At 35.6% G+C, this 57,671-nt stretch carries 47 protein-coding genes (1 of these 47 running past the window's edge); 32 read left to right on the plus strand and 15 right to left on the minus strand.

The genetic code is table 11. From position 1 onward, the window contains the following. From BAMA_RS17280 to BAMA_RS17290, 3 genes are all read left to right on the plus strand, one after another. The coding region (locus BAMA_RS17280) for a methyl-accepting chemotaxis protein (RefSeq protein ID WP_034641658.1) at positions 1–641 on the plus strand (641 nt) is incomplete at its 5' end. Between the two features lie 193 nt (positions 642–834). Continuing rightward, positions 835–2,433: an ATP-binding protein gene (locus tag BAMA_RS17285; protein WP_034641660.1), complete on the plus strand. Its 1,599-nt coding sequence runs from the start codon at positions 835–837 to the stop codon at positions 2,431–2,433. Continuing rightward, complete coding sequence (locus tag BAMA_RS17290; protein WP_034641664.1) at positions 2,433–3,119, plus strand: response regulator; 687 nt, start codon at positions 2,433–2,435, stop codon at positions 3,117–3,119. Before BAMA_RS17285 ends, BAMA_RS17290 begins: the two co-directional genes overlap by 1 nt. A 36-nt stretch (positions 3,120–3,155) precedes the next feature. On the opposite strand, the gene BAMA_RS17295 is transcribed toward BAMA_RS17290, so the two are convergent. Next, positions 3,156–4,463: a CitMHS family transporter gene (locus BAMA_RS17295; RefSeq protein WP_034641669.1), complete on the minus strand. Its 1,308-nt coding sequence runs from the start codon at positions 4,461–4,463 to the stop codon at positions 3,156–3,158. 362 nt (positions 4,464–4,825) lie between these two features. Between BAMA_RS17295 and BAMA_RS17300 the strand changes: the two genes are divergently transcribed. The 6 genes from BAMA_RS17300 to BAMA_RS17325 all read left to right on the plus strand — a co-directional run bounded on the left by BAMA_RS17300 (position 4,826) and on the right by BAMA_RS17325 (position 11,247). Continuing rightward, positions 4,826–5,587 (plus strand): ankyrin repeat domain-containing protein, encoded by a 762-nt coding sequence (locus BAMA_RS17300; RefSeq protein WP_084158043.1) that lies wholly within the window; start codon positions 4,826–4,828, stop codon positions 5,585–5,587. A gap of 131 nt (positions 5,588–5,718) precedes the next feature. Further along, on the plus strand, positions 5,719–6,426 hold the full coding sequence (locus BAMA_RS17305) for a metallophosphoesterase family protein (protein ID WP_034641672.1): 708 nt from the start codon (positions 5,719–5,721) through the stop codon (positions 6,424–6,426). A 577-nt stretch (positions 6,427–7,003) separates the two neighbouring features. After that, positions 7,004–8,101: an ABC transporter ATP-binding protein gene (locus BAMA_RS17310; RefSeq protein WP_034641675.1), complete on the plus strand. Its 1,098-nt coding sequence runs from the start codon at positions 7,004–7,006 to the stop codon at positions 8,099–8,101. Beyond that, on the plus strand, positions 8,101–9,033 hold the full coding sequence (locus BAMA_RS17315; RefSeq protein WP_034641677.1) for a carbohydrate ABC transporter permease: 933 nt from the start codon (positions 8,101–8,103) through the stop codon (positions 9,031–9,033). Before BAMA_RS17310 ends, BAMA_RS17315 begins: the two co-directional genes overlap by 1 nt. Next, complete coding sequence (locus BAMA_RS17320) at positions 9,030–9,851, plus strand: carbohydrate ABC transporter permease (RefSeq protein WP_034641680.1); 822 nt, start codon at positions 9,030–9,032, stop codon at positions 9,849–9,851. The genes BAMA_RS17315 and BAMA_RS17320 overlap by 4 nt, the downstream gene beginning before the upstream one ends. 22 nt (positions 9,852–9,873) lie before the next feature. Then, on the plus strand, positions 9,874–11,247 hold the full coding sequence (locus tag BAMA_RS17325; protein ID WP_034641683.1) for an ABC transporter substrate-binding protein: 1,374 nt from the start codon (positions 9,874–9,876) through the stop codon (positions 11,245–11,247). A gap of 36 nt (positions 11,248–11,283) precedes the next feature. On the opposite strand, the gene BAMA_RS17330 is transcribed toward BAMA_RS17325, so the two are convergent. The 3 genes from BAMA_RS17330 to BAMA_RS17340 form a co-directional block, all read right to left on the minus strand. After that, positions 11,284–11,796: a GNAT family N-acetyltransferase gene (locus tag BAMA_RS17330; protein ID WP_034641686.1), complete on the minus strand. Its 513-nt coding sequence runs from the start codon at positions 11,794–11,796 to the stop codon at positions 11,284–11,286. A 330-nt stretch (positions 11,797–12,126) separates the two neighbouring features. Then, a complete protein-coding gene (locus tag BAMA_RS17335) occupies positions 12,127–13,503 on the minus strand; it encodes a sensor histidine kinase (RefSeq protein ID WP_034641689.1) in 1,377 nt (458 codons plus the stop codon). Between the two features lie 19 nt (positions 13,504–13,522). Further along, positions 13,523–14,203 (minus strand): response regulator transcription factor, encoded by a 681-nt coding sequence (locus BAMA_RS17340; RefSeq protein ID WP_034641692.1) that lies wholly within the window; start codon positions 14,201–14,203, stop codon positions 13,523–13,525. Between the two features lie 429 nt (positions 14,204–14,632). On the opposite strand from BAMA_RS17340, the gene BAMA_RS25430 reads away from it, so the two are divergent. After that, on the plus strand, positions 14,633–14,755 hold the full coding sequence (locus BAMA_RS25430; protein ID WP_265182749.1) for a hypothetical protein: 123 nt from the start codon (positions 14,633–14,635) through the stop codon (positions 14,753–14,755). A gap of 343 nt (positions 14,756–15,098) precedes the next feature. Here the strand turns inward: BAMA_RS25430 and fdhD are convergent, their stop codons facing one another. After that, the gene (fdhD, locus tag BAMA_RS17345; RefSeq protein WP_034641695.1) at positions 15,099–15,905 is read right to left on the minus strand and encodes a formate dehydrogenase accessory sulfurtransferase FdhD; all 807 of its coding nucleotides are present in this window, start codon (positions 15,903–15,905) and stop codon (positions 15,099–15,101) included. Positions 15,906–16,298: 393 nt separating this feature from the next. Here fdhD and fdhF point away from each other — a divergent pair, with 393 nt between their 5' ends. The 8 genes from fdhF to BAMA_RS17385 all read left to right on the plus strand — a co-directional run bounded on the left by fdhF (position 16,299) and on the right by BAMA_RS17385 (position 28,733). Then, on the plus strand, positions 16,299–19,241 hold the full coding sequence (gene fdhF / locus BAMA_RS17350) for a formate dehydrogenase subunit alpha (RefSeq protein WP_034641697.1): 2,943 nt from the start codon (positions 16,299–16,301) through the stop codon (positions 19,239–19,241). A 12-nt stretch (positions 19,242–19,253) separates the two neighbouring features. Then, the gene (locus tag BAMA_RS17355; protein WP_034641700.1) at positions 19,254–19,739 is read left to right on the plus strand and encodes a helical membrane plugin domain-containing protein; all 486 of its coding nucleotides are present in this window, start codon (positions 19,254–19,256) and stop codon (positions 19,737–19,739) included. Between the two features lie 312 nt (positions 19,740–20,051). Beyond that, positions 20,052–21,908 (plus strand): glycerophosphoryl diester phosphodiesterase membrane domain-containing protein, encoded by a 1,857-nt coding sequence (locus BAMA_RS17360; RefSeq protein WP_034641703.1) that lies wholly within the window; start codon positions 20,052–20,054, stop codon positions 21,906–21,908. A 517-nt stretch (positions 21,909–22,425) separates the two neighbouring features. After that, positions 22,426–23,559, plus strand: a complete 1,134-nt coding sequence (gene ald / locus BAMA_RS17365; RefSeq protein ID WP_034641706.1) for an alanine dehydrogenase — start codon at positions 22,426–22,428, stop codon at positions 23,557–23,559. A 104-nt stretch (positions 23,560–23,663) separates the two neighbouring features. Further along, positions 23,664–25,079, plus strand: coding sequence for an amino acid permease (locus tag BAMA_RS17370; RefSeq protein ID WP_034641710.1), 1,416 nt, complete (start codon positions 23,664–23,666; stop codon positions 25,077–25,079). A gap of 112 nt (positions 25,080–25,191) precedes the next feature. Beyond that, a complete protein-coding gene (locus BAMA_RS17375) occupies positions 25,192–25,749 on the plus strand; it encodes a class I SAM-dependent methyltransferase (protein WP_034641714.1) in 558 nt (185 codons plus the stop codon). 219 nt (positions 25,750–25,968) lie between these two features. Next, positions 25,969–26,346 carry an ArsR/SmtB family transcription factor gene (locus BAMA_RS17380; protein ID WP_034641717.1) on the plus strand — a complete coding sequence of 126 codons (378 nt, stop codon included), beginning with the start codon at positions 25,969–25,971 and terminating at the stop codon, positions 26,344–26,346. Between the two features lie 29 nt (positions 26,347–26,375). Next, positions 26,376–28,733 (plus strand): heavy metal translocating P-type ATPase, encoded by a 2,358-nt coding sequence (locus BAMA_RS17385; RefSeq protein WP_034641720.1) that lies wholly within the window; start codon positions 26,376–26,378, stop codon positions 28,731–28,733. 181 nt (positions 28,734–28,914) lie between these two features. Here the strand turns inward: BAMA_RS17385 and BAMA_RS17390 are convergent, their stop codons facing one another. Beyond that, entirely contained in the window at positions 28,915–30,378 is a 1,464-nt protein-coding gene (locus BAMA_RS17390; protein WP_034641723.1) for a nicotinate phosphoribosyltransferase, read from the minus strand. Positions 30,379–30,601: 223 nt separating this feature from the next. Between BAMA_RS17390 and BAMA_RS17395 the strand changes: the two genes are divergently transcribed. The 4 genes from BAMA_RS17395 (at position 30,602) to BAMA_RS17405 (ending at position 35,735) form a co-directional block, all read left to right on the plus strand. Continuing rightward, positions 30,602–31,876, plus strand: a complete 1,275-nt coding sequence (locus BAMA_RS17395) for a helix-turn-helix domain-containing protein (protein WP_034641725.1) — start codon at positions 30,602–30,604, stop codon at positions 31,874–31,876. Then, positions 31,876–32,004 (plus strand): NprX family peptide pheromone, encoded by a 129-nt coding sequence (locus BAMA_RS24595; protein WP_157406036.1) that lies wholly within the window; start codon positions 31,876–31,878, stop codon positions 32,002–32,004. Before BAMA_RS17395 ends, BAMA_RS24595 begins: the two co-directional genes overlap by 1 nt. 176 nt (positions 32,005–32,180) lie before the next feature. Continuing rightward, the gene (locus tag BAMA_RS17400) at positions 32,181–33,806 is read left to right on the plus strand and encodes a M4 family metallopeptidase (RefSeq protein WP_034641844.1); all 1,626 of its coding nucleotides are present in this window, start codon (positions 32,181–32,183) and stop codon (positions 33,804–33,806) included. Positions 33,807–34,109: 303 nt separating this feature from the next. After that, entirely contained in the window at positions 34,110–35,735 is a 1,626-nt protein-coding gene (locus tag BAMA_RS17405; RefSeq protein WP_034641846.1) for a M4 family metallopeptidase, read from the plus strand. A gap of 26 nt (positions 35,736–35,761) precedes the next feature. Here the strand turns inward: BAMA_RS17405 and BAMA_RS17410 are convergent, their stop codons facing one another. After that, on the minus strand, positions 35,762–36,310 hold the full coding sequence (locus BAMA_RS17410; RefSeq protein WP_034641728.1) for a TVP38/TMEM64 family protein: 549 nt from the start codon (positions 36,308–36,310) through the stop codon (positions 35,762–35,764). A 107-nt stretch (positions 36,311–36,417) separates the two neighbouring features. Between BAMA_RS17410 and BAMA_RS17415 the strand changes: the two genes are divergently transcribed. Both BAMA_RS17415 and BAMA_RS17420 read left to right on the plus strand, forming a co-directional pair. Further along, positions 36,418–36,927, plus strand: coding sequence for an RNase A-like domain-containing lipoprotein (locus tag BAMA_RS17415; protein WP_034641731.1), 510 nt, complete (start codon positions 36,418–36,420; stop codon positions 36,925–36,927). Between the two features lie 47 nt (positions 36,928–36,974). Continuing rightward, positions 36,975–37,235 (plus strand): hypothetical protein, encoded by a 261-nt coding sequence (locus BAMA_RS17420; RefSeq protein ID WP_034641735.1) that lies wholly within the window; start codon positions 36,975–36,977, stop codon positions 37,233–37,235. Positions 37,236–37,249: 14 nt separating this feature from the next. Here BAMA_RS17420 and BAMA_RS17425 read toward each other — a convergent pair whose 3' ends face one another. The 3 genes from BAMA_RS17425 to BAMA_RS17435 all read right to left on the minus strand — a co-directional run bounded on the left by BAMA_RS17425 (position 37,250) and on the right by BAMA_RS17435 (position 41,289). Next, positions 37,250–38,512, minus strand: coding sequence for a VanW family protein (locus BAMA_RS17425; protein WP_034641738.1), 1,263 nt, complete (start codon positions 38,510–38,512; stop codon positions 37,250–37,252). A 232-nt stretch (positions 38,513–38,744) separates the two neighbouring features. Further along, positions 38,745–39,758, minus strand: a complete 1,014-nt coding sequence (locus BAMA_RS17430; RefSeq protein WP_051759012.1) for an LCP family protein — start codon at positions 39,756–39,758, stop codon at positions 38,745–38,747. Between the two features lie 352 nt (positions 39,759–40,110). Next, positions 40,111–41,289 carry a NupC/NupG family nucleoside CNT transporter gene (locus BAMA_RS17435; RefSeq protein ID WP_034641742.1) on the minus strand — a complete coding sequence of 393 codons (1,179 nt, stop codon included), beginning with the start codon at positions 41,287–41,289 and terminating at the stop codon, positions 40,111–40,113. 210 nt (positions 41,290–41,499) lie between these two features. Between BAMA_RS17435 and BAMA_RS17440 the strand changes: the two genes are divergently transcribed. Then, positions 41,500–42,819 (plus strand): hemolysin family protein, encoded by a 1,320-nt coding sequence (locus BAMA_RS17440; RefSeq protein WP_034641747.1) that lies wholly within the window; start codon positions 41,500–41,502, stop codon positions 42,817–42,819. Between the two features lie 188 nt (positions 42,820–43,007). Next, positions 43,008–44,435, plus strand: a complete 1,428-nt coding sequence (aspA, locus tag BAMA_RS17445; RefSeq protein WP_034641749.1) for an aspartate ammonia-lyase — start codon at positions 43,008–43,010, stop codon at positions 44,433–44,435. Positions 44,436–44,478: 43 nt separating this feature from the next. Here aspA and BAMA_RS17450 read toward each other — a convergent pair whose 3' ends face one another. Beyond that, on the minus strand, positions 44,479–46,101 hold the full coding sequence (locus BAMA_RS17450; RefSeq protein WP_034641751.1) for a lactate permease LctP family transporter: 1,623 nt from the start codon (positions 46,099–46,101) through the stop codon (positions 44,479–44,481). Between the two features lie 547 nt (positions 46,102–46,648). Between BAMA_RS17450 and BAMA_RS17455 the strand changes: the two genes are divergently transcribed. After that, on the plus strand, positions 46,649–46,936 hold the full coding sequence (locus tag BAMA_RS17455; RefSeq protein ID WP_034641753.1) for an ArsR/SmtB family transcription factor: 288 nt from the start codon (positions 46,649–46,651) through the stop codon (positions 46,934–46,936). Between the two features lie 108 nt (positions 46,937–47,044). Then, entirely contained in the window at positions 47,045–47,224 is a 180-nt protein-coding gene (locus BAMA_RS17460; RefSeq protein WP_034641754.1) for an acid-soluble spore protein H, read from the plus strand. Between the two features lie 29 nt (positions 47,225–47,253). On the opposite strand, the gene BAMA_RS17465 is transcribed toward BAMA_RS17460, so the two are convergent. Then, positions 47,254–48,645: a peptide MFS transporter gene (locus BAMA_RS17465; protein WP_034641755.1), complete on the minus strand. Its 1,392-nt coding sequence runs from the start codon at positions 48,643–48,645 to the stop codon at positions 47,254–47,256. Positions 48,646–49,397: 752 nt separating this feature from the next. Between BAMA_RS17465 and BAMA_RS17470 the strand changes: the two genes are divergently transcribed. The 4 genes from BAMA_RS17470 to BAMA_RS17485 all read left to right on the plus strand — a co-directional run bounded on the left by BAMA_RS17470 (position 49,398) and on the right by BAMA_RS17485 (position 53,445). After that, the gene (locus tag BAMA_RS17470) at positions 49,398–50,588 is read left to right on the plus strand and encodes a glycine C-acetyltransferase (protein WP_034641756.1); all 1,191 of its coding nucleotides are present in this window, start codon (positions 49,398–49,400) and stop codon (positions 50,586–50,588) included. Positions 50,589–51,015: 427 nt separating this feature from the next. After that, entirely contained in the window at positions 51,016–51,981 is a 966-nt protein-coding gene (locus BAMA_RS17475; RefSeq protein ID WP_034641757.1) for an L-threonine 3-dehydrogenase, read from the plus strand. A 210-nt stretch (positions 51,982–52,191) separates the two neighbouring features. After that, a complete protein-coding gene (locus tag BAMA_RS17480; protein WP_034641758.1) occupies positions 52,192–52,611 on the plus strand; it encodes an NUDIX hydrolase in 420 nt (139 codons plus the stop codon). Positions 52,612–52,695: 84 nt separating this feature from the next. Continuing rightward, on the plus strand, positions 52,696–53,445 hold the full coding sequence (locus tag BAMA_RS17485; protein ID WP_034641759.1) for a hypothetical protein: 750 nt from the start codon (positions 52,696–52,698) through the stop codon (positions 53,443–53,445). A gap of 143 nt (positions 53,446–53,588) precedes the next feature. Here the strand turns inward: BAMA_RS17485 and BAMA_RS17490 are convergent, their stop codons facing one another. From BAMA_RS17490 to BAMA_RS17500, 3 genes are all read right to left on the minus strand, one after another. Next, positions 53,589–55,472 carry a vWA domain-containing protein gene (locus tag BAMA_RS17490; RefSeq protein ID WP_034641760.1) on the minus strand — a complete coding sequence of 628 codons (1,884 nt, stop codon included), beginning with the start codon at positions 55,470–55,472 and terminating at the stop codon, positions 53,589–53,591. Positions 55,473–55,475: 3 nt separating this feature from the next. Beyond that, a complete protein-coding gene (locus BAMA_RS17495) occupies positions 55,476–56,369 on the minus strand; it encodes an ATP-binding protein (RefSeq protein WP_034641851.1) in 894 nt (297 codons plus the stop codon). Between the two features lie 177 nt (positions 56,370–56,546). After that, positions 56,547–57,671, minus strand: the 3' portion of a protein-coding gene (locus BAMA_RS17500; RefSeq protein ID WP_034641761.1) for a cardiolipin synthase. Its footprint extends 405 nt past the window's final position; 1,125 of the gene's 1,530 nt are visible here — the last part of the coding sequence; its start codon lies off the right edge, out of view — the gene reads right to left on this strand; it ends in the stop codon at positions 56,547–56,549.

Consider the following 57,671-nt stretch of genomic DNA (forward strand, 5'->3'; position numbering starts at 1 on the left):
CAGTAAATCAAATGCAATCGATTCATCAGTCGGTTGTTCACTCAGATACGATGATTACATCGTTAGATGAGAAGTCAAAACAGATAGGTGAAATTTTAGAAGTCATTCAGCATATTGCACAGCAAACAAACTTATTGGCATTAAATGCTGCGATTGAAGCTGCAAGAGCTGGAGAACATGGAAGAGGATTTGCGATTGTAGCAGATGAAGTAAGAAAGTTGGCGGAGCAATCCGAACAATCTTCGAGTGAGATTGGAAAGTTAGTGACACATATACAGGTTGATATTAAACAAACAGTTGATTCGATGAAAGAAGTGGGCACAGAAGTCCAATCAGGTCTTACGGTAGCGAATGAAACGAAACAAAGCTTTAGTGAAATTTTGAAATCAACAAATGATATTGTATCGCAAATTAATAATATGGTAGATGTATCGAATAAGATGGCAGGCGATGCAGGAGAAGTGACAAAATCCGTTAATGAAATCGCATCAGCAGCGGAAGAAAACTCTGCAAGTACACAAAATATTGCAGTTGCCTCTGAAGAGCAACTTGCATCAATTGAAGAGATTAATTCTGCCGCAGTGCATTTAGCACAAATGGCGGAAGAATTACAAGAAATGATAGGGAAGTTTAAACTATAAGGGCATGAAATGAAAAGGCTGCTATTAAGTTGGTATAACTGACTTGATAGTAGCCTTTGCTCTATTCTACATTAACGGCTGTAAAAGCCCGATTTGTGAAAAAAGATTAATATTATCTCATAAATTCATTTCAATATATCTGTATTTTCTGTAAAATTTATATAGACTATAAGAAGATAGGAAGAAAAAAGAAATGAATGTGAAGAAGTTAAAATTGCAACCAAGAATTGCATTGTTTATTGGGAGTCTCGTTCTTTTGATTATTCTCTTAACGAGTATTCTTTTTTACTATATCCTTTCAAAATCAATAGAAGATCAAATTGGAAAAAGAGCATTGCACGTTGCAGAAACAATTGCCCTTATTCCGGAAGTACGTGAGGCGTTTTTTAAAGAAAACCCATCAGAAATCATTCAGCCTATTGTAGAAAAAATTCGTGTAGAAACAAACGCAGACTTTATCGTTGTTGGGAACAAAGATGGGGTTCGGTATGCTCATCCTGTAAAAAATAGAATAGGAAAAGAGATGGTCGGGGGAGATAATGAAGCTGTTTTAGAAGAAGGAAAATCGTATGTTTCAAAAGCAACGGGAACATTAGGACCCTCTCTGAGAGGGAAAGTGCCCGTTCGAGATGAACAAGGTCATATTATCGGTGTTGTGTCAGTAGGTTTTTCGATAAATGATATTGATGAAGTAACGAAGACATATGCAGATAGAGTTGTTTGGATTGCTGTAATTGGATTAATTATTGGGATTTTTGGTTCTATATATCTTGCACGAAGTATAAAGAAAATGATGTTTGGACTTGAGCCAGAAGAAATTTCATCTTTATACGAGGAGCGTAGTGCGGTTATTGAATCTGTTCGTGAAGGAATTATGGTTATTGATAAAAACGGTTCAATTCGTCTAGTGAACGAAGCGGCATATAATATTCTTTCCTTGGAAACGAATCAAAATGTAGTTGGAGAACATATTTTAAAGGTTGTTCCCAATTCCTCTATATTAGAAGTGCTACGCACAGGAGAAAAGCAGCTTGATCGTCAATTAGAAATAGAGGGAGAAGCTGTAATTGCAAACCGTTTGCCAGTTAAAGTTGGAAAAGAAGTCATAGGAGCGGTATCTAGCTTCCGCTTAAAATCAGAAATGGACCAATTAACAGAGGAGCTATCTCAAGTAAAACGTTACACCGAGGCATTACGCGCACAGACGCATGAACATCAAAATTTATTGTATACGCTATCAGGATTAATCCAGCTTGAGTCTTACGAGGAAGCACTAGAGTTAATTCATAAGGAAACTGCTGTTCAACAAGATTTTGTACAGTTTATTATGAAGCGGCTGCAAAATCCATGGCTTGGTGGTATTTTAATTGGTTTTTATAACAGGGCACGAGAATTAAAGATTGATTTCATACTAGATAGAGAAAGTAGCTTACAGCAATTAAGTGCTCACATTGATAGCAGTCATATTGTATCGATATTAGGTAACTTAATTACAAATGCATTTGAATCTGCAGAGAATAGTGATGAAAAAAAAGTAAGGCTATTTGTAACAGATGTAGGAAAAGAAATAGTGATTGAAGTAGAAGACTCAGGACTTGGAATTGAGGATGCTCTTGTAGCTCACATATTTAATAGAGGTTTTTCAACTAAAAAAGGAGAAAAACGTGGCTATGGATTAGCAAAAGTAAAAGAATTGGTTGAAGAATTACAAGGAAGTATTGCGATTGAAAAAGGGGATTTAGGTGGTGCTTTATTTATTGTTGCATTGCCGAAAGAAAGAGGGGAAACGTAATGCCTGAAGTGATTGAAGTATTAATTGTAGAAGATGATGTTCGTATTGCTGAAATTCATCGTAGATTTACTGAGAAAATAGAAGGGTTTAAAGTAATTGGTACAGCTACAACAGGGGAGCAAGCGTTAGAGTGGTTAGAACTTGTAAAACCACAGCTCGTCTTATTAGATGTATATTTACCGGATATGCAAGGAACAGAAATTGTTTCATTCATCCGTCAATATTTACAAGATACAGACATTATTATGATTACCGCTGCATCAGAAGTTGATGTGGTGAGACAAGCATTTCGAGGCGGAGTGGCTGATTATATTGTAAAACCACTCATGTTTGAACGTTTTCAAAAGAGCCTAGAAAGCTACCGAAACAAGGTGAAACAGTTTAAAGAAAATGAACAACTATCACCAGAACAAATTAAAAGTTTATGGTCTCAAGCAAATGAAGAAAAGAATGACAATGAATTATCTCCAAAAGGTATCGATCCTTTAACATTAAGTAAAATCACAAAGTATGTATCACAAATAGGAGACACAGGTGTTACTGCAGAAATGCTAAGTAAAGAAGCAGGTGTGAGCCGATCAACAGCAAGGCGTTATTTAGAGTATTTAATTTCAGAAAAGAAGATTTATGCGGAACTTATATATGGGAATGTTGGAAGACCAGAGAGAAGGTACTTTCAAAGATAAAGAAAAAAGTAGAGGAAATCTCCTCTACTTTTTTCTTTAAAGTGGAACAACGCCGAGAACAAGACAGACAGCAAGCATAACTAATGTTGTACCAGTTGCCCATAGTAATGTATAACGCTGATGTTCTCCAAAATCAACTTTTGCCATACCAACTAATAAATATGTGGAAGCAACAAGTGGGCTTAGTAAGTGAACAGGTTGCCCAAGTAATGAAGCACGCCCCATTTCAGCAGCAGAAATTCCATAAGCCGCAGCCGCTTCTGTTAAAATTGGTAATACACCAAAATAGAAAGCGTCATTAGACATAAAGAATGTGAATGGCATACTTATAATTGCAGTGATAATTGGTAAATGCGGTCCTAATACATCAGGAATTAAAGCGATTAGACCTTCAGCCATTGCATCTACCATCTTTGTTCCAGATAAAATTCCAGTAAAGATACCGGCAGCAAATACTAAAGAAACAACTGCTAATACATTTCCAGCATGCGATGCAATACGTTCTTTTTGCTGTTCTAAGTTTGGATAGTTAATCATGATAGCGATTGCAAAAGCACTCATAAATAAAACTGGAAGCGGTAACACTTCTAAAATTAAGAATGTCATAAGAATAGCAGTTAATAAAAAGTTAACCCATAATAACTTCGGACGTTTATAGCTAGGTGTTTCAACTGTAGCAGCTTGCTCAGCCATGATTGCTTGCTGTTCTTTGTTATATTGTATTTCAAGGATACCTAAACGTTTTCTTTCTTTTACTCCAAATACATAAGCAACAAGGATAACCCATGCTGCGCCTCCAATCATCGCTGGAATAAGCGGTGTAAATACTTCGGAAGCATCAAGGTTTAAGGCGCTCATAACACGCGCTGTTGGTCCGCCCCAAGGTGTAAGGTTTGTAACCCCCGCTCCAAGCATAACAATAGCTGTTAACATAAGTGGATTCATACCGAGACGTTTGTATAGTGGATACATTGCAGAGATTGTAATCATATATGTTGTTGTACCATCGCCGTCTAATGAAACGATAAGTGTAAGAATTGCTGTACCAACTGTGATTCGTAATGGATCACCTTTTACAGTCTTTAAAATTGTAGAAATAACAGGATCAAATAAGCCACTATCAATCATAATACCGAAGTATAAAATAGCGAACATAAGCATAATACCTGTTGGAGCTAAGTTTTTAATTCCTTCTAACATCATTGGCCCTAGTTCTGCGTGAAATCCCCCAATTAACGCAAACACGATAGGAACAAGCATTAACGCAACAAGTGCGGACATACGCTTTGTCATAATTAAAAACATGAATACAAAGACCATACCAAATCCTAACCAAGCTAGCATAAAACCCCTCCTCAACTGTATTGATTGCGCTTTCAAAACGAAACTCAATTTTCTGAAAATAAAATCAATAAGATTATAATAAGGGGTGGAAAGTATATGGTAAATGATTAGAAGAATAACTTTATTAAAAACATAGAGTGTATATTGTTCATTTTGTTCATGAAATGGAAAAAGGTTTCTTTTTTTTTAGGAGAAGGTAAGTTTTTTATTTAAATTTTTTTAATATGATTTAAATTTCATAAGAATGATAGAATAGGTGAAGGAATATGAGTAATTTATGGATAAATGTATGAAGTAAAGAGTTTATGAAATGAAAATTAGAAAAGATATTATCATTCATAGGAGTTGTCATTGTTTTGAATATGAGAAAAAATTTATTTTTGATACTACTAGCCCTTGTTATTTCAATGGTCGCTTGTGATAAGCAAAGTGAAGTGGAATCAGTGAAAGTAAAGGAGAAGAAGGTAGAAGCCGAAAAAGAGATAAAGCCAAAAAAGAAGGATAGTAATTGGATTGATAAACAATTGTTGCTTTCAGCCAAGCTTGGGGATACAGAAACAGTTATGAAACTGGTGCAAGACGGTGCACATATTAATGTGCAGGGAGAAGACGGAGAAACACCGATTATGGCTGCTACATATCATAACCATGTTGAAACGGTCAAGGTATTAATAGAAGCAGGTGCTAATATTAATATACAGGATAAGAATCAAGATACTCCCTTTCTTTATGCTAGCGCGGAAGGTTTTTTAGAAATTGTAAAATTAACAATTGCAGCTGGTGCAGACACGAGTATAACAAATCGTTATGGAGGTACAGCGCTGATTCCTGCTGCTGAGAAAGGTCATGTTGAAGTTGTACAGGAATTATTAACGTCTACTGATATAGATGTGAACCATGTGAATAATGTTGGTTGGACAGCTTTGTTAGAAGCTGTTGTTCTTGGGAATGGAGATGAGAGGCATCAACAAGTTGTACAGCTACTTCTTGAAAACGGGGCAGATGTGCATATTGTTGATAAAGAAGGGAAAGCACCGTTAGTACATGCAACGGAACGAGGATATACAGAAATGGTTGATATGTTGGTAGAAGCTGGAGCAGATGAAACAACAGGAGATATGTAAAGATAGAGCATAAAAATCTGCCATATAATTGTTGATTATATGGCAGATTTTTTTATGTACTTTTAAAGTACTGAATATTTCGTCTTTTAAGTTATAATAGAATATATTCAGCTTAGAAAGAAGGGGAATACATGAAAAGAATATTAGTTATAAGTGATATACATGGGGAGATAGAAAAATTTGAGAAACTATTAATAGAAGTAAACTATAATGCAAAGCACGATCAATTAATTTTACTTGGAGACTACATAGATCGGGGCCCCAATGCAAGGGCAGTTATTGAAAAAGTAATGCAATTAAAGGAAGAGGGGGCTTTCGTATTAAAAGGTAATCATGAAGATATGATGATAAAAGCGTTAACAATGAATGAAGAAAATTCATGGAACCATTGGGTTAAGAGAAATGGCGGAGATAAAACATTGTATAGTTATGGTCTTTCGGAGAAAGAACTCGCTATAGAAAGTGAAGGATTTGAGAAACCGAAGTTAATATCTCGTACATTAGATAAACATTTACATTTTGTAAAAGGATTAGAGCACTATATTGAAACGGATGAATATATCTTTGTCCATGCTGGTGTTGAACCAACGAAGCAAGTTTCTGAAACAGACCCATATAAACTTATGTGGATACGAAATGAGTTTCATAATGAATATCAAGGTGAAAAAATTGTTGTATTTGGGCATACAGAGACAAAATACCTTCATGGAAATCATGAAATTCATGATGTGTATTTTGGAGAAAATCGTATTATTGGAATTGACGGTGGAGCAGTATATGGTGGGCAGTTAAACTGTTTAGAGTTACCAAGTCAAAATGTATATATGGTGAAAAAATAATTTTTTATCCCGCATTAGCGGTCTGTAAGACTCCCACCTCAAAACTTAGAGGATTCAGAGAAGTTTAGGTGGGAGATTAACAGTCCGTAAAAGTCCGATTGGTCGGGCTGACAATCAGTGGGGATGGAGAAAACCCCGGCTGATTGAAGTTTCACTTTATATTTTGAGAGAAGTGAAGAAGTTTAGAGGGGATCTCACAGCTCATGAAAGTACGATTGAAGTTTCATTTTATAAAAATATTATGGCGCAGCTTTTCCTAAACATTATAAGGAAAAGCTGCGTTCTTTCTTATTTTCATAAAAAATTAGGTACGGTTGATAAAATTAAAATAATTAAAATGTAAAAAATAACATGTTAATAATTAACAAATTGTTAACTGTCACTTTACAAAAAGCGGAAATTAAATTAATAAATTATTTTTATAGTGGAGATAGTGAAAAAATAGTAGAAGTTAAATAAAAAGTTTATTGTGGATTGGTCGGGCTAACACTCAGTCTCACTGAGTGGAGTGTCATTTTATACCTTTGATTGATCCATTTGAAAAAGGTACAAAAGAATAATGAAGAGGTGCAAGAGAATGATTGAGCTACGTAGTGTTTCTAAAGTTTATAAAAGTACGGAAGAGCCGGTAGTGAAAGACGTTTCTATTAAAATTGAAAAAGGTGAATTTTTTGTTTTAGTAGGTCCCTCTGGATGTGGAAAGAGTACGTTATTACGAATGATTGCCGGGCTTGAGGAAATTAGTTCTGGAGAGTTACATATTAATCATGAAATTGCGAATGACTTGGAACCAAAAGATCGTAATTTATCTATGGTATTTCAAAATTATGCGCTATACCCACATTTATCGGTAGAAGAAAATATTCTTTTTGGATTAAAGGTAAGAAAGGTTCCGAAAGAAGAGAGAAAAAAACGATTGATGGAAGCGGTAGAGATGGTTGGATTAACAGCATATGTGAAGGAAAAGCCAGGGCAACTATCGGGTGGACAAAGGCAACGTGTAGCACTAGCGAGGGCAATTGTTAGCCAAGCCCCTATCTGTTTAATGGACGAGCCCCTTTCCAATTTAGATGCAAAACTTCGTGCGCAAATGCGCACTGAGATTAGAGAAATTCAACAAAGATTAGGTATTACGATGATTTATGTGACACACGATCAAATTGAAGCGATGACGATGGGTGATCGGATGGTGGTATTAAATAAAGGAAGTATTCAACAAGTAGGAACTCCGCTTGATATATATAATCATCCTGCAAATGAGTTTGTTGCGAGCTTCATTGGTTCACCTTCTATGAATATTAGTGATGGGAATATAAAGAAAGAGACGTGTTTATTGCATATAGACCAGTTGGAAATTCCACTATCCATTGGCCGATTACAGCAATTGCAAGAAGTACATGTCCGTGTAGGGATTCGCCCTGAGCATATTAAGTTAGATGAAGATGGACAAGAAGTAATGTTGCAATCTGTTGAAGTGTTAGGTAATGAATCCATTTTAAATTTCTTAGTAAATGGGGAAATGTGGAGTGCAAAAGTAAATGGTCAGCTTCTATTAAAAAAAGGGGACAAGGTGAAATTAAAGTTTCCTGAAGAAAAGTTATGCTTCTTTTATAGCGGTACAAATAAAAGGATGGAAGTAGTAGAAGAGCCAGGATTACGGATGGTGGTGAAATAATGATTGAGGTAGAAAAGGTATCAACGAAAAAGAGTACGGTAAAGCCTTTGACACTTTGGAAGCGGACAAGAGATTTCCGAACAGGGATGTTTTTTTTAGCGCCATCTATTGTATTGTTTTCTATCTTTCTATTTTATCCATTGTTTCGAACGATTTATTATAGCTTCTATCTAACTGACGTAAATGGCGAAGCAAACTTATTTGTAGGGTTGGAGAATTATCAGTACTTGTTTTCTGATCCGACATTTCATAAAAGTATTAAATCTACGTTGTTATTTGTGTTATATACAGTTCCTCTGAGTATCGTCTTGGCTTTATTTTTAGCGTTATTGGCAAATGAGAAGTTAAAAGGAATTGGGATTTTCCGAGTGCTATTTTCTTCTACGATGGGAATTTCCATAGCTGCAAGTGCGGTTATTTGGTTGTTTTTATTTCACCCAAGCGTTGGATTTTTCAATAATGTGCTCGGGATGATGAACATTGAAGCAATTGAATGGTTAACAAGTTCAGAATGGGCATTGTTTTCTGTATCGATTGCAACGATATGGGGAAATACGGGGTTTGCATTCCTTGTGATACTCGGAGGATTACAGAACATTGATACAACTTTATATGAAAGTTCATCGATTGATGGTGCAAGTTATTTGTATAAATTACGCCGTATTACATTGCCAATGTTATCTCCGACATTATTCTTTATTATAACAGTGACGTTAATTGGGGCATTTCAAAGCTTTGGACAAATTGATATTTTAACGCGTGGTGGTCCGAATGATGCGACAAATTTAATTGTCTATTCTATTTATAAAGAGGCTTTCGTAAATTATCAATTTGGTACAGCAAGTGCACAGGCAGTCATTTTATTTCTTTTTATTTTCTGTGCGACATTACTTCAGTTTAAGTTCGCTGAGAGAAAGGTGCATTATAAATGATTGTGAAAACGTGGAGATATCAGATCCTTTTTTATACGTTACTTGTAATAAGTGCAGCGATGATTTTTTTTCCAGTGTTATATGCTTTCTTATTAAGTTTTATGACACCAGAAGATATTCAAGCTAGAAGATTATTCCCATCAGAGTTTACTTTTACTAATTTTGAGAATGTATTTAAGAAAGTACCTTTATTTTCGTATTTAGCAAATAGTTTTATTGTCTCAACGCTCGTAATGCTAGGTCAACTTGTTGTATCAAGTTTAGCGGCGTACGCATTTGTATTTTTAAAGTTTAAAGGAAGAAATATCATTTTCTTTTTATTTATTTCAACGATGCTTATTCCTTGGGAAGCAACGATGGTACCAAACTTTTTAACAGTGCAGCAATTTGGGTGGATGAATACATTTGCGGGAATGACCATTCCATTTTTTGCAACGGCATTTGGTATTTTCTTGTTACGTCAGCATTTTATGACGCTGCCATATGAGTTAAAGGAAGCAGCATTTATTGAAGGGATTGGGCATTTAAAGTTTTTATTCCGCGTCGTTGTGCCTTACTGTAAAACAAGCTTTATTACACTCGGTGTATACAGCTTTTTAACAACATGGAATATGTACTTATGGCCACTTTTAATTACAAGTGATGAAAGCGTAAGAACGGTACAAATTGGTGTGAAACAACTTCAATCACAAGAAGTTGCAACGGACTGGGGAAGCGTAATGGCAGGTGTTACAGTCATTGTGATTCCTACATTAATTCTACTCTTTTTAGGACAGAAACAATTGCAACAAGGTTTAACAAAAGGTGCAATCAAATAATACATGAAAAGGCGGGATTAAGATGAAGTTTTGGAAAAAAAGTGCAGCTGTTATGATGGCAGCGACAATGGCTCTTTCTGCAACTGCTTGCTCTAGTAGTAAAACAGAAGGGAATGCTCAGAGAGAAAAAGTAGCTCCAGTAGAAAAGAACGGTGATAAAACTGTCGTCCGCTTTTGGCATGCAATGGGTGGTAACATGCAAACTGTTTTAGATGAGATTGTGAGTGACTATAACAATTCTCAAGACAAGTATGAGATTAAACCAGAATTTCAAGGAACATACGAGGAGTCTTTAACAAAATTTAAAAATATGAAAGCTTCTAAAGAGGCACCTGCGCTTGTTCAATCTAGTGAAATTACGACGAAATATATGATTGATAGTAAGAAAATTACACCTATTCATAGTTGGATTGAAAAAGATAACTATGATACATCGAAATTAGAAAAAGCAATTACAAATTACTATTCTGTTGATGGCAAAATGTACTCTATGCCGTTTAACTCATCTACACCTGTATTAATTTACAATAAAGATGCCTTTACAAAGGCAGGTTTAGATCCAGAAAAAGCTCCTAGAACATATGAGGAATTAAAAGAAGCAGCAAAGAAACTAACAATTAAAGAGGGCGATAGCGTAAAACAGTATGGTTTCTCTATGTTAAATTATGGCTGGTTCTTTGAAGAGTTATTAGCAACGCAAGGTGGATTATATGTAGATAAAGAGAATGGACGTAAAGGAGCTGCAACGAAAGCGGTATTTAACGGAGAAGAGGGACAAAAAGTATTTGGCTTATTAGATGAAATGAATAAAGCAGGTACACTTGGGAAGTATGGATCAAATTGGGATGATATTCGCGCTGCATTCCAGTCTCAGCAAGTTGCAATGTATTTAGACTCTTCAGCTGGTGTTCGTGATATTGTTGATTCTTCTCAATTTAATGTCGGTGTTGCTTATCTTCCGCATCCAAAAGGTGTAGATCCAAATGGTGTTGTGGTTGGCGGAGCGTCGTTATGGATGACAAATATGGTGTCGGAAGAAACACAACAAGGTGCTTGGGACTTTATGAAATATTTAACTGAGGCAGATGTGCAAGCGAAATGGCATACAGAAACAGGGTATTTCTCTATTAATCCAGAGGCATATTCTCATGATTTAGTAAAACAGCAATATGAAAAGTATCCACAGCTAAAAGTAACGGTAGAACAGTTACAAGCGACAAAATCTAATGTTGCAACACAAGGTGCACTTATTACTGTTTTCCCTGAATCTCGTGATGCAGTTGTAAAGGCGCTAGAGGCAATGTATGAAGGAAAAGATAGTAAAGAAGCTTTAGATGAAGCAGCAAAAGCGACAGATCGTGCAATTAGTATTTCAAATCGTACAAATGGAAAATAAGAAAAAGCGTATCCTACCTTTAGGATACGCTTTTTCTTACGCTTCATCATGTAAAAATAAGACCATATGTTCCTCGTCCCAATATTGTCCGTTATACTTTAAGGAACGCTCTTGTACACCAAATGTTTTAAAGCCTAGAGATTCGTATAGCTTTTTGGCGCCATCATTGCCGACAACAACATCAAGCATAATTTGTTCTACGTCTAACTTCTTAGCTAGTTCAATACATGCTTTAATAAGAGATTTCCCGGCCCCAAGTCCACGTGCTTTAGGGGATACATATACGGAACCAATTTTTGCTTTATGCTCTTGTTTCACATATGGTTTCGTTTCCAGGGTTGCAACCCCAATCAGTTGGTTATCCTTAAACGCACCTAATGTATAGTTTTCATCCTGTGCTAATATTTGCGCTTTATATTCAATAGGATCTTCCTTATTAATAATATCTTCATAAGAAGAGCTGAAAGCTTCTGGATTTTGCTTTAATCCTTCCACACGAAGTTCTAAGTAAATTTCAGCGTCTTGTTTTGTTAATACACGGATTTCCAATAATATCACCCTCCAGAACGATAGAAGTCGTAATTTCTATTGTATAGTAAAATAAGAATAAGTTCAAAAAGAGCGTCTTTCTTGTTTATTCTTGAACTTAGATAATATACAAATGTATGTAATAGATGTCAACTGAAACGGTTTATCCCGCTATTTGCGTGCTGTAATACTCCTACCTCAAAACTTGAGGAGTACGAAGAAGCTTAGGTGGAAGATAAACAGCACGAATCTAGCTACGACTTTTGAATGTAAAAGCCCGATTGGTCCGCCTAATAATCATTGGGGGTTCTCCACCCCAAATGATTAAAGTTTCACTTTAGGAGGGGGTATTCACTGAACTGGTAGTGTGATGATAAAGGTGGTACCAGCACCAAAGTGACTTCTTACATGAATTGTTCCTTTATGTAATTCAATAATCTCTTTTACAACAGCAAGCCCAATTCCTTTACCACCTGTAGCTCGTGTTCGGGATTTATCTACACGATAAAAGCGTTCAAAAATATGAGGAAGGTCTTCAGGTGGTATCCCATCTCCTTCATCCTGTATTTCAACGGTGAATGTATGTTCAAGCTTTATCACCTTTATCGTAATGTGCGAGTGAGAGGGGGAATGTTGATATGCATTTTGTATTAAGTTCAGTATTACTTGTTCCATCCGGATTGTGTCAATTGATGTTTGAAAATCTTGTTCGCATTGAAGAGAAAGGGTAATTTGTTTTTGATGAAAAGCAGGTTTTGTTTTTTCGATAATTTTTTCAAGGAATGGGTATAATAATACGCATTCTTTTTTGATTACAAATTGGTGCTGTTCAAGCTGCACGAGATCGAATAAATCTTGGACAAGTTTCGTGATGCTTTCTGTTTCATCTTCAATAATCTGTAAATATTCTTCCCTTTCTTCTCTTGATAAAGTCTCCCTTTTTGCAACTTTTGCGTAACCTTTCATATAAGTAAGGGGTGTAAGTAACTCATGAGCGACACTTGCAAGAAACTCATTTCTTTCTTTTTTCATATAAGTGAGTTCGTTTGACAATCTTTCAATTGTTTTTGCTAAGCTTCCAAGTTCATCGTTTCGTTTAATGTTTAACGTAATAGGTTTATTTCGTTGTAACATTTTTTCCGTCGCTCGCTTCATTTGAACAAGAGGCGTTGTGATGACACGTGATAATACAAAGACCGAAACGGTTGTGAGTGCAATAATTAATACACCAACAATAATAAACTGTTCCGTTAAGCGGGTAATCATCTTCTTTAAAAAGGATGTATCTAAAAACATATGAACATAACCAGTTACTTTACCGTCTATTGTAATGGGGCTAATAGTAGAAATATACTTAGATGTTTGCCAGTGTCGTTCACTGACAATACCTTCTTTTGAAATATTGTCTACTTTATGACTTAAATGTTTTTGCATTTCGCTCGTAATAGGATCTGAATACGCAATTACTTCTCCTAGGGGATTTGTGATTACTAATTTTGTATCTGCAGGGGAATGCGACTCCATTGCCGTAATGTGCTCCATAGCTCTTTTACTAGGACGCCTTTCAAGAAAGTCGCGGTACCAATTCCCTTTTGTAAGCAGTGCTGTTGTTTCTTCTTCAATACGCATTTTGGAAAGTGTCGTATGAATAGACATGAAAGCAACGATTTCAATACATAATGCTAGGAGTAAAAAGCATGTTCCAAGCTTTAATGAAAGTTTATTCATTGTGACTTCACAACCTTTACTATGAATCGGGATCTTTTTTCCATTTATATCCCACTTTATAGACCGTCTCTAAATATTGCTCCACAGGGAAATTATATTTTCGTAATTTATCGCGAATATTTCGAATGTGGGAGTCTATCGTTCGGTACTCAACATCCGTTTGAAAGCCCCAAATCTTTTCGATTAATTCATCGCGGCTGTAGGCTCGGTTCATATTTTGTAGAAACAGTCCTAGTAGTGAAAATTCAATTGGCGTAAGGGGCAGCTTTTCTTCATATGCTGTAACAATATGTTTTGTTCGATCCCATGTAATGCCTTGAAAAATTATAATATCTTCATTTTTTGTGCGGCGTAGTATTGCCTCAATTCGTGCAACTAATACTTGTTCATCAAATGGTTTTGTAATATAATCATCCGCTCCAATTGTAAGTCCTTTCACCATGTCATAATTTTGGTTACGTGCAGTTAGCATAATAATAGGGATGTTACTAAATTCTCGAATTTGCTTGCAAGTATCCCAGCCGTCTATTCCTGGCATCATGACATCTAGTAGGATAATATCGAAATCTTTTTGTTGTATTAGCTCTATAGCGTCATGACCAGAAGTGATTTTTGTACAAAAGTGACCACGTGGGCTAAGAAATAAATCTAATAGACGTAGCATTCTTTCTTCATCATCTACTAATAAAATTTTTGCCATAATATGTGTACACCTCAAATCGTTCAGTAGTTCTTTTTATTTATTTTACACGAGAATATAAAAAAACTCTGTTTTTTGCTCAAGGGTAAGTCAATTTTCTTGTTTCCAAGTATTAAGGCTTTAAGATCGGTGTGCAATAGAGAAAGTGAAACTTCACTCAGTGGGAAAGCTTGTTAATACGGGATAAAAACTTTTTTATAGTGATATGTGTGGAAAATGCACTACTTTTGCACAACTCTTTTTTATAATGGGACATGAAGCAACACAAATACCCTATGTTGCGACATAACGTCAGGTCATTTTAGCGATAAAATGACAATTCCATTCTATTGTGTACGTGAGATAGGAATTGGTTTTCGAATTCACCTCGCATCGGAATCGAAAGCTGTTCTTATCTCACACTTTTTTATACAAAAGGAGGGGCTAAACGTGAATACGAAAGAAGAACGTTTGCAAAAAGAAAAACAAGAGCGCAATGCAGCAGTGATGTGTATTGCATTATCAATGGTCATTTTAGTTGTATGTACAAATAAATTCCTTGCGATTTTATAGATAAAAAAGTCCCGCACATCATATGTACGGGACTTTTTGTTTTGAGGATAAGAGAATGCAATGGCTTATATAATCAACCACGGAAGGATTGCTAAACATGTTGTCACAAGCGCGGTTCCACTAATCAAGTAGAAAGCTTTTTTGTAATCTTGCATGTGACATTCCTCCTAACATTTATTTAATGTTGTTGCTACATGTTTTCCGTCTACAAGTACTTTTACAATTGCTACCGTTACTTTAATGAATTGTTTCATCTCTTATCGCTCCTTCGCGTCATATTGTAGTTTCAGTATAACGAATGATAGAAGAGAGAACGATCGATTCAGGTGACAAGAACATTACACTATTGTAAGGGTTGATATCCTTCAATTCGTTCTGGATGGGTATATATATTGCAAGAATTTCCCCTGATGAATCCGACAACTGTAATTCCTAAATCGTGAGCAAGTTCAAGCGCTAACTTTGTAGGGGCCGATTTAGAAAGGATAATTTCACAGCCGATTTTGGATACTTTTAATAAAATCTCTGATGAAATTCGTCCGCTAAAGGCAATGATTTTTCCTGTTACGGAAATATTGTTTCGCAAACAATAACCGTAAATCTTATCTAAAGCATTGTGACGGCCAATGTCCATTCGTGATACGAGAATGTTATGTTTATCACATAAAGCTGTATTATGAACACCACCTGTTTGTCTAAAAGTAGAAGAAGAGTGTTGCAAGTCGTTCATGAGACGGAAACAATCTGCTGGAGATAGTGTTACTTGTATGTGTTCCATCTTTTTTGCTTTTGCAGCATCGTTTATAAATACAAATCCTTGTCTACTTTTCCCACAACATGATGTGACGTAGCGTTTGTTATAACATGCTTCATATAATTTATTTGTTGCAGAAGTTGTAACATGCACAAATCCTTTATCTGCTTGTATCCATAGTTTTTCAATATGTTCGTAGGAAGGAATAATTCCTTCTGATACGAGAAAACCAACTGTCATATCTTCAATATAATCTGGTGTACAAACAATTGTTGCATGTTCTTCGCCGTTTAACTTGATTGTAACGGGGTACTCTGTTACAACTTCGTCTGTTTGTTCATGAAATCCTCCGCTTTCATAACGAATAACACGTAATGTTTCTTGAATTCCCCCCATGTTTATGTCCCCTTTAGTTATATTCTTTACACTTTGAAAGTAAAAAATCGAATTGTCACATATACATAACAGATTGCTTGGTAATTCTAAAATGGCTACGATATAATATAATGGTAACATTATACAGTTATATAAATACAAATTAAAAGGTAAAAACTTTTCTTTTTTTGGTAAAAGGTAGAATTTGCGTAAGTATAGAAATGATTTATTAGGGGATTAGTTGCTTAAGTTTTGTATTCTTATATTTGTATATAAAGAGTGTTGTTGGCGAATTTGTTATAAAACATCAAGAATCAACTTCTAAGAACCGAATGAAAAAAGAGTGTGTCAGAATACATTATTGAAACCGCATTCAAAAATGTGTTGCACATTGGTTGTAAGGAGAGGGGAACGATGAAAGGTAGCACAGTTCAAGTAACAATTGATGGAGTAGCGTATACTTCATCAGTTGAAAAAACGATATTACAAGTATTAAATGAGAGTCATTTGGAACATCCACAAATTTGTCATGTGCCAGAGGTAGATCCAATTCAGACATGTGATACATGTATCGTGGAAGTGAATGGGAAACTATTACGTGCGTGTTCGACTCAAGTTGAAGAGGGAATGAATATTGAAAGAAAGTCCAAGCGTGCCACAGAAGCGCAGACGGAAGCAATGGACCGTCTATTAGAGAATCATCTATTATATTGTACAGTGTGTGATAATAATAACGGCAATTGTAAAATTCATAATACGGTACATATGATGGGAATAGAAGAGCAGAAATATCCGTATGAACCAAAAGTTAGTCCTTCAGAAGTAGATATGTCACATCCGTTTTATCGCTATGATCCGAATCAGTGTATTGCTTGTGGACAATGTGTGGAAGTGTGTCAAAACTTACAAGTAAATGAAACGATATCAATTGATTGGAGTTTAGATCGTCCTCGAGTCATTTGGGATAACGGTGTATCAATTAATGATTCATCGTGCGTAAGCTGTGGTCAATGTGTAACTGTTTGTCCATGTAATGCATTAATGGAGAAGTCTATGCTTGGGGAAGCAGGTTTTATGACAGGGATGAAAGAAGATCTTATGTCGCCGATGATTGACTTTGTAAAAGATGTAGAACCGGGTTACAGCAGTATTTTAGCTGTTTCAGAAGTAGAAGCGGCGATGCGAAAAACGAAAATCAATAAAACAAAGACTGTTTGTACGTTTTGCGGCGTTGGTTGTTCATTTGAAGTATGGACAAAGGATCGTCACATTTTAAAAGTACAGCCAGTATCAGAAGCACCGGTGAACGGTATCTCAACTTGCGTAAAAGGAAAATTTGGCTGGGACTTTGTAAATAGTGAAGAGCGTATTACGAAACCGCTTATCCGCAAAGGGGATATGTTTGTTGAAGCTTCGTGGGAAGAAGCATTAGAAGTCGTTGCTTCTAATATGAGTCATATTAAAGGGGAGTACGGCAATGATGCATTTGGATTTATTTCGTCATCTAAAATTACAAATGAAGAAAACTATTTAATGCAAAAGTTAGCACGTCAAGTGTACGGGACAAATAACGTTGATAATTGTTCGCGTTATTGCCAATCTCCAGCAACGGATGGTTTATTTAAAACAGTTGGTATGGGTGGTGACGCTGGCACGATTCGGGATATAGCTGAGGCAGGGCTTGTTATTATTGTTGGTGCGAATCCAACAGAAGGACATCCAGTTCTTGCAACGCGTGTGAAAAGGGCCCATAAATTACATGATCAAAAGTTAATTGTCGCTGATTTACGTAAACATGAAATGGCTGAAAGGGCAGATTTATTTGTACATCCTCGTCAAGGTACAGATTATGTTTGGCTTGCGGGGGTAACGAAATATATTATTGATCAAGACTGGCACGATAAAGCTTTCTTAGCTGAGAATGTAACAAACTTTAATGAATATAACAAAATGCTAGAGAAGTATACGTTAGATTACACAGAGAGCATTACTGGTATTTCAAAAGATACATTAATAGAAATGGCGAAGATGGTACGTGATGCAGATGGTACGTGTGTACTGTGGGGAATGGGTGTTACACAAAACACAGGAGGAAGTACGACGTCTGCAGCGATTTCTAATTTATTGCTTGTAACAGGAAATTACCGTCGTCCTGGAGCTGGCGCATACCCACTTCGTGGACATAACAATGTGCAAGGTGCTTGTGATATGGGGACGCTGCCAAACTGGCTTCCAGGATATCAAGCAATTACAGATGATGAAGCGAGAGCGAAATTTGAGCGTGCGTATGGCGTTGCTATTCCAGCTGAACCTGGATTAAATAATATTGCAATGCTTATTGCAGCAGAAGAAGGGAAACTTCGCGGGATGTATGTGATGGGAGAAGATATGGCTCTTGTAGACTCCAATGCGAATCATGTACAGCATATTTTAGCGAATTTGGACTTCCTTGTTGTACAAGATGTGTTCTTATCGAAAACAGCCCGTTTTGCAGATGTCATTTTACCTGCTGCACCAAGCTTAGAAAAAGAAGGTACATTTACAAATACGGAGCGCCGCATTCAGCGTTTATATGAAGTAATGCCACCGCTTGGTGATTCTAAGCCTGACTGGTGGATTTTACAAAAAGTAGCGAGAGCGCTTGGAGCAGATTGGAATTACGAACATCCAAGTGAAATTATGGATGAAATTGCATCACTTGCACCGTTATATTCACAGGCAACATTTGAGCGATTAGAAGGTTGGAATAGTTTATGCTGGGGAAGTCATGACGGTAGTGATACGCCGTTATTATATGTAGATGGATTTAACTTCCCGGATAAAAAAGCGCGTCTTTCCCTTAATGAATGGGTGCCACCAGTAGAAGCACCAGAAGAGTATGATCTACTGTTAAATAATGGACGTGTGCTAGAACATTTCCATGAAGGAAATATGACGAAAAAATCAGCAGGTATCTTATCAAAAATCTCTGAAGTATTTGTTGAGATTTCTCCTGAGCTTGCTCTAGAGCGTGGCGTTAAAGATGGTGGACTTATTGAATTGACCTCACCGTTTGGAAAAATTAAAGTGCCAGCGCTTATTACAGACCGCGTAACAGGAAAAGAGCTATATTTACCGATGCATGCAACTGTAAATGAAGAAGCGATTAATATTTTAACAGGAACAGCGATGGACATTTATACATGTACACCAGCGTATAAGCAAACACGTGTGAAAATGCGTGTACTAAGGGAAAGAGGAAATCGTCCGCTTCCAGACTCCAATCCACGTGATAAAAAGCGTTATCCACAAAACGGCGTTGAAGTGCAGAGAAAGTGGCAACGGAAACAATATGTCTCACTTGTGGATGGGAACTAGGAGGGAAGCACTGTGGCTAAAGAAATAACAATGATTCAAAAAACAGTTATGACAGAAGAAGAGAAGCAGAAGCAATTTTCCGAAGAGTTACTTCAGCAACTAGGAGAAAACCGAGAGGCAATTGGAGAGACCATTCAGCTACTTGGCCAGCTGCAGCAAGCGGGATTGTTAGATGCAGCGGTCAGTTTGTTAGCTGCAAGAGAAGATGTTTCTAAAATTATGATTGGACAGTTAAATCGTGAACCGGTGAAAAATGCATTAAACAATATGATTGGAGCTGGAGAAGGACTCTCTTCAGTGACGCCTGAAATGACGAAGCAAGTGACAGCAAGCCTTGCAACAGGTTTAAAGTATGCAACGGAAGAACTGCAAAAAGGAAAGAAAACAACGGTAATGGATTTCTTTAAAGTACTAAAAGATCCTGATATTAACCGTGCAATTACATTTGGTTTTAACTTTTTAAAAGCGTTCGGGAAAGAGTTAGATGAGAAGAAATAAGGAGTAGAGGGTAGCGGACTGTAATTCGCTGCTCTTTTTTTATGTATGAAGCTTTTTAGTAAGCAAATTTCTTTCATGGTTTAAGTTCTGTATTATAAAATTGTTATTTGTGAGAAAATGATAAAGTATACATTTTGTGACAAGGAATGGGGAGGAGGATCGTTTACTAAAATATATAACGATGCAAAAATGAAATGATAGAGAATAAAGTGAAACTTCACTCAGTGGGAGTCTTACAGCCCGCAAATAGCGGGAAAAATGGAATCCTTATCATAGGCAATACATACGTTGTAAGTTTTAGTATCGTAAAATATGTTATATAGAAAGAAATTATCGATACCAGGGATTATCGGACAGTCGCTACAAACAGTACGATTTGCTTTTTGGAACGTATTATCATTTCAACTTGCTTATAAGTTAATAGCAGCTACCGTATTCATCCCTTTACTTAGCATGATTTTTAATAAGTTGTTATATGCAGGTGGTTATGCATATGCGACAAATGATGAGCTATTATTATTTTTGAAAACACCATATGGGATTGCTGCAGTTCTTATTTTGTCTATGCTTGCGTTATTTCTCATCTTTATTGAATTTGCAGTACTCATTATTATTTCGTATTTTGCTCATAAGCGTCAAAAAGTCAGAATAAGACCGATTTTATACAAAACAGTAACGTATTTACCTTCATTTTTTACGTACTGTTTACCGGGGTTTATTTTATACGTTGTAATACTGTTACCGCTTTTAAGTATAGGATTTAAATCAGCGTTATTACCTGAAATTCATATTCCTAATTTTATTACAGGAGAAATCTTAAAAACGACACTTGGGAAAGTAGGATATTTTACAGCGTTTGCTGGTATAGCTTACTTAAATGTTCGCTGGGTATTTGTTCTTCCCATTATCGTGTTAGAAGGGAAATCATTTCGCGTAGCGGCGAGAAAGAGTGCAACTATTGTAAAGCAAAACTTTTTTAAGATGATTTTATTTTTTGTAGGGTTTTTCAGTGTAGTCGCCCTATTGTTTATATTCTTTTTTGGAATGTATTTATTGCTTTTATTAGGAGTATGGCATGTTACAAATCCGGCGGGTACATTTGCTCTATTGGCAGAGTCAACGCTTAGCGTCTTTTTAACGAGCATTATGTATGTATTTAGCTTTATTGTTACACCATTTTACATTATGGCATTAACTCTGTTATATGTACAAAAAGTTCCGGTTGAAGACATTTTGTTAGAAGAAGGGTTAGATTATTCGAAAACAAAAGTAGATAAATGCTTTTTTAAAAAGCATCGTTACAAGTTTTTAACGGTGTATATAGGTGGTGTTGTAATATTTGGAGTAATTACTGCGTTTTTCGTAACGTTTGTGACAGAGTCTTATAAAGATCCTATTATTATGGCGCACCGTGGCTATATTGCAAAAGGTGTAGAAAATTCGAAAGAAGCAGTGCAAGGAGCGATTGATGCAAAAGCTGATTATGCAGAAATTGATGTTTTGCAAACGAAGGACGGAGAACTTGCTGTTATTCACGATTTGAAGTTAAATCGATTGGCAAACACACATGCAAATGTATCTGACTTAACAATGGACGAATTAAGACAGCTGACACTATCTCAAGATGGCTTTACAGGAGAAATCAGTACGCTTGATGAAATCATTAAGCTTGCAAAAGGAAAAATTCGTTTAAATATTGAATTGAAGTTACACGGTAAAGAAAAGGATTTCACAAAAAAAGTGGTGGAAGTCATTGAGAAAAATAAGTTTGAGAAAGAGTGCGTGATTCAAACGTTACATTATCCACTTATTGCGGAAATTAAGCGGGAAAATCCAAAATTAGAAGTAGGATATGTTATGTATGCGAGTGTAGCGGATTTAAGCCATATTCAAGCAGACTTTTTCGTTGTAGAAGAATATATGTTGAAAGAACAATTAATGGAGTCAGCAGAACAGTTAAATAAACCTGTTTATGTATGGACTGTGAATAATATGGAAAATATAGAGTCTTATTACAAGTTAAACGTTGATGGGATCATTACGGATTACCCTGAAGACGCAAGGCATACATTGGCTATGCTAAAAGAGCAAGATGATCAAACAATTATAGAACAGTTACAGGAAATAACTAAGGAATTGTTCTCACAGTTGTTCATCGTAAAGTTATAAAAAGCTGCTGGATTTGAAATCCAGCAGCTTTTTATATAGAAATAAAGTGAAACTTCACTCAGTGGGGGGGTCTCCATCCCCCACTGAGTGTCAGCCCGACCAATTGGGCTTTTACGGACTGTTAATCTCCCACCTAAACTTCTCTGAATCCTCTAAGTTTTGAGGTGAGAGTCTTACAGCCCGTTAATGCGGGATAATATAAAAACTGGTTAAAATTATTCAGTGTTTTGTATTCTTTTGTCAGAATCAATTATTTTCAAATAATAAAATAATCAAAATATACATTAAGATAGCTTAATAGACAGGAACATGCATAAAAGTTTTGTTAGTATTCATATCCTTATAAAACAACGTTATTTATATTTAAACTATTCTAAAAATAAAAACTTTAATATTTTTGTATGTTAGCGTTTTCATAAATTTTAAGTTATGCTAGAATAAGAGCATAAGTTATTTATTATTACAAATAGAAAAAAGAATTTCTTTTTTCTTTTAATTATAAGGGGGCATTTTAATTATGCGTATTGGGGTACCAGCAGAAATTAAAAACAATGAAAACCGTGTAGCAATGACACCAGCTGGTGTTGTACATTTAGTTCGTAACAACCACGAAGTATTCATTCAAAAAGGTGCAGGTCTAGGATCTGGATTTACAGATGAGCAATATGTAGAAGCAGGTGCAAAGCTTGTTGAAACAGCTGAAGAAGCTTGGTCTATGGAAATGGTTATGAAAGTTAAAGAACCAGTTGAAAGTGAATACAAGCACTTCCACGAAGGCTTAATCTTATTCACATACCTACACTTAGCTCCAGAGCCAGAATTAACAAAGGCTTTAGTAGACAAAAAAGTGGTAGCGATTGCATATGAAACAGTTCAAGCAGAAAACCGTTCTTTACCACTACTTGCTCCTATGAGTGAAGTTGCAGGTCGTATGGCTTCTCAACTTGGTGCACAGTTCCTTGAGAAGAACAAAGGCGGTAAAGGTATCTTACTTGCAGGCGTTCCAGGCGTAAAACGCGGCAAAGTAACAATCATTGGTGGTGGACAAGCAGGTACAAATGCTGCTAAAATTGCAGTTGGTCTAGGTGCAGATGTAACAATCATCGACTTAAGTGCTGATCGTCTTCGTCAATTAGATGACATTTTCGGTAACCAAGTGAAAACATTAATGTCTAACCCATTCAACATCGCTGAAGCTGTAAAAGAATCTGACCTTGTTATCGGTGCTGTATTAATTCCAGGTGCAAAAGCTCCGAAACTTGTAACAGAAGAAATGATTAAAACAATGGAACCAGGTTCTGTAGTAGTAGATATCGCTATTGACCAAGGTGGTATTTTCGAAACAACAGATCGTATTACAACGCATGACAACCCAACTTATGAGAAGCACGGCGTTGTTCACTACGCTGTTGCTAACATGCCAGGTGCTGTTCCACGTACGTCAACACTTGCATTAACGAATGTAACAGTTCCATATGCAGTACAAATTGCAAACCAAGGTTACAAACAAGCTTGCTTAAACAACGCTGCATTATTAAAAGGTATCAACGTATTAGACGGTTATGTAACATTCGAAGCAGTTGCAGAAGCACACGGCTTAGAGTACAGAGATGCAAAAGCGTTATTGGAAGCTGCAGCAGTATCTTGCTAATAGCAGTATGAGATAAAGCAAAATATCAAACAATATTTTATACAACATGATAAGAGCTAAGAGATCTTCTCTTAGCTCTTCTTGGTAAAAAGGGGGCGTACACCATGTCCAACCTATTCAAAAAGAAATCTATTGCGCAATTGTTAGGACAAAGCAACAGTAAAACTTTAACGAAAAGTTTAAATGCTTTTGATTTAACAATGCTAGGTGTTGGGGCAACAATTGGTACGGGGGTTTTAGTATTAACAGGATTAGTAGCAGCACGAGATGCTGGTCCAGCAGTTATCTTTTCATTTATGATTGCAGCGCTTGTTTGTGGTTTTGCAGCACTATGTTACGCGGAAGTTGCTTCAGCAATTCCAGTATCAGGTAGTGTGTATACGTATTCGTATGCAACAATTGGTGAATTTATAGCTCATTTAATGGGATGGACATTGTTATCCGTGTATGTTGTAACAACCGCAGCTGTAGCAAGCGGGTGGACAAGTTACTTCTCTCATTTAGTTTCAGGTCTCGGAATTACAATTCCAGAAGAGTTTCTAACAATTCCAACGCAAGGTGGAATTGCAAACATACCTGCTATTTTTGTTACATTATTATTAACATACCTGTTATCACGTGGTACGAAAGAAAGTAAACGCGTGAATAACTTAATGGTAATTATTAAAATCGGAATTGTCGCATTATTCATTGTAGTAGGAGTATTTTATGTAGAACCAGCAAACTGGGATCCATTTGCACCTTACGGCATTAGTGGAATTTTTGCTGGAGGAGCAGCAGTATTCTTTGCATTCTTAGGGTTTGATGCACTAGCTACTTCTGCAGAAGAAGTAAAAAATCCGCAGCGTGATTTACCGATCGGAATTATTGCATCACTTGCAATTTGTACAGTAATTTATGTTGCAGTATGTCTTGTTATGACAGGAATGGTACCTTACGAAAAGTTAGCTGTAAACGATGCGATGGCATATGCACTAGAATCTGTTGGACAACATAAAGTTGCGGGTATCGTTGCAGTTGGTGCTGTAGTTGGGATTATGGCAGTAATCTTTGCATACATTTATGCAACAACACGTGTATTCTTTGCAATGAGCCGTGATGGTTTATTACCAAAGTCATTTGCAAAACTTAACGAGAAGACAGAAGCTCCAACATTCACAGTTTGGTTGACAGGAATTGGAAGCGCTTTAATCGCAGGTTTTGTTGATTTGAAACAATTGTCAAACTTAGCAAACATTGGAGCGTTACTAACGTTTGCGATGGTTGGTGTAACAGTTCTTATTCTTCGTAAGAAACATCCGAAGTTAAAACGTGGATTTATGGTACCACTTGTACCATTTCTTCCAATCATTTCGATTGTATGTTGTATATTCTTAATGGTGAATTTACCACTTACAACTTGGATTTACTTCGGCGCTTGGTTACTATTAGGTGTTATCGTATACTTTGTGTATTCGAAAAAGCATAGTCATTTGAAACGAGATGAAGGTGCAGAAGAGCAGTTAGAACAAGCAAATTAATAGGCTACAAAAAAAGGTCTTGTACATGAACATGTACGAGGCCTTTTCTTTTGCAGGAAAAAGGAAAAAATTGTAGAAATATATAATTTGGATAATAAAATGAGGTGAAAAAATGATTATTACAGAAAAATTGAAAGTAGTCGTTGGAGCAGAAGGTTATAACAATAATCCTGGTTGGTTACATACAAATGAGGAAGAATTAAATTTATTAAAGCGGGAAGATTGGATGAAACAATTTTCTCTAAATTCGTTACAAGTTGTTTTAGCAGAGCATGTGTGGGAGCATTTAACATATGAAGAGGGCGTAGAAGCAGCAAAGATTTGCTATGAATTTTTACAACGTGGAGGCTATATTCGCTGCGCTGTGCCGGATGCGTTTTTCCCTGATGAAGATTATCAGGAAGTTGTAAAAGTTGGTGGACCAGGACCGTTAGATCATCCAGCGGCGAGCCATAAAATTGTTCATAATTATAAAACGATAATGTCAATGTTTGAAGAAGCAGGTTTCAAAGTAAAGCTTTTAGAACATTGTGATGAAGATGGGAAATTCCATTATAATGAATGGGATGAGAAGGGCGGATTGATTTATCGGTCAAAACGTTTTGACTATCGCAATCAAGGTGAGAATTTAGGTTTTGTCTCATTAATTGTTGATGCAGTTAAAGAATGATTTGTTTAAAAGGAGGTGCTTCGCAGCATCTTCTTTTTTATTTACGGTTTAAAAATGAATTGATTGAAAAATATAATAAAATCCGCGCACATTTCATTGACATATATGAACGACTGCTCATATAATGAAAGTGTAAAACATATGAGTGATTGTTCATATGATAAATGTAACTTAAATATGAATGATTGCGCATGTATTCAAATAATGAGGTGAGCTATAATGGCTGAAAATAAAGTAGAAGTGAAACAAGATGTGTGTTGTCAAAAAATTATTCATGAAGATGTAGTTGAGAAAGTAAAGCGAACGATTCCAGTGGATGACAGTTTAAGTCAAGTTGCAGAGTTATTTAAAGTACTAGGAGACAGAACGCGTACACGTATTTTACATGCACTATTTGAAGCGGAAATGTGTGTATGTGATTTATCATATTTACTTGGAATGACACAATCGTCTGTTTCTCATCAATTACGTGTATTAAAGCAGGCAAAACTTGTGAAAAATCGTAAAGAAGGAAAGGTCGTATATTATTCATTAGCCGATGATCACGTAATCCGTATTTTTGAGCAAGCATTTGAACATGTAAACGAAGACAAGTAAGAGAAGGATATGCACAAGGAGGGAGAAAGATGGAAGAAGGATTAGTGAAAAGAAAGCTTCTGCTTGAAGGCTTAGATTGTGCAAATTGTGCGATGAAAATTGAAAAAGGTGTCGGAGCATTAAATGGTGTATCTTCTTGTTCTGTAAATTTTGCAACAAAAACGATGGTGTTAGAAACAAATAAAGGTGATGAGCAGAAAGTTGTAACGGAAGCGAAGCAACTTGTTAATAAATTAGAGCCTCACGTTCATGCAAAAGAAGAGAAAAGTGGAAGAGGGAAAAAAGAAACGTTCCTATTAGAAGGTTTAGACTGTGCAAACTGTGCAATAAAAATAGAAGCAAAAGTGAATGAAATACCAGAAGTAAAAGAGGCGACAGTCGACTTCGTTTCAAAAAAATTAAGGGTTGAAGTGACAAATAAAAAAGAAATAGATGCGATTTCTTCTAACATAAAAGATGTTGTACAAAAGTTAGAGCCTCATGTGAAAGTCGTAAAAGAGGAAGAGGGTCATGACCATAGTCATGATCATGGCGAAGCAAATGTGAAAAAAATGATTGGACGTTTAGTTATTGGAGCTATCCTTACAGCAATTGCGGTATTTGCTACACTACCGCAAATTGTAACAATTCCGTTATTTGTTATCGCGTATCTGATTATTGGTGGAGATATTGTTTGGCGAGCAATTCGAAATATCGCGCGCGGTCAAATGTTTGATGAAAACTTTTTAATGACGATTGCAACGCTAGGTGCATTTGCTATTAAAGAATATCCAGAAGCAGTTGCCGTTATGTTGTTCTATCAAGTAGGTGAACTATTCCAAAGCATAGCTGTTAATCGCTCTCGTAAATCAATTAGCTCCTTAATGGATATTCGTCCTGATTATGCAAATGTAAAACGTGGAGATGAAACTGTAGAAGTCTCACCAGAAGATGTACAAATTGGCGATATTATCATTGTGAAACCAGGTGAGAAAGTACCGTTAGATGGAAAAGTAATTGATGGAGTGTCTATGGTAGATACATCAGCACTAACAGGTGAATCAGTTCCACGTGAAGTAGAAGCAGGTAGCGAAATTTTAAGTGGATTTGTGAATCAAAATGGTGTATTAACAATTGAAGTAACGAAAGAGTTTGGGGAGTCTACTGTATCAAAGATTTTAGACTTAGTGCAAAACGCAAGTAGTCGTAAAGCACCGACGGAAAACTTTATTACGAAATTTGCACGCTATTATACGCCAGCAGTTGTGTTAACAGCAGCAGTTCTTGCGTTCATTCCGCCTCTTCTTATAGAAGGAGCAACATTTTCAGAGTGGATCTATCGAGCGCTTGTTTTCCTCGTTATCTCTTGTCCATGTGCGCTAGTAGTTTCCATTCCTCTTGGCTTCTTTGGAGGCATTGGTGGTGCTTCGAAAAGTGGGATTTTAGTAAAAGGTAGTAACTATTTAGAAGCGTTAAACGATGTGAAATATGTTGTGTTTGATAAAACGGGTACACTAACAAAAGGTGTCTTTCAAGTAACAGAAATGAAACCAAGTGCATCATTTTCAAAGGATGAGTTACTAGAGTATGCAGCGTTTGCTGAAGTACATTCGAATCATCCAATTGCTCAGTCCATTCGCCGTGCATATGGAAAAGATATTGATGAGCAAAGTATTGAAGCGTATAACGAAATTTCTGGCCATGGTACGGTTGTAAAGGTAAATGGATCAGAAATTCTAGCTGGAAATGCGAAGCTAATGAAGAAAGAAAAGATTGCGTTTGAAAATCCAAATGTTGTTGGGACACTCGTGCATGTGGCGGTAGATGGAGTATATGCAGGGTATATCGTCATTTCAGATGAAATAAAAGAAGATGCAAAAGAAGCAATTCAAAAGTTAAAAGACATTGGAATAAAGAAAACGGTTATGTTAACCGGAGACGCAAGATTGGTTGGCGAGGCAGTTGGAAAACAGTTAGGTTTAGACGAAATACATGCGGAGTTACTACCGCAGCAAAAAGTAGAACAAATTGAAAAGTTAGATGAAAGAAAGCAAAAGAAAGAAAAAATTGCATTTATTGGTGACGGTATTAACGATACACCAGTATTAGCAAGAGCGGATGTCGGAATTGCAATGGGTGGTTTAGGCTCAGACGCGGCAATTGAAGCAGCGGACATTGTCATTATGACAGATGAACCTTCAAAAATCGCATCGGCAATTCAAATTGCGAAACGTACAAGAACGATTGTATGGCAAAATATCATTTTTGCATTAGGTGTAAAAGGGATTGTACTACTACTTGGTGCTTTCGGTATTGCAACAATGTGGGAAGCGGTCTTCTCCGACGTTGGAGTGACGCTATTAGCGGTATTAAATGCAATGCGTGTGTTACGAGTGAAAGATTTATAATAAAGAGAGAGGCATGAGCCTCTCTCTTTATCCCACATTAATGGGCTGTAAGGCTCCCACCTCAAAACTTAAGAAAAAACGAAGAGGTTTAGGTGGGAGCCTTACAGCCCGTAAAAGCCCGATTGGTCGGGCTGACACTCAGTGGGGGATGAAGAAAACCCCCACTGAGTGAAGTTTCACTTTATTTGTCTATGGAATTTGTCACTTGCTCACGCACATTCTGAATGTGAGACATTTTATTATCCCAGCACAATTGACTGAGATCGACAGGATATTCTTCAGGGTTTAGCGTTCGTTTATATTCTTCCCATAATAAAGAAAGACCTTGTTGTGTGTAAGCTTGAATTTGCTGAATACTAGGTAACTCATAAGTACGTTTACCATTTTCAAAAATAGTATGATGAAGCTCACGTGCTTCAAAGTTTGTAACAAATTTACTAATATACGTATGAATAGGGTGGAACATTTTTAGCTTTTCTTCTTCATTTGGATTCTCTGTTTCGAGAGCGATATAATCGCCTTCTGAATGATTGTTCATTTTATTAATAATTCGATAGATACGTTTTAATCCAGGTGTTGTAATTTTAGCAGGATTAGATGAAATTTTAATTGTATCTTTCATTGCTCCAGTTTCATCTTCAATCGAAACGAGCTTATAGACAGCCCCTAATGCAGGTTGTTCAAAAGACGTAATTAGTTTTGTTCCAACACCCCACACATCAATTTTCGCTCCTTGTGATTTTAAATGCATAATGGTGTATTCATCTAAGTCACTAGACGCGATAATTTTTGTATTGGTAAAACCTGCTTCATCTAACATTTTCCTTGCTTCTTTTGATAAGTATGCCATGTCACCACTATCTAAACGAATACCATAAAAATCAATTTGATCTCCAAACTCTTTAGCAACACGAATTGCATTTGGAACACCAGATTTTAATGTGTCGTACGTATCAACAAGAAAAACACATTTTTTGTGTGTTTCAGCGTATTTTTTAAAGGCGACATATTCATCACGATATGCTTGTACAAAAGCGTGTGCATGCGTTCCTGCAACAGGGATACCAAATCGTTTTCCTGCTCGAACATTACTAGTAGATGAGAATCCACCAATAAAGGCAGCTCGCGTTCCCCAAAGAGCGGCGTCAAATTCGTGAGCCCGGCGCGTTCCGAATTCTAGTAGTTCATCATTATTTGCTGCATGTTTCATTCTGGCTGCTTTTGTGGCAATTAACGTTTGGTAGTTCACGATGTTTAATAGAGCTGTTTCGATAATTTGTGCTTCGCCAAGCGGTGCATCAATGCGAAGAAGCGGTTCGTTTTGAAAAACAACTTCACCTTCTAACATGCTGCGAATGGTCCCGGTAAACTTCATGTTTTGTAAATAGTGAAGGAATTCTTCCTCAAATTGAAGTTCACGTAAATAAGCGATATCATCTTCTGTAAAACGAAACTTTTCAATATATTCGACGATTTTCTCAAGACCAGCAAAAATGGCATATCCATTCTCAAATGGTAACTTTCGAAAGTAAAGATCAAATACAGCACGTCGTTTATACATATTATCTTTCCAATACGTATAAGCCATATTGATTTGGTATAAATCCGTATGTAAGGCGTAACTATCATCTTTGTAATATGTCATAAAACAAAAGCACCTCCGTATGTTTTTATTTTACACAGAAAATCAATTTGTATTATGTAATACATTTTTGCTATTTTTAGTCGATTTTCCTGTATAAATTATATTAAAATTTGACAAATTTCTCTTTTGTTTTTAGAATTTTTATATTTATCAATTTATTTTTTTGGGAATTTTATGTATGATTATAAGGAGCAGGCAATGGAATGGAAGAGAGGAGGCGGCTATGCATTTAAACTTAGATAAAGTTGGAAAACAAATCTTTTATCAACGACTCCAACAAAAAATGACACAGGAAGAATTGTGTCAAGGTATTTGTTCTGTTTCATATTTAAGTAAAATTGAAAATGGAAAAATCGAAGCATCGGAAGAAATTTTACAACTGCTTTGTACAAGACTAGAAATTGCCGTTTCAGATTTACGAGATGTGGAAGCTGAAGTGAAAGAAAAATTAAATCAATGGTTAGAAGCATTTATCCATTTGGAAAAAGAGAAAATAGAAATTCTATATAATGAGTTACAATCAGAAATGCAGTATGTACATGATTTTGAGATTATAAATTATTATAAACTTCTCTATACGCGCTATTTAATTATGCATAGAGATATGCCAGCTCTAGAAATAGAATTAGATAAACTGAAAAAAGTATATAAAAAGTGTTCACCATTCCAACAGTTATTATATACGTATAGTAAAGGGATGTTGTATTGTTTACGGCACCGTTGGAAAGAAGGAATAAACTATTTAATAAGAGTGGAAGCAATGGCAAAAGAGCAAGGGTATTATGAGACGGGTATTTATTATAATTTAGCTCTTACATATAGCCATTTAGAAATGCAGCATTTATCACTTCATTTTGCAAATATTGCATTAGAAGGATTTCGAAATGAGCATCAACTCCGTCATGTTATGAACTGCCAAATTCTCATTGCACTTAGTTATGCTGAAAAGGGACAATATGATGAAGCATTAGCAATGTATGAAAGCTTATTGAGAGAGTCTAAGTCTTTCTCAGAGCATCATGTCATTGCCGCGATAGTATTAAGTAATATGGGGAATATTCACCATAAGAAGAAAGAATACGAAGAAGCGAAAAAGTATTATAGACAAAGTTTGGAATATCAACCAGAAGAAAATTTAAATTATATTGATACATTATATGAGCTATCATTACAATACATTTGTTTAGATCAATTACAAGAGGCCAAGGAATATATTGATAAAGGGATTGTAATTGCAAAAAAAGATGAAAAATTTAGACCGAAGTTATATTTGCTTTTAATGCTGCGTTATAAATATTTTGAAGAACCAACTTCATACAAAATATTTTTAGAAACAGAGGCAGTACCTTTCTTTATAAAAGAAGGAAATTCTAATGATTTAAAGGAAGCTTATATAGAGTTGGCGAAGTACTTCGAATATCAAACTAACTTTGAAAGAAGTAGTCATTATTATAAGAAAGCACTTGCAGTTTTAGAAAGTCTGAAAGGAGAAAACTAATGAAAAAGGCAGCGAAAATTGTTATATTAACAGGTTTTGTGTTCGGTTTAGTATTAGCTGGTCAATACTCTAACAAGCCAGACTATTACGGACAGTCTTCTCCTGTATCTGAAAAAGTAAATGTATAATATTCGAAAGAAAACCGCTTTCCCTTACAGGAAAGCGGTTTTCTCATGAATTTAATATAAAAATAACACAAAACTTGAGAAAGAAATTAATGGAATTTTCACTATTTTCATAGTGAAAAGTTAGTGCTACGATAAAGCTACTCTTTTTTAAAAAAATTATTAGGGGGAAGAGAATGATGAAGAAAAAGGGATTAGCTTTTGCCTTGGCAACAGGAGTGGCTTTATCGACATTTGGGGGGACTACGACATTTGCGGATTCTAAAAACGTACTTTCAGAAAAGAAGTACAACGAAGCAATTCAGTCACCTGAATTTGTATCAGGACAATTAACAGAGGCATCGAAGCAAAAACCAGAATCAGTTGTGTTTGACTATTTTAACGATGCGAAGCAAGATTTTAAATTAGGTGAAAAAAGTGCGCAAGAGTCTTTCAAAGTAGAAAAGATTGTAAAAGATCAAGTTGGACAAGCAACAGTACTTCGTCTGCAACAAGTATATGAAGGAGTACCAGTATGGGGCTCTACACAAGTTGCGCACGTTGGAAAAGATGGTGTGTTAAAAGTAGTATCAGGAACAGTTGTGCCTGAGTTAGACAAGCAAGAGAAGTTAAAAAATAAAAACCATATTGAAGGTAAACAAGCAATTGAAATTGCACAAAAAGATTTAGGCTTAAACCCAAAATATGAACAAGAGCCATCAGCAGATCTACATGTATATCAAAACGGTGAGGAAGCGACTTATGCATATGTTGTAAAATTGAATTTCTTAGATCCAGAGCCTGGAAACTACTATTATTTTGTTGAAGCGGATAGTGGTAAAGTGTTAGACAAAATTAATACGATTAATCATGTGACAGGAACAAATGCAGTAGGGACAGGGAAAGGTGTATTAGGAGATACGAAGACATTACAAACAACACTATCAGGTTCTAGTTATTATCTGCAAGATAATACACGTGGAGCAAAAGTTTACACATATGATGCGAAAAACCGTACTTCACTTCCAGGAACATTGTGGAGAGATACTGACAATTTATTTAATGCTGCTTATGATGGTGCAGCTGTAGATGCTCATCATTATGCAGGTGTAACATATGATTATTTTAAAAATACATTTAACCGTAATTCATATGACAATGCAGGTGCGTCTTTAAACTCAACTGTCCATTACGGAAACAAATATAACAACGCATTTTGGAATGGATCACAGATGGTATATGGAGACGGAGATGGAACAACATTTGTACCGCTATCAGGTGCGCTTGATGTTATCGGGCATGAGCTAACGCATGCTGTAACAGAGTACAGCTCAAACTTAATTTATCGAAATGAGTCTGGTGCATTAAACGAAGCAATCTCTGATATTTTTGGTACTTTAGTAGAGTACTATGCAAATAACAACCCAGATTGGGAAATGGGTGAAGATATTTATACGCCAGGTAAAGCAGGGGATGCGTTACGCTCAATGAGTGATCCTGCGAAATACGGCGATCCAGATCATTATTCTAAACGTTATACAGGCACTCAAGATTATGGTGGTGTGCATATTAATAGCGGAATCATTAATAAAGCAGCTTACTTACTTGCAAATGGTGGTACACACTATGGCGTTACAGTGAATGGAATCGGTAAAGATAAAGTTGGTGCAATCTACTACCGTGCAAATACACTATATTTCACGCAATCTACTACGTTCAGTCAAGCACGTGCAGGTTTAGTACAAGCTGCAGCTGACTTATACGGTGCAAATTCTACTGAAGTAGCAGCTGTGAAGCAATCATATGATGCAGTTGGTGTGCAGTAAGTTAAAAAAGGAGCATATGCTCCTTTTTTATTTGTTTCTATTCCGCTATTTGTGGGCTGTAAAACTCCTTCCTCAAGAATTTTTAGAGTGAAGATATGTAGCTAAGACCCCTATGGATGACAGTACACTCGAATCAAATGCTTGATTGGTTAAGTGGAGTGAAGTTTCATTTGTCTGAATTTTTTAATCGATGTATACAAATATTGAGAAAATAATTAATAGAATTTTTAGTGTTTTCATAAAGGAAAGTAGGTGTTACGATGAAGCTACTTTTTTAAATAACCATTTAGGAGGAAGAGAATGATGAAGAAAAAAAGTCTAGCTTTTGCTTTAGCAACAGGGGTAGCACTATCAACATTTGGGGGAACAAATACGTTTGCAGATTCTAAAAATGTACTTTCCGAGAAAAAGTATAATGAGGTCATCCAGTCACCTGAGTTTGTATCAGGACAATTAACAGAAGCATCAAAGCAAAAGCCAGAATCAGTTGTATTTGACTACTTTAATGATGCAAAACAAGATTTTAAACTAGGAGAGAAAAGTGCACAAGAGTCGTTTAAAGTAGAGGAAATCGTGAAAGATCAAGTTGGAGAAGCGACAGTACTTCGCTTACAACAAGTATATGAAGGAGTACCAGTATGGGGTTCTACACAAGTTGCACACGTTGGAAAAGATGGTGTGTTAAAAGTAGTATCTGGAACAGTGGTACCTGATTTAGATAAACAGGAAAAGCTAAAACATAAAAATTTAATTGAAGATCAACAAGCAATTGAAACGGCACAAAAAGACTTAGGTTTCACTCCAAAATATGAACAAGAACCATCTGCAGAGTTAAACGTATATCAAAATGGTGAGGAAGTAACGTACGCATATGTTGTTCAATTAAACTTCTTATCTCCAGAGCCAGGAAACTATTATTATTTCATTGAAGCAGATAGTGGTAAAGTATTACATAAATACAACACGATGAATCATGTAACGGGTACGAATAAAATTGGGGCAGGTAAAGGTGTATTAGGAGATACGAAAACGTTACAAACAACATTATCAGGTTCTAGTTATTACCTACAAGATAATACACGTGGAGCAACGATTTATACGTATGATGGAAAAAAACGTACTACTCTACCAGGAACACTTTGGAGAGATACGGACAATATCTTTAATGCTGTATATGATAGTGCTGCGGTAGATGCTCATTATTATGCAGGTGTAACATATGATTACTATAAAGACACATTTAATCGTAACTCATATGATGACGCTGGTGCACCGTTACACTCAACAGTTCATTATGGAAGCAATTATAATAATGCAGGCTGGACTGGATCGCAGATGGTATACGGAGATGGAGACGGAACAACGTTTACTCCACTATCAGGTGCTCTTGATGTAATTGGACATGAATTAACACATGCTGTAACAGAGCATAGCTCAAATTTAATTTATCAAAATGAATCAGGTGCATTAGATGAAGCAATTGCTGATATCTTTGGTACTTTAGTAGAATACTATGATAATCGTAATCCAGATTGGGAAATAGGTGAGGATGTGTATACGCCAGGTAAGTCAGGGGATGCGTTACGTTCAATGAGTGATCCAGCAAAATATGGTGATCCAGATCATTATTCGAAACGTTATACTGGTACTGAAGATGATGGTGGTGTCCATATCAATAGCAGTATCATTAATAAATCTGCGTATTTACTTGCAAATGGTGGTAAACACTATGGAGTTACAGTAAATGGGATTGGTAAAGATAAATTAGGTGCAATTTATTACCGTGCAAATACACTATATTTCACAGAATCTACTACATTTAGTCAAGCACGTGCAGGCTTAGTACAAGCAGCTGCGGATTTATATGGTGCAAATTCTACTGAAGTAGAAGCTGTAAAAAAATCATTAGATGCAGTTGGTGTAAAATAAATAAAAAAGGAGCATATGCTCCTTTTTTATTTATTACTCCATTTCTTCCAAATGTAAAATAAACCAATGCAACCAGCAATTGCGATAATCCATTTGGCCTCATTTGTTCCGTTCATCACATGATAGGTAGAATAAGCTTCAATCAGTAAGGAAGGTACTTTTCCAATCGTACTTGCGACAGCAAATGAAAGTAGCGACATTTTTCCTAAAGAAGCAAGCAGTGTGATTAGACCAGATGGAACAAATGGTAAAAGTCTAAATGACAATACGAGTAAAAATGCTTCTTTTCCTTCTGCATAAAGAAGCCGTTCTGCTTTTGGATATGCTTGCAATTTTTTTTGTGCAAATTTTTGAAAGCCTAGTCGATAAAAATAAAAGGAAATAATTGCCCCAAGCGCTTCTCCAATAATAGAAATGATTGTTCCTTCTACTACCCCAAACAATGCAATATTAATTGCTGTTAAAAAGACGCTCGGAATAAAACCAGCAAGGCTGATTAAAATACTAAACAGAATACTTAATGGAATAGCAATGGTATAATGCTCTGTAAGAAACGATTGAATAAACTCTTGCATGTGTATAAAATCCTTTGCTTTTTTTGCATTACATCACATTTTTAGCTTAAAGGCAAGGTTATTTTGTTAAATCTTAATAAATTGATATTTATTGAAGAGGTGAATAGATGAAAAAGATATGGAGTAGTGTTGTAAGCATTGTAATAGCAACATTAGTTTTGTTAACAGGTTGCTTAGGACAAGAGCAAAATAGAGCAAATGTAAAAGAATTAAATGGAGAAAAAATAAGTGATAATATTTTGGATGAAATGGAAGGACCACCAAAAAACGGACATACAATAGAACGACATGTTGGAAAAACAGAAGAGCAACTGAGAGAGAGGCTACGTACAGATAAAGTTTCAGCTGCAAGTACATATGATAGTAAAGAAGTTGCTACAAAGGCTGTAAAAGATAGCTTACAGCAACATGAAGCGGAAATTCAGAAATGGTTAAAGGATTCGAAAGAAAATCGTCTTGTTTTGAATACAAAACATAATTTCGCTGTAGGGAAAACAGTGTTAAAGCGAGATATGCGTTTATATGATAATCTGCATGACACCGTAACCGTTTTAGCAAGAGATCAAGAAAGTTCGTTAGGATTCAAAATTATTACGTCATATCCAATTCGTAAATAATAAATTTGTTTCGTTACATTGTGACTAATGAAAGAAGGAGAGGGAATATGTATTCAACATTTCAATACTTTTTAAAGGCATATTGTACATTAAGTGTCTATGAAGAAGAAGTGCTAGATGTGATGCAAGAATTTATAGAACAAGAGAATCAGGAAACAATTGAAAAGTTACAGCATGAATTGTTACACATGAAACAAAAAGAGGCATGGGAAGAAGGTTGTCGATTTGCTAATGATGCTGGACGTATGTGGTCACAAGAGGAAGCAAAGTATTATATTTACAAATTTTTAAATATCCTTTCAAAATAAACAGGCGTAATTCCTCACGCCTGTTTATTTTTTTTATATTTACTTGTAGAGATTTGCTTATTAGAGAGTACTTCCCCATTTTGTGTTACTTTTTTATATGTTACAGCTACAATTTGATTTTCTGTTTCACTAACAACTTTAGAAGAAACGGAAACACTTTTTCCAGTTGGCGTACCAAAAATACGAGTAGTAACACCATTTGTACCAGCTACTGCTTGAATGTATATATGTTTCCCTGTATTATTTGTAAATTTTAAATCTGGTCCGTAGTCAGCGACGGCAGCATCTTGACCTAGAGGTAAATAAGTAACTGGCATCGAGTGGTTACTTCGGGCGGTAATCCCTAAGTCAGCACGTAATGCACTTCCGTATAATGTGCTACTTAACTGGCATACACCACCACCAGCAGCTTGTGTTACTTTACCGTTTACATAGACAGCAGCTGATTTATAACCGTTTGCAGCATCGGTTATACCAACACGCCCGTTAAAGCTAAATGTTTCACCAGGTGCAATAATTGCTCCGTTTAAAGCATTCGCCGATTTTTGAATATTAAATGCTTGGTTTCCATTACGACCCGTCATTGGAGTAGAATACTCTGCGATGACTTCTGTGATTCCCATATTTTGTACATCTTCAGTGGAGCGTTCTGGCTTGATGTTTGTAATAGGCATTTGAATCGTTGTTTCTTGAGAGGAAATGGCATTTGTAGTTAATGTTTTCAGAGAGTCTTTATCAACTTTTTGACCATTGCTACTTTCACTAATGTGAACTGTAGTCCCAGAAATAGATAATTCTGCATTTACAGGATTAACTAAGTTATCGTTATATTTTTCTTTTATGAAAGTATCATAAGTTCCGGTATTTAACTTTGACTTTAACACATAATCTCGTTTTAATTTTCCTTGTTCAGCTTTTTTACGCATGTTATAACGTTCAATAATGTTACCATCTTGTTCATCGAATATTTCTTTTACAACATCTTTGCTGTTATATTCTACACCTAAATCTTTCCATGTATATGTGTCTGTCTGGTTTGGTAACGTATAATTTATGGATTTTTGATTGAATTCCTCAGCTTTTTGCTGAATAATTTGCGCGACTTCTTGTTTGTTTTTTCCATCTAATGAAATACCTTCAAATGTTGTATGCTGTAAAACAGACGAGTCTAATTGCTCATTTAACTTAGAGACATACTGATAACCAACAATCCCACTAGCACCTAAAAAAATTCCCCCAGTAATTGTAGAAACAATAATTAATTTGCGTAACTTCATGTATTTCCCTCCACCATGCATTTTTCAGACCGTATGCCTATTGGATTTCACGTACAAATCATGAAAAATATGTATGCTTACTATTATACTATCAACCTTGTAAAAAGTGTAATGTTTTTATAAATAATGTTACATTTTCGTAATATAACTTCCTGTATTTTCAATATATTGTGTGTGAACTATAATAAAAAGTTATAAAAAAAAGAAGCTGTTTGTTTAACAGCTTCTTTTTTTATAACTTTTTATGATCTTCTTTACTTGTAACACCAAGATGCTGGTGTAGTTGTTCAGAAATTTCTTCTACATTGCGTTTATCAGGGATGTAATAATACGTACCATCAATATATTCGTCTGTTCCTTCTATTTGCATGTTTTCAATGTTTAATTTTGTATCCATCATGTTTGTTGCAATGGCCATCATATCATCAAATGTTAAGTTTGTTTTAATATCTTTATCAACAGCTTCTAATAAATCGCCAAGCTTATTAATAGATCCAACAGATAAAGCTTTTTCTGCAATTGCTTCTAATACTAGTTGTTGGCGTTGACCACGCATAAAATCACTATCAATATGACGTGTTCTTGCTAGTGCAAGTGCTTCTTCCCCATTTAATTGTTGAAGACCTTTTTCTAAATGAATAGCGTCAGCTTGGTCTTTACTGTTTTGTTCTGTAATTTCAACTGGCACATCAACTTCAATACCACCAAGTGAATCAACAATTTTTATAAAAGATTCAAAGTTGAATTTCACATAATAATCAACTGGAACGTCTAAGAAATTTTCGACAGTATCAATTGTACTGTCTACACCACCAAAGACGTGAGCATGTGTAATTTTATCTTGTTTATCACGAGATTCTATATAAACGCGAGAATCTCGTGGGATACTCACTAGTTTTACAGATTTATCATCTTTATTAATTGTTGCTAGTAACAATGCATCTGTGCGTACTGCTTCTCCGTAATTTTTCGAGCGTGTTTCACTTTCATCCACCCCCATAATTAGGACAGAAATGTTATCAGTCATTGGCTTTACTGCTTTTTCACGTTTATGAGATTTATCTCCACGGTCTAGACCGGAGTAGGCATCACTAACAACAGCTTTTGCTTTTCCATATAGATGGAAAAAGTAGCCGCCACTCCCTAGGATGATAAGGAGTAATGGGATTAAGGCGAATATGAGTACACGCTTTTTTTTCGAGCGTTTTTTCGAGACTCTATTCATTGGTTCTAATTGAGATTTCATTATATATTTCTCCTTTTAATTCCAATTGAAATGTTTTCTTACAATTTTTAAAAAAGGCACACTTTCTATTTTACATAAATATTAATAGTTTTCACTATAAATCTTTAATTGACATGAAAATGAAATATAGAATAAATAGTTTGATTCACACTGTATAACAGGATTCAGCAGTTAAATGACAAGGGATACGTTGAACTAAGTTGAGAGCAATGTGTATGCTATTGAAAGGGTTTTGAGGAGTAATATTTCATCTTCTTGTATAAAAATAGATGTCCCTATTATGAGACATCTACTAATTAAAACGTATTGTATAAAAAAAGCTTTAAAAAGGGAAGTGTGAAATTTTACCTATTTAAATCATAATACTTACAATAAGTGAAGATAAGATACTCACTAGCGTTGCACCATATAAAAGCCTTAGTCCAAAACGTGCAACTACATTGGCTTGTTCTTCATGAAGTCCTTTCACAGCTCCAGAAATAATTCCAATGGAAGAAAAATTTGCAAAGGAGACAAGGAATACGGAAATAATTCCAACTGTACGAGGTGATAAAGTGCTTGCTAATTTGCTCAAGTCCATCATTGCAACGAATTCATTTGTTACAAGTTTTGTTGCCATAATGCTTCCTGCTTGAACAATTTCATTTGCAGGTACACCGATAATGAAAGCAATAGGTGAAAAGGCATATCCAAGTAACTGTTGAAACGAAATACCGAAGATAATAAGAAACACGTCGTTAATTGCACTAATAAGGGCAACGAAACCAATAAGCATCGCACCTACAAGAACTGCAACGCGAAATCCATCTAAAATATATTCTCCAAGCATTTCAAAAAATGTTTGTTTTTCTGTTTTTACTTCTAAAATATCTTCATCTTCCTTTACGTCGTACGGGTTAATAATGAGCACTATAATAAAACCATTAAATAAATTTAAGACGAGTGCAGTTACAACGTATTTAGGGTCAATCATTGTCATATATGCACCAACGATAGACATCGATACAGTCGACATCGCTGAAGCACACAATGTGTAAAGACGATGTTTTGGTATTTGTCCAAGTTGTTTTTTGACGGTAATAAACACTTCTGATTGTCCAACAATTGCTGAAGCGACGGCGTTATAAGATTCTAATTTACCGAGGCCATTAATTTTACTAAGGAAAAAGCCAATCCAATAAATAATAAAAGGTAAAATCTTCAGGTGTTGTAAAATTCCAATTAAAACAGAAATAAAGACGATTGGAAGCAGCACGTTTAAAAAGAAAGGCATTTCGCCTTCATTGGCAAGACCTCCAAATACGAAATTCACACCAGAGGCCGCGTATTCTAACAGCTTGTTAAATAAATTAGAAATGACAGTAACAAGAATAAGGCCAATGCCTGTATTTAAAAGTAAATATGCTAACAGTAGCTGTATAGCTAGCATGATAAAAATAGGTTTAAATTTAATGTGCTTTCTATTCGTACTTGCAATGAAAGCAAGGAAAAATACAACAATAAGACCGAGCAGAAATGTGAAAAATTTCATGATAATCCTCCTCATAAGAGTTTCTATCCATATGTTTTTCTTTTTGAAGGGAATTTATGCCGTTATTTCTCTTTAAGGAAGTAGAGGAAGAAAAGTAAATTGGTGAAATTTATATAGATTTTCTTATCTAATACTGTGGAAAAATGATTATAATCATTGAACTCATGTATTAGGAGGTGAAACCTTGGCTGGCTATGCTAAGGAAATGATGTGGAAATAGGAAAATTAGTGATGGTGGCTGTCTTAATTGCTTTAACTGGTTTTTTTGTCGCAACAGAATTTGCCATTATAAAAATACGTAGTAGCCGTGTTGATCAGCTCGTAATGGAAGAAAAGCGAGGGGCATTAGCTGTCAAAAAGGTTACCTCTAATTTAGATGAATATTTATCAGCGTGTCAGCTTGGAATTACGATTACTGCACTTGGACTTGGTTGGTTAGGTGAACCAACAGTGAAGCATTTGCTTGAACCGTTGTTTGTTCGGCTTCACTTTTCACCAACAGCTGCTAGTACAGTGTCATTTATCATTGCTTTTTCAGTTATTACTTTTTTACATGTTGTTGTTGGAGAACTAGCGCCAAAAACATTTGCCATTCAAAGAGCAGAGCAAGTGAGCTTGATGTTTGCAAAACCAATCATTTACTTTTATCGCATCATGTTTCCATTTATTTGGGCATTAAATGGCTCGGCACGCTTAATTACCGGTTTATTTGGTTTAAAGCCGGCATCGGAACATGAAGTAGCACACTCAGAAGAAGAGTTAAGACTTATTTTATCTGAGAGCTATGAGAGCGGAGAAATTAATCAGGCTGAATATAAGTATGTAAATAATATTTTTGAATTTGATAATCGATTAGCGAAAGAAATTATGGTTCCGCGGACAGAGGTAGTAGGTTTATATGCTGAAGATTCATTTGATACCCATTTGGAAGTGATTCGACAGGAAAAATATACAAGGTATCCTGTTCTTGGAGAAGATAAAGACGAAATTATCGGTATGGTCAATGTAAAAGATTTCTTTATTCGTTATATGGATAGTGAGGAAAGAGGGGCCCGCTCCATTACAAATTATACAAGGCCTGTTATTGAAGTAATGGAAACCATTCCAATTAATGTGCTATTACTACAAATGCAAAAGCAACGTATTCCCCTTGCTGTTTTATATGATGAGTACGGGGGAACGGCAGGAATTGTTACACTAGAAGATATTTTAGAGGAAATTGTTGGAGAAATTCGTGATGAATATGACGAAGATGAACATCCTCCAATTCAACATATAAGTGATACATGCAAAATTGTTGATGGAAAAGTGTTAGTAAGTGAAATCAATGATTTAATTGGTTTAAATTTACATGCGGGAGATGTGGATACAATTGGTGGCTGGCTTATGATGCAAAATCAAAAGTTAGAAAAAGGTGAAACAATTCCTGTTGCAAATTGGAACTTTACGATTTTAGAAAAAGATTTACATCAAATTAAATGTATTGAAATAAAGAGAATGGGACATGAGGAAAAGACAGCTTCTCATTAAGATGCTGTTTTTTCTTTCATTCAATAGAAATTTGTTTTTGTAAGAAACAAATATGTTTGCGCTTTCATAATTCGTGTTATATAGTGGATGGGGGAAAGGGATATTTTCTCTTGCCAAAAATAGTATTTTAGTAGAAAATATTATTTTTGAGGTCATCAACCAGAATAGAAAAGCATAGGTGATGGAATATGATAGCAATAAAAGATGTTCGTATTGAAAAAGATTTTTTAGGGGAAAAAGAAGTACCGTATGAAGCATATTACGGTGTACAAACGATGAGAGCTGTAGAGAATTTCCCAATTACAGGATATCGTTTGCATACGTCATTAATTACTGCAATGGCAATTGTAAAAAAAGCCGCGGCATTAGCAAATATGGAAACAGGTTATTTACAAGCAGAGATTGGTGAAGAAATTGTAAAGGCTGCTCAAGAAATTATTGATGGACACCTTCATGATCAATTTATTGTGGATCCAATCCAAGGTGGTGCAGGAACTTCAATTAACATGAATGCAAATGAAGTAATTGCAAACCGAGCGTTAGAGCGCATGGGCTATGAAAAAGGTGATTACGCAACAATTAGTCCAAATACCCATGTAAATATGGCACAATCAACAAATGATGCATTTCCAACAGGAATTCATATTGCAACATTAATGATGTTAGAGAAGCTTCTTGTTACGATGGAAGAACTTCATGGTGCTTTTCAAGAGAAAGCTCTGCAATTTGATCATGTTATTAAGATGGGACGTACGCACTTACAAGATGCGGTACCGATTCGTTTAGGACAAGAATTTGAAGCATATAGCCGTGTATTAGCACGTGATATTAAGCGTATTAAACAATCACGTCAGCATTTATATGAAGTAAACATGGGAGCAACTGCAGTTGGAACAGGCTTAAATGCAAATCCAAAGTATATTGAGCTTGTTGTGGAACATTTAGCTGATATTAGTGGATTCCCACTTGTTGGAGCAGAGCATTTAGTAGATGCAACGCAAAATACAGATGCTTATACAGAAGTATCTGCTGCATTAAAAGTATGCATGATGAATATGTCTAAAATTGCGAATGACTTACGAATTATGGCATCTGGTCCACGTGTTGGACTAGCAGAGATTCAACTGCCAGCACGTCAACCAGGCTCATCAATTATGCCAGGAAAAGTAAATCCAGTAATGGCAGAAGTGATTAACCAAGTTGCGTTCCAAGTGATCGGAAATGACCATACAATTTGTTTAGCATCAGAAGCAGGACAACTTGAATTAAATGTTATGGAGCCTGTGTTAGTATTTAACTTAATCCAGTCGATTAGCATTATGGATAATGCATTCCGTGTATTCCGTGAATACTGCATTGAAGGTATTACGGCTAATGAAGAATTATTGAAGCAATATGTTGAGAAAAGTGTTGGAGTAATTACAGCAGTTAATCCTCATATCGGTTATGAAAAAGCATCTCGCATTGCTCGCGAAGCAATTGAAACAGGAAAGTCTGTGAGAGAACTTTGCTTAGAGCATGGGGTATTAACGGCAGAAGAGCTGGATATTATTTTAGATCCACATGAAATGACACATCCAGAAATTGCTGGTGCTTCACTTTTAAAAAATAAATAATTATACAATAGAAAGAGAGGTGCGTGCACCTCTCTTTCTTGTTTTAGAATATATTGAATATCGTGTTAAGCTGTAGCAAGCTAATGATGGCTAAGAAGATTAAACTATATTTCATTGTGATTTTAAATAAGCTTGATTCTTTTCCAACGAGTCCAACTGCTGCGCATGCTACAGCTATCGATTGTGGTGATACCATTTTTGCCATTGTACCGCCCACAACGTTTAAAGCAACAAGAGTAGATGGTACGATATCTAACTGTGCTGCTGTTACTGCTTGAAGTGGTGCGAATAAAGAACCACTTGATACGACAGAACCAGTTAAGAACACGCCAATCCAACCTAAGATTGGTGATAGTACTGGGAACACGTCACCAGTAGATGATAAAGCTAGTCCTAATGTAGAAGACATACCAGAATAGTTTGTTACATATGCTAATGCAATTACGCTACAAATTGTATAGATGGGTGTCTTTAATTCTTTTAATGTTTCAATTGTGAGCTCTTTTATTAACTTGCCGTTTGCACGGAAGAGAAGTAAAGATACGATAATTGCTAATACAATTGCTGTTGTTGTAGATGAGAAAACATCTAATTTAAAAATGGCTGCAAATGGTGTATCTGCACTTACAATTGGTGTTGTTTTTATCACTTGATTATGAAGACCAGGTACTTCTATGTTCCATACAAGTTTACCTAACATACCATCTGGAGCAAATAAATTTTTCACTGCTTGTAAGTTAAAGATTGTAACAAAGGCAGTTAAGAATACAAATGGAGACCATGCATATAAAATTTGTTTAAATGTATAAGAAGTTTGCTTTGCTTGTTTTGTTTCTTTAGAAGCTGAAGATTTTGGTTGCCATACTTTTAGGAATAATGCGAGTGCAACCATACTTACAACAGCTGCGAAAATATCAGTAAGTTCTGCACCAAGGAAATATGTGATAGTGAATTGAGTAAGGGCGAAAGAACCACCACTTACAAGGATACCTTGCCAAGTTTCTTTAATCCCTTTTATACCATCTACCATGGAAACAAGAATGAAAGGTAAAACAAAGCTAATGAATGGTAGTAATGTAACAGTTTGACGACCGACAGTTAAGGCATCTAGTTCCGTAAGCTGGGCTGGTACAGTAACCGGAATACCCATTGCGCCCATTGCGCCACCTGCGATATTGGCAACTAAGCAAATTCCAGCCGCTTTTAATGGATCAAATCCCATACCAACAAGTAAAGCGGCTGTAATGGCAACAGGAACTCCAAAGCCAGCTGCACCTTCTAGAAAAGCGCCGAAAGAATAAGCAATTAATAATACTTGAAGACGAGGGTCGGAAGTAATGCTTGAAATACTATCGCGAATGACATTAAATTGCTCTGTTTTTACAGTTAGTTTATAAAGAAAAATGGCAGCAATGACGATTGTACAAATCGGATAGAATCCAGCAGCTACACCAAAAGCAGCGGAGGATACAGCCATTGTTGCTGGCATTTTATAAACAAATATTGCTAATATGAGTGCTAAAATTACGCTGTAAAGACCAGATAAGTAACTTTTCATTTTAAATACTGTTAAGCATAGTACAAAAAATAAAATGGGAAGAGCGGCAACAAGGGCGGATAGCCAAATGTTGTTTAGTGGATCATAAATGTGTGTCCATGTATTCATGTATGCGACAACTCCTATATATAATTTGTGAAGGATTTCACATTAATTTGTGAAACTTTTCACAATCAACTTACACTGCTAGTATATTCCTCTCTTGTACTATTGTCAACGTAAGGAAGAGTAGTTATTCCAGTAAAATAATAACTGTAAAAAAACCGCTACATTATAGGGAGGAAATGGAAATTAAAGCTATGTGGCCCTTATTATAGTATATAAAATAATTAAGCGTTTCTTTTGTAAGAAATATGAATTTATATACATAATTTGTTATTCAAATGCTTAATGTGTAAATAATTTGTAAGAGATGAAAAATATAGTGAATATGTTGAGAAAGTTCTTTTCTTTCAGTTCAAGTAAACACTTTGACACTTTGCTTTTTCTTTTAATTATGTAGTATAATATTCAAAACAAAAGAGAAAAATTTTTTTATAAGATATAAAAAAATAAGAGGAATTATTTTCCTTTATGAGTTTTGTTACTTATGACAGCGTGTATTGTATACACAACTATACAGAAAGAAAAAATAAATGAAAAATGAGGGGAAATTATGTCGCAAAATCAATTTGATTGTCGTATTTCAGAAGAAGATGTACAAATGTTAAGAGCATTAGCCCATCCGTTACGTCTCCGTTTAGTAATGGAACTGATGCAACGTGGAACTTGCAATGTAACACAATTACAAGAGGTATTAGAAATCCCGCAATCTACAGTATCACAACATTTAACGAAACTAAAACAAAGCAAAGTGGTACGCTTTGATAGACGTGGGTTAGAAGTGTACTATCAAGTTCATAACGAGAAAGTAAGTGAAGTAATAAAGACTTTATTTTCATAAAATATGAATATTCAAAATAACGCGTGTGAAAGCACGCTTTTTTTATAGAATAAAATCGAAAGAAGCATGGAATAGATAAGAAGAGTTGAATATTAAGGAGAGAATAAAATGGACGTGAAACGAGTGAAACAGATCTTATCATCATCTAGTAAAATTGATGTTACCTATTTTGATGTACCGGTTTGGATTGAAAGCTGTAATGAGGTAGAGGGAACTGCAAATGTTCATGATTTACATTCTCCAAATGAGACAATACAAGTGAACATTACAGCATTAGAAGAGAAATAAAAAAAGCGGAGAGTTTTCTCCGCTTTTTCTTATTCCATCATACGTGCAATTTTCTTAGAGAACATAAGAAGGATTAACCCTAGTATGATAACGATAATACCAATACTTGCAAATACTTCTAAATATCCTAAAGACTGTGTGAAAGCTGCTAAATAACCAGCTAATAAGTTAGCACATCCAGTACCAGCTAACCATACGCCCATTAATAAGGAAGCTAACTTTACTGGTGCAATGGCACTTACCATTGATAAACCGATTGGAGATAAGAACAACTCACCGATTGTATGGAATAGGTATGTGACAACAATAAACATTAAGTTTGCTTTTAAAACGATATCACCTTCATCACTACCTGTTTTTAAAACTGCCATTGTTAATACTAAGTAACCAATTCCAAGTAAAATCATACCAAGTGCCATTTTTGTAGGAACTTTTAAATCACCACGTGAAGACTTAGATAATTTTACCCATAACATAGATACAAATGGTGCTAATAATACGATAAACAGTGGGTTTACAGATTGGAACCAAGGTGTTGGAATCTCCCAACCGAAAATAGTACGATCAACAAACTTATCTGTGTAAAGAGTTAAAGAACTACCAGCTTGTTCGAATCCTGCCCAGAAGAAAACAACGAAACAAGTTAAAATTAAAATTGCTACTGTACGCTTTTTCTCTTGTGCTGTTAAAGGTTTCTTTTCAATAACTGCTGCATCTTTATCTTTTGACTTTTTACCAACAACAATTGTTCCTGCTTTTCCAAGGTAGCGATTTGCTAATAAGTTGAAAGCAATTTGGCCGATGATCATACCGATACAAGCTGCTAAGAAGCCATACTTGTAACCCATAACCATAACGCCATCAACAGTTGTTTTAAAGTAGTCTGCAGCTAAATATCCACAAACAAGTGGTGCAATAAGTGCTCCAACGTTAATACCCATATAGAAAATTGTGAAAGCACGGTCACGACGAGAGTCATTCTCTCCGTACAATTCACCTAATAAAGTCGAAATGTTTGGTTTGAAAAATCCATTACCGATAATTAATAGTCCTAATCCTAAGAAAAGACCAGTTTTTGAGTTCATTGCAAATAGAACAAAGTTACCAAGTGCCATTATAATACCACCAACGGTAATCGCATGGCGTTTTGTCATGAAGTGATCCGTTAACCAACCACCGATAATTGGCGTGAAGTATACGAACATTGTAAAGATACCATAAATTTGTACTGCTACTGCTTTATCAAATCCAAGGCCACCACTTACAAGACTTGTCGTTAAATAAAGAACTAAAAGTCCACGCATTCCATAGTAGCTAAATCTTTCCCACATTTCTGTAAAGAACAACAGATATAATCCTGGAGGATGTTTTTTTGGTGGGTGTTGCTCATTGGCGTTATCTAATTTTAAAGCTGCATCCATGATGATTCCTCCTTATACAATCTTGGTGAATAATTATGTAATCACATAATTCGCAAAATATTTAGGAGTTAATAGAATTATATTAGAATTTACAGTTAATTCTAATAGGACTACTCCATTTGTTTTATTTTTTCCGACCAAGCTTAAAAATAAGCGTTTTTTAAGTGGAAAAACATAGATTAAAAAAACCAAAAAGTGATTAATCTGAAAAAATAAAACAAAATAATTTTTCTGATATAAATATTTTGTAAAATGATTACTTTTCTAATATAACACAATCGGAATAAAAATACAAAAAGAATTCTGAAATTATGATGAATATCAAGGGGGGAGAGAATTGCTTTTACTAGATTCACTAGGTTTTGTTTATCCCGCATTAACTGGCTGTAAGACTCTCACCTCACAATTTAGAGGATTCAGAGAAGTTTAGGTGGGAGATTAGCAGCCCGATTGGTTCAACTAACAATCAGTGGGAATGGAGAAAACCCACTGATTGAAGTTTCACTTTATTTGTAAATAATATTTTAGACTAAAAAATTTTGTTAATCTTTTTTTGGAAAGAATTTTGGTATATAGGTTATTACTTTTCTACTAATAATAGATTTATTGTTTTATATCATATATAATCACTTAATGAAAGCGTTTTCTTAGAGTGTTTTTTTCTATAACAATTTTCAGAAACGTGATAAGCTAATAGAGGGATTATTGTGATTGTTAAGATAACTTTTAATTACATGATGGGAGGTTTCACAATGTCTAGTAAAACATTAGCAAACTTTTTAGAAGAAAATTTAGCGGATTTAAAAGCAAAGGGTCTTTATAATGTGATTGATCCGCTTGAAAGTCCAAATGGACCAATCATTACAATTAGTGGAAAAGAATATATTAATTTATCTTCAAATAACTATCTTGGTTTAGCAACTGATGAGCGTTTAAAAGAAGCGGCTGTCACAGCAATTGATAAGTATGGGGTTGGAGCAGGAGCAGTTCGTACAATTAATGGAACACTTGATTTACATGTGAAATTAGAAGAAACAATTGCCAAGTTTAAGCATACAGAAGCAGCGATTGCATATCAATCTGGATTTAATTGTAATATGGCAGCTATTTCTGCTGTAATGGATAAAAATGATGCGATCTTGTCTGATGAATTAAATCACGCATCAATTATTGATGGTTGTCGTTTATCACGAGCGAAAATTATCGTGTATAAACACTCTGATATGGAAGATTTACGAAAAAAAGCAATTGAGGCGAAAGAGTCTGGTCTCTATAACAAATTCATGGTTATTACAGATGGTGTTTTCTCTATGGATGGTGACGTGGCGAAATTACCAGAGATTGTGGAAATCGCAGAAGAGCTAGATTTAATGACGTATGTTGATGATGCGCATGGATCTGGTGTGCTTGGAAACGGTGCTGGTACAGTCAAACATTTCGGACTTTCTGATAAAGTTGATTTCCAAATTGGAACATTATCAAAGGCGATTGGAGTAGTTGGAGGATACGTTGCTGGTAAGCAAAACTTAATTGATTGGTTAAAAGTTCGTTCACGACCATTTTTATTCTCAACGGCAATTACACCAGCAGATGCAGCAGCTTGTATGAGGTCTATTCAAATCTTAATGGAAAGCACAGAACTGCATGACCGCTTATGGGAAAATGGTCGCTACTTAAAGCAAGGCTTAAAAGAACTTGGCTTTAACATCGGAGAAAGTGAGACACCAATTACACCATGTATTATCGGTGATGAAGTATTGACGCAACAATTTAGTAAGCGTTTGAATGAAGAAGGCGTATATGCAAAATCAATTGTGTTCCCAACTGTACAAAAGGGAACTGGTCGTGTTCGTAATATGCCAACAGCTGCCCATACGAAAGAAATGTTAGATGAAGCAATTCGTACGTACGAAAAAGTAGGGAAAGAGATGGGGATAATTTAAAACCTTTCTTTTTTCGATAGAAGAGAGGACCCGGCCGTGTGTAGTAGCGGTCAGTACCTTTTTTCGTCTCGTGCGAAGTTTTAAAACAAAGGGCGAAAGTGTGTGCAAGAGATCTTGTGTTTACGTAACCGTAGTATAGCTGTGAAGAAATCGATGTTTGTATGTAGATGGATGATTGAAAAAGTGAATTTTTCCTTATAATGAAGAGCTTGGTTTAGTTGTTTATCCCGCATTAACGGGCTGTAAGACTCCCATCTTAAAACTTGAGAAAAAGCGAAGAAGTTTAGGTGGAGGAGATTAACAGCCCGTAAAAGCCCGATTGGTTCAACTAACACTCAGTGGAGGGGGAAGATCCCCCACTGAGTGAAGTTTCACTTTATAAAGGCAAAGACATCTTTTGAAAGCTGACAAATGGAGAGTGGGAGAAATGGAGAAAATTTTAGTAACTGGTTCTTTAGGACAAATTGGTTCTGAGCTTGTATTAAAACTTCGTGATGTGTACGGTACCTCAAATGTTATTGCGACAGATATTCGTGAAACAGATAGTGAGGTTGTAACGGGGGGACCGTTTGAGCTATTAGATGTAACAGATGGGCAAAGACTACATGATATCGCAAAACGTCATGAAGTGGACACGATTATTCATTTAGCGGCATTACTTTCAGCTACAGCAGAAAAAAATCCATTGTTTGCATGGAACTTAAATATGGGTGGTCTTGTAAATGCATTAGAAGCAGCGCGAGAATTAGATTGTCAATTTTTCACGCCAAGTTCTATCGGAGCATTTGGTCCATCAACACCAAAAGACAATACACCACAAGACACCATTCAGCGTCCTACTACGATGTATGGGGTAAACAAAGTAGCGGGCGAATTATTATGTGATTATTACTATCAAAAATTTGGTGTAGATACACGCGGTGTACGCTTCCCGGGATTAATTTCATATGTTGCTCCTCCAGGTGGTGGAACGACGGATTATGCGGTAGAAATTTATTATGAAGCAATTAAAAAAGGTACGTATACGTCTTACATTGCAGAGGGAACGTACATGGATATGATGTATATGCCGGATGCGCTGAACGCAATCATTTCATTAATGGAAGCAGATGCAAATAAATTAAAGCACCGCAATGCCTTTAATATTACAGCAATGAGCTTTGAACCAGAAGAAATTGCAGCATCTATTCGCAAACATATCCCAACATTTACGATGGATTATGCAGTAGATCCAGCTCGTCAAACGATTGCAGATAGCTGGCCAAATTCAATTGATGCTACAGCGGCAAAAGAAGAGTGGGGCTTTAAAGCAGAGTATGATTTAGATAAAATGACAGCTGATATGTTGTTAAAGTTAAAAAAAAAGGTAACAGCTGAATTAGTTATGAGCTAAAAGTAAGAGCCGATTGAGAGCATCGGCTCTTTTTTATTTGTAAATGTTAAAAAAATCAGAAAATTATATACTAGATACGTTTGTACAAAGGGGGAGATTGAAAATGAACAAAAAGGAAGAGAAAATTTACGAAATGATGGCTTGCAATTAACTGCGTTATTTACGATGGATGAATTATTAGAAAGTGCGAAATAGGAAGGTTGATTATATATGAAAAGAGTCGATGTCGTTTACGCTTTAATTTATGATGAAGCAGAAAAGAAAATATTGATGGTGCAGAATGCGGGACGTAATACATGGTCATTACCAGGTGGTGCAGTGGAGAAGGAAGAAATATTGGTTGATGCACTTGTAAGAGAAACAAAAGAAGAGACTGGATTGACTGTTAGAGCTGGGAATGTTGTTGCTGTAAATGAAAAGTTCTTCCTACAAAAAGGCCATCACGCTGTTATGTTTACATTTATAGCAACTGTAATAGAGGGTCAAGTAGGTGTACAAGACGAAGAAGAAATTACAGCGATTGAGTGGGTGGATTTACAAACAGCAAATGAACGTTTTCCATTTTACGATGGCGGGATTGAGCGCTTACTACAATCAGCTGCTCCTTATAAATTCCAAGGAACAATGTAAGTTTTTTGATTGCGTAAAACAAAGAGGGATTTTCAACTTTTTCAATAATTAGTATTAAGATGCTGATTGAAAAGGGGAAAAGATATGAGAAACATTTACGCATTTGAGAGTAAAGAAGATTATATGAAATATGAGGGGATTATTAGCAGGTTTAATGAAAAATTAGAAGCATATAAAAAGTTTATGGAAGTAGAGTTTGCGCTCATTGATCCACCAAAAGGAATTGTATGGACAACAGAAGAGTTTGCGACGACAGTTTTTTCAAATGTATCTATTCCAGCTTATACGAACAAAAATATGATTTATATGGCTCCTGATTTACCAAGTTGGCGAAAGTTCTTTTTAAGACAATTAGATGGACGTAAAAATGATAAAGTAGAACAGTTTTATAAAAATATGTCTGAAAATCAATTGTTTACTATATTAGCTCATGAATTAACGCATCACTCAGATTTGTTTTTAGCTGAGTTTGATGATGATAGAGAAGGTGACATGTGGTTTGAAGAAGGAATGTGCGAATATTTATCTAAAAAGATGACGTTAACGGAAACAGAGTTTCAGGAAATAACAGAAGTAGAGTCAGAATTAGTAGAAATGTTTAAAGAAGATTATAAGGAACATTCACTAGATGAATTTGGAGTGGAGTCTTATAAAGGAAATTTAACAAGCATTATGTTTAATTATTGGCGTAGTTATCTTACGGTTAAGTATTTAGTTGAAGTTCGTGCGAATAATGATATAAAACAAGTTTTTAAGGAATATCATAACTGGGATCAAGAAGGAAGAAAAGTTACTCTAACCGAGTATTTTGGGTTGAATCCAGTCTTAAAATAATCTAAAAGAGCTTCGGGATTTAACCGAAGCTCTTTTGTATAAATGAACTTTTCTATCCCGCATTAACAGCCAGTAAAAGCCCGATTGGTTCAACTAACAATCAGTGGGGGATGGAGAAAACCCCCACTGATTGAAGTTTCACTTTATTCAATTGTCTTCAGTAATAACTTCTTCAGAAGGGGCTTAATTTTTAAGCGTAAGTCTTCAGCGTCGTTGGCAACTAAGAAGTGATGATTGTAAATGTTTTTCATTAATTGGTACGTTGCTTCTTTTGCTTCACCTTCTTCAATGAAAATCCCGATTACTTCCATGCCTTTTTTACGAGCAAGTTTGACGGCTTCATGTGTATCTAAAATTCCATCTTGTTGATAATCTAAAGCAGATGGCTCACCGTCTGTAAACACTAATAAAAATTTATGCTTTTCTTGTCGTTTTGCTAGCTTTTCTGAAACGATGCGAATAATGTAACCGTCACGGTTATCTTCTTCTTCACGAAGCTGCATAATTTCTGGACCAACGTTTGGCATTACTGAGTTTTTATATGTTACGACTTCATGAATAACGTTTGGTTTATCTTCTGGTTTTGCGCTTGAAGCATCTTCCCAAAATCCGCTAATCGCGTGCGGAATCTTTAATGATTTTAATGCTTCGTGGAATAAAGCGACGCTCTTTTTCGTTTCTTCCATCTTGTTATACATTGAGCCAGAGCAATCCACTAAAAGCTGAAATGCAACGTCAAGTTCTTGTGATTCTTGCCCTTTTTTATAAAACATACGCGGCTGTTTTTCTGTATAAATGCGAAGAAACTTTTTACGAAGTCTGCCGTAATATTTGTCACTGTTAGCATTTGTTTTATTTTCAATCGTTTTTTCAATCGTTTTCTTTAATTCTTTTACATCTTTATTAATGATGGACTTAATTGCTTGATAGTCTTTCTTTTCATCAGAAGATGGCTTCTTTGCTTCTTTAAATGTATGAGAAGCGCCTACGTTATATTTTCCGTATGCTCCTTCATTTTGACTAGAAGCATGAGAAGCTCTTGCATCCTCTGCATCAGCACCATCAAAGTTAGATTGTGTACTCTTTTGCGATGTACCTTGCACGGAAGACAGTGCTTGGTCACCGCTTTCGGATTCACGAGCAGCATTACCCATTAAGTTCGTTTTTGTACCGCTCTCTAATTCGAAACGTAAAAAGTTTTCGTTGTCATTATTTTTATTTTCACGATGCCATGTCGATAGTCTTTGTTCCATCACATTTTTATCATCATCATCGTCTAATATTTGCGTATCATCGTTTGCTAGTTTTTCAGCACGACAGTTTTTGTCATCACTTGTAACGGATAAGTAAAGTGGTGCATGTCCGAAATAAGTGTTAATCATATCGTGAGAGATTGTTTCTTCTAGACGATAACGAATTTTTTCAACAACATACATCGTATCCTCTGTATTTTGTGCTTGGAATGCTTCATGTAAAATGGACTCGATTTGTTCAAAATGTTCATTATGAAACATTTCATATTTATCACTCGTTAAAGCAAGATAGCAAAGACAAAAGAGTCCGTCGGCATGATAGTTACGTACACGGTTAATTTCATTTTGGGAACTGAAATAACTACGGTACATTTCTTTACGTCTCGTGAAAATTTGTTTTGTACCTGGACGAAGCTTTTTCACAATTTCTTCGACACGTAAATCTTCTAACAGAACAAATAGTTGCGTTAAAAACATTTTTAAAGGTGATTCTTGTAGTTCGGTGGCATAGGAGCGAATTAAGCGCATATCCGAGTAATGCTTATTTCCGAGCGCTTTTAAAAACACCTCACTCTTTAAGCCAATTACTTTGTCTTCTTCTTTTCGGTCATCCCAAAAGTGACTAATGACAACTTTTTGTTCGACCTCATCGTAGTATGCTTTATATCCGTATTCTAAATAGGCATTTTCTTCTTTTAGAAGGGCATACATTAAGTTCTCCATTTGTAGAAACAGCGATGCATCGATTTTTTTGTCACTAAAAATTTGTCTCATCGATTATCCCTCAAGAAAGTAGCTTTCTGCTAATTCACGGACTGTCATTTGTTCTGTTTCATCACCAAGTTTTGCAATAATGCTTCGTTCGATTGCGCGCATAACAGGAATGTATACACTTAAATCACAAGCATCGATAATGCCACGAATACTTGCTGCTTCTTCACTAATGCGACCGTCTTGGGCAAGTGGCATAAGATCGCTTGCAAAAGCAACGAATTTCTCAATTGTTACAACGTCTTGCAGTTTGGATTCAGATAGTAATAACTTTTGAAGTGTGTCACCTTGAATGTAAGGAACTTCAATAATAACAAAACGGTTCTTTAATGCTTCGTTTAATTCGCTTGTTCCAACATATCCTTCATTAATAGCCGCGATTACACGGTACTCTTCATCACCGTACACAACTTGCTGTGTAAATGGATTCGTTACCATTTTACGATAATCTAATGCACCGTGCAGAAGAGGTAATGTTTCTGGCTTTGCCATGTTAATTTCATCAATATATAAGAAATGACCATTCTTCATCGCTTTCATTAGTGGACCGTCAACAAATGTAACTTCAGATGCACCGTCAGTTGTTTTTAGTGTATTGTAGCCTAAGATACCTTCTACATCCAAATCAACAGAGCAGTTAATGCTATGCATCGGTTTTTGGAATAAAGAAGATAGTGTTTCCGCGAGTACTGTTTTCCCGCTTCCAGTTGGCCCTTTTAATAGAACGTTTTTACCAAGTAATAGCGCTGTAATTGCATCTTCAATGATACTATTATCAGATGCTTTGTACATTTTTGTACCGATTAAATGTGCATCGTCACCAGCTGTTTCTTTATTTTTTGCATGAATTGCTTGAAGCTGTTGCTGTAAATCAGCATGTATATGAAATTGATCTAACATGTATGTCCCACCTAACATTATTTTCATAAAGTAAACAATCCTCCTTATGATAACTTGTTTTTAGAGGCGATGCAAAGGAAAGCATTTAAATGCCTTTTAGGCTTGGAGAAGTTATATGTGCCACTAAAATATATAAAAAAGTAATCAACTTTGTCGTTGATTACTTTTTCTTCATTATTATAATAATGGTGAGATTAGCCGCATAAGAGATTCAACCATTCGTTTTCGAATAGGTCGTTTCTGGAATATCTCCCATTTAATTTCTTTAGAGTGTATAAAGTCCTTTTCAAAATCACGTTTTATATCAAGTACAGTACTTGACTCGTATAGCATCGCAGTAATTTCATAATTTAGTTCAAAGCTACGAATATCCATATTTGCAGTTCCGATTGAAGCGATCTCATCATCAATGAGAACAATCTTTGCATGCATAAAACCGTCCTTATAGCGATAAATAGAAGCTCCGGCTTTTAATAGTGGAGTGAAATAAGACTGAGATGCTTGATCACTAATGATACTATCGCTTTTACCTGGATATAAAATACGAACATCAATGCCAGCAATCGCACTTAAACGAAGAAGCGTTAACGTTTCTTGGTCTGGGATGAAATAGGGCGTTGCAATCCAAATCGATTTTTTTGCGGATCCCATGGCAGCTAATAAAGTGTTTCGAATACTTGTGTCATCTGAACTAGGACCGCTTGCAACAATTTGGACAGCGCCTTCTGCATTTTGAAGTCCTTGACTAGGGAAATATTCTTTGTTAATAAATGGTTTCCAAGAGTAACGATCTAATCCACTAGTAGCATAGAGCCAATCCTCTAGAAAAACAGCTTGTAGCTTATATAACGCTTTTCCTTCTATTTTCAAATGGCTATCGCGCCAAATTGGAAATTCTTTCGAACGGCCGAGATATTCATCGCCAACATTCAGTCCACCTGTAAAGCCAATTACTCCATCAACAATGATGATTTTACGATGGTTCCTATAATTAACAGTTTCAAGTAGCCAAGGAGAAAGAATAGAATCGAATTCTATAATTTCAATCCCCACATCTTTCATTGGTTTTAGAAAGGGAGACTTTAGCGTATAGCTTCCGAGATCGTCATATAAAAATCTTACGATAACACCTTCTTTTGCTTTTTTGATAAGAGCGTCTCGAATTTGTGTGCCAACTTCATCTGAGCGATAAATGTAATATTGAATATGAATATGATGTTTTGCTTGTTCGATTGCTTTTAATATTTCTGAAAATGTTTGATCTCCGTTTGTTAATAATGTTGCCTTCGTTTCGTTTGCGAC

The organism is Bacillus manliponensis, assembly GCF_000712595.1.
Lineage (GTDB): Bacteria > Bacillota > Bacilli > Bacillales > Bacillaceae_G > Bacillus_A > Bacillus_A manliponensis.

Coding starts and splice junctions, on each gene's coding strand:
- BAMA_RS17285 (WP_034641660.1), top strand. CDS start 835: ATGAATGTGAAGAAGTTAAAATTGCAACCAAGAATTGCATTGTTTATT.
- BAMA_RS17290 (WP_034641664.1), top strand. CDS start 2,433: ATGCCTGAAGTGATTGAAGTATTAATTGTAGAAGATGATGTTCGTATT.
- BAMA_RS17295 (WP_034641669.1), bottom strand. CDS start 4,463: ATGCTAGCTTGGTTAGGATTTGGTATGGTCTTTGTATTCATGTTTTTA.
- BAMA_RS17300 (WP_084158043.1), top strand. CDS start 4,826: ATGAGAAAAAATTTATTTTTGATACTACTAGCCCTTGTTATTTCAATG.
- BAMA_RS17305 (WP_034641672.1), top strand. CDS start 5,719: ATGAAAAGAATATTAGTTATAAGTGATATACATGGGGAGATAGAAAAA.
- BAMA_RS17310 (WP_034641675.1), top strand. CDS start 7,004: ATGATTGAGCTACGTAGTGTTTCTAAAGTTTATAAAAGTACGGAAGAG.
- BAMA_RS17315 (WP_034641677.1), top strand. CDS start 8,101: ATGATTGAGGTAGAAAAGGTATCAACGAAAAAGAGTACGGTAAAGCCT.
- BAMA_RS17320 (WP_034641680.1), top strand. CDS start 9,030: ATGATTGTGAAAACGTGGAGATATCAGATCCTTTTTTATACGTTACTT.
- BAMA_RS17325 (WP_034641683.1), top strand. CDS start 9,874: ATGAAGTTTTGGAAAAAAAGTGCAGCTGTTATGATGGCAGCGACAATG.
- BAMA_RS17335 (WP_034641689.1), bottom strand. CDS start 13,503: ATGAATAAACTTTCATTAAAGCTTGGAACATGCTTTTTACTCCTAGCA.
- BAMA_RS17340 (WP_034641692.1), bottom strand. CDS start 14,203: ATGGCAAAAATTTTATTAGTAGATGATGAAGAAAGAATGCTACGTCTA.
- fdhD (WP_034641695.1), bottom strand. CDS start 15,905: ATGGGGGGAATTCAAGAAACATTACGTGTTATTCGTTATGAAAGCGGA.
- fdhF (WP_034641697.1), top strand. CDS start 16,299: ATGAAAGGTAGCACAGTTCAAGTAACAATTGATGGAGTAGCGTATACT.
- BAMA_RS17360 (WP_034641703.1), top strand. CDS start 20,052: ATGTTATATAGAAAGAAATTATCGATACCAGGGATTATCGGACAGTCG.
- ald (WP_034641706.1), top strand. CDS start 22,426: ATGCGTATTGGGGTACCAGCAGAAATTAAAAACAATGAAAACCGTGTA.
- BAMA_RS17370 (WP_034641710.1), top strand. CDS start 23,664: ATGTCCAACCTATTCAAAAAGAAATCTATTGCGCAATTGTTAGGACAA.
- BAMA_RS17375 (WP_034641714.1), top strand. CDS start 25,192: ATGATTATTACAGAAAAATTGAAAGTAGTCGTTGGAGCAGAAGGTTAT.
- BAMA_RS17380 (WP_034641717.1), top strand. CDS start 25,969: ATGGCTGAAAATAAAGTAGAAGTGAAACAAGATGTGTGTTGTCAAAAA.
- BAMA_RS17385 (WP_034641720.1), top strand. CDS start 26,376: ATGGAAGAAGGATTAGTGAAAAGAAAGCTTCTGCTTGAAGGCTTAGAT.
- BAMA_RS17390 (WP_034641723.1), bottom strand. CDS start 30,378: ATGACATATTACAAAGATGATAGTTACGCCTTACATACGGATTTATAC.
- BAMA_RS17395 (WP_034641725.1), top strand. CDS start 30,602: ATGCATTTAAACTTAGATAAAGTTGGAAAACAAATCTTTTATCAACGA.
- BAMA_RS24595 (WP_157406036.1), top strand. CDS start 31,876: ATGAAAAAGGCAGCGAAAATTGTTATATTAACAGGTTTTGTGTTCGGT.
- BAMA_RS17400 (WP_034641844.1), top strand. CDS start 32,181: ATGAAGAAAAAGGGATTAGCTTTTGCCTTGGCAACAGGAGTGGCTTTA.
- BAMA_RS17405 (WP_034641846.1), top strand. CDS start 34,110: ATGAAGAAAAAAAGTCTAGCTTTTGCTTTAGCAACAGGGGTAGCACTA.
- BAMA_RS17410 (WP_034641728.1), bottom strand. CDS start 36,310: ATGCAAGAGTTTATTCAATCGTTTCTTACAGAGCATTATACCATTGCT.
- BAMA_RS17415 (WP_034641731.1), top strand. CDS start 36,418: ATGAAAAAGATATGGAGTAGTGTTGTAAGCATTGTAATAGCAACATTA.
- BAMA_RS17420 (WP_034641735.1), top strand. CDS start 36,975: ATGTATTCAACATTTCAATACTTTTTAAAGGCATATTGTACATTAAGT.
- BAMA_RS17425 (WP_034641738.1), bottom strand. CDS start 38,512: ATGAAGTTACGCAAATTAATTATTGTTTCTACAATTACTGGGGGAATT.
- BAMA_RS17430 (WP_051759012.1), bottom strand. CDS start 39,758: ATGAAATCTCAATTAGAACCAATGAATAGAGTCTCGAAAAAACGCTCG.
- BAMA_RS17435 (WP_034641742.1), bottom strand. CDS start 41,289: ATGAAATTTTTCACATTTCTGCTCGGTCTTATTGTTGTATTTTTCCTT.
- aspA (WP_034641749.1), top strand. CDS start 43,008: ATGATAGCAATAAAAGATGTTCGTATTGAAAAAGATTTTTTAGGGGAA.
- BAMA_RS17450 (WP_034641751.1), bottom strand. CDS start 46,101: ATGAATACATGGACACACATTTATGATCCACTAAACAACATTTGGCTA.
- BAMA_RS17455 (WP_034641753.1), top strand. CDS start 46,649: ATGTCGCAAAATCAATTTGATTGTCGTATTTCAGAAGAAGATGTACAA.
- BAMA_RS17460 (WP_034641754.1), top strand. CDS start 47,045: ATGGACGTGAAACGAGTGAAACAGATCTTATCATCATCTAGTAAAATT.
- BAMA_RS17465 (WP_034641755.1), bottom strand. CDS start 48,645: ATGGATGCAGCTTTAAAATTAGATAACGCCAATGAGCAACACCCACCA.
- BAMA_RS17470 (WP_034641756.1), top strand. CDS start 49,398: ATGTCTAGTAAAACATTAGCAAACTTTTTAGAAGAAAATTTAGCGGAT.
- BAMA_RS17475 (WP_034641757.1), top strand. CDS start 51,016: ATGGAGAAAATTTTAGTAACTGGTTCTTTAGGACAAATTGGTTCTGAG.
- BAMA_RS17480 (WP_034641758.1), top strand. CDS start 52,192: ATGAAAAGAGTCGATGTCGTTTACGCTTTAATTTATGATGAAGCAGAA.
- BAMA_RS17485 (WP_034641759.1), top strand. CDS start 52,696: ATGAGAAACATTTACGCATTTGAGAGTAAAGAAGATTATATGAAATAT.
- BAMA_RS17490 (WP_034641760.1), bottom strand. CDS start 55,472: ATGAGACAAATTTTTAGTGACAAAAAAATCGATGCATCGCTGTTTCTA.
- BAMA_RS17495 (WP_034641851.1), bottom strand. CDS start 56,369: ATGTTAGATCAATTTCATATACATGCTGATTTACAGCAACAGCTTCAA.